This is a genomic window from Lutimaribacter marinistellae, assembly GCF_042648365.1.
GTDB classification, from domain to species: domain Bacteria; phylum Pseudomonadota; class Alphaproteobacteria; order Rhodobacterales; family Rhodobacteraceae; genus Lutimaribacter_A; species Lutimaribacter_A marinistellae.
Genome location: NZ_JBHRXI010000010.1, coordinates 545,402 through 602,734 on the forward strand (window position 1 = coordinate 545,402; position 57,333 = coordinate 602,734).

Consider the following 57,333-nt stretch of genomic DNA (forward strand, 5'->3'; position numbering starts at 1 on the left):
CGTACTGTTCCACGGCCTCTTTCTCTTCGGCGATCTCGCGTGCCTTGATCGACAGACCCAGGCGGCGCGACTTGCTGTCCACGTTGGTGACGCGCACGTCGACCTTGTCGCCGACCGAGAAACGCTCGGGGCGCTGCTCGGAGCGATCGCGCGACAGGTCGGAGCGGCGGATGAAGGATTTCATGCCTTCGTATTCCACCTCGATGCCGCCATCCTCGATCGCGGTGACCTCGACGGTGATGACCGAGCCGCGCTTCACGCCGCCAACGGCCTCGGCGAACTTGTCGCCGCCCAGCGCCTTGATCGAGAGCGAAATGCGCTCTTTCTCGACGTCGACCTCGGAGACGACCGCCTGCACGACGTCGCCCTTGCGGTATTCCTGGATGGCTTCCTCGCCGCGCTGGTCCCAGCTGAGGTCGGAGAGGTGAACCATGCCGTCGATATCGCCTTCGAGACCGATGAACAGGCCGAACTCGGTGATGTTCTTGACCTCGCCCTCGACCGGCGTGCCCTCGGGGTGGGTCTCGGCGAAGACTTCCCACGGGTTGCGCATGGTCTGCTTGAGGCCAAGCGAGACGCGGCGCTTGGCGCTGTCGATCTCGAGAACCATGACGTCGACTTCCTGGCTGGTCGAGACGATCTTGCCGGGGTGGACGTTCTTCTTGGTCCAGGACATCTCGGAGACGTGCACCAGACCTTCGACGCCTGCCTCGAGCTCAACGAATGCACCGTAATCGGTGATGTTGGTGACGCGGCCCTTGTGCACCGAACCCAGCGGGTACTTGGCGCCGACCAGATCCCACGGATCTTCCTGCAGCTGCTTCATGCCGAGGGAGATGCGGTGGGTTTCCTTGTTGATCTTGATGACCTGGACCTTGACGGTCTCGCCGATCGACAGGATCTCGGACGGGTGGTTGACGCGACGCCATGCCATGTCGGTGACGTGCAGCAGGCCGTCGACACCGCCGAGGTCAACGAAGGCACCGTATTCGGTGATGTTCTTGACCACGCCGTCGACTGCCTGGCCTTCGGTCAGGTTGGCGATGACTTCGGCGCGCTGTTCGGCACGCGATTCTTCCAGGATGGCGCGGCGCGAAACCACGATGTTGCCGCGACGACGGTCCATCTTGAGGATCTGGAAGGGCTGCTTGAGACCCATCAGCGGGCCGGCATCGCGCACGGGGCGCACATCGACCTGGGAGCCGGGCAGGAAGGCCACGGCGCCGCCGAGATCGACGGTGAAGCCGCCCTTGACGCGGCCGAAGATCGCGCCTTCGACGCGGGCATCGTCGGCATATGCCTTTTCCAGACGGTCCCATGCCTCTTCACGGCGGGCCATCTCGCGCGAGATGACGGCTTCGCCGCGGGCGTTCTCGGCAGCGCGGAGGTAGACTTCGACCTCGTCGCCGACTGCGATTTCAGGGGCTTCGCCGGGATTTGCGAATTCTTTAAGCTCGACGCGGCCTTCCATCTTGTAGCCTACGTCGATGATGGCCTGGCCTGCCTCGATGGCGATGACCTTGCCTTTGACAACAGACCCTTCTTCGGGCGTGTCCATTTCGAAGCTTTCGTTAAGGAGGGCTTCGAATTCCTCCATGGATGAATTAGCCATGCGGCAGTGATGTCCTTTTCATACGGTTTTTTCTGGCCGAACGGTTGTCTCCGACGGTCTTGCGGTTGGTCCGGGGCGATCCGAATGGTGCCAGAAAACAAAGAGGGCCGGTGTTCCCGACCCTGCCCGTCTCGTTGTTGTTATGGCTCAAATCGCCTTATCGACGCGCGCCTTATAAGGCCAAGACCGCGCCTGCGCAAGGCTTAAAGGCCTATGCCGTCGCCGGACGGCGGGAATCGATTTCGGCGATGGCGGCGGCCAGCGCGGTGGCGATGTCCATTTCGCTGGTGTCGAGCGTCACGGCGTCGTCGGCAGGCTTGAGCGGGGCCGTCGCGCGGTTCATGTCACGGTCGTCGCGGGCGCGCACGTCGGCGAGGATCTGGTCGGGCGAGACGTCCTCTCCGGCCGCCACGAGTTCGCGGAACCGGCGCATCGCGCGAACCTCGGCGCTGGCGGTCACGAACAGCTTTACCTCGGCCTGCGGGCAGATCACCGTGCCGATGTCGCGCCCGTCGAGCACGGCCCCGCCCGCGCGGCGGGCGAAGGCGCGCTGGAAATCGACCAGTGCGGCGCGCACCTCGGCATTCACGGCGACCTTGGAAGCGGCCTGCCCCGCCGCGGCGCTGCGCAGCCCGTCGCGGTCCAGGTCGGAGGCGGTCAGCGTGCGCGCGGCTTCGACCGGGTCCATCCCGTCGAGCATCTTGGCCCCGACGACACGGTAGAGCAGCCCGGTGTCGAGATGGGCAAAGCCGAAATGCGCGGCGACCCCGCGCGAGATCGTGCCCTTGCCCGCCGCCGCAGGGCCGTCGATGGCAACGGTAAAGCTCATGTCCGTTCCAGTTTGGCCCCGAGGCCGGTCATCAGCGGCTCGAAGATGGGGAAGGAGGTGGCGATAGGGCCGCCATCATCGACCGAGACAGGCGCTTGCGCGGCCATGCCAAGCACCATGAAGGACATGGCGATACGGTGATCGAGGAAGCTTTCGCAGGTGCCGCCGCCGGGGACATTGCCCGCGCCGAGGCCGTGGACCGCCCACCAATCCTCGCCCTCTTCGACCGTCACGCCATTGGCGCGCAGACCGCGGGCCATCGCGTCGATGCGGTCGCTTTCCTTGACGCGCAACTCCTTGACGCCGCCCATCATGGTGGTGCCGGTCGCGTTTGCCGCGACGACGGAAAGCACCGGGTATTCGTCGATCATCGAGGCCGCGCGATCGGCGGGGACGCGGATGCCCTGCATATCGGGCGAGTAGCGCGCGCGCAGGTCGGCGACCGGCTCTCCGCCCTCTTCGCGTTCGTTTTCATAGGTGAGATCGGCCCCCATCTCGCGCAGCGTGGTGAAGAGCCCCGCGCGGGTGGGGTTGAGACCGATCCCCGGCACCAGCACGTCGGAGCCCGGGGTGACGAGCGCGGCGCAGACCGGAAAGGCAGCAGAGCTGGGGTCGCGCGGCACCGCGATGGTCTGGGGTTTCAGTTCGGGCTGGCCGGTCAGGGTGATGACGCGGCCCTCTTCCGTTTGTTCGGTGGTGATCTCTGCCCCGAAGCCTGCAAGCATCCGCTCGGAGTGATCGCGGGTGGCCTCGCGCTCGATCACGACGGTCTGGCCGGGCGCGTTGAGACCGGCGAGCAGCACGGCGGATTTCACCTGCGCCGAAGGGACCGGGACGGTGTAGCGCACGGGGATGGGGTGGGTCGCGCCGATGACGGTCATCGGCAGCCGCCCGCCCGAGCGCCCCACCGTCGTCGCGCCGAACAGCCCGAGCGGGTCGGTCACACGGGCCATGGGCCGCTTGTTGAGGCTGGCATCGCCGGTGAAGGTGGCGGTGATCGGCGAGGTGGCCATCGCCCCCATGATCAGGCGCACGCCGGTCCCGGAATTGCCGCAATCGATCACTTGATCCGGCTCGGCAAAGCCGCCGACACCCACGCCATGCACCGACCATTCGCCGCCGCCGTGATCGGTGACCTCGGCCCCGAAGGCGCGCATGGCCTTGGCGGTGTCGATCACATCCTCGCCTTCGAGCAGGCCGGTGATCCGCGTCTCGCCCACTGCCATCGCGCCCAGGATCAGCGCGCGGTGCGAGATCGATTTGTCCCCCGGCACGCGGGCCTCGCCCGTGAGCGGGCCGCAGGGGTGGGAGGTCATCGGGATCGGGGTGCCGTGGCCGGACATGGACGCTCCTTTTCGCGCGATCGGTCCCCGAGCGGATAGCGAATTGGCCCGGTGGGGTCCAGCGTCATGTCTCGCCCAGCCAGCGGGCGGGATTCTCTTCGGCGAGCTTGCGGAACATCTCTTCGCCCAGCGTGTTGCGCAGGCGGAAGCAGACCTCGCGTTCCGAAAGCTTCTCTTGCCGGGTCATGTAGAAATCGGAGCCGAAGAGGACGCGGTCGCGCAGCCGTTCGCTTTCCTCGTCCTCGCCCATCAGGAAGATGCGCAGGAAGGGCGCGTAATCCTCGAAATTGAACAGGGTGTAGGAAATGTCGGTCCAGAGGTTGGGATAGGCGCCGCTGCCGATCATCCGCCGGATGCGGCGCTGCCAGTTGTCGCGTTGCGCGTCGTCATTCCAGGCCTTGGGGTCGGGCCGGGCATAGGCCGCCCAGTCGCGCGAGCCGCCGAAATGGGCAAGGCAGATGCGCAGGGAGGGATGCGCCTTGAGGACCGGAATATAGGCCTGCGGTTCGGTAAAACGGTCGGCGCTGTATTCGCTCATGCCGTGGCCCATCAGCCCGCCGCGTGAGCAATGGGTCATGACCGGCAGGCCGCGGCGTTCGAGCTCGGGATAGACATGCTCCATCAGGCGCGGATCGGAGGGGGAGAAGCCCATCCGGGGATAGAGTTTGACCCCCCTGAACCCGAGCGTGTCGATGGCGCGCCACAGCTCGGTCGCCTGCGGATCTGCGCGCGGGTCGATGGTGGCGAAGGGGATGATGTTCGCGGGATGGGCGCGGGTCAGCGCGGCAAGCTCGTCATGCTGGGCGGACAGCGGGACCTCGGGCGCGCCGTAGCCGAAAGCCGACAACTCCATCGGGAGGACGACGAAGCGGGTGTCGGACGGGTAGTGATGGGCGAGCGCCTCGAACACCTCGGCCTGGGTGTCGGCGTCGGCCTCGTTGTTGAAACGGTAAAGCCGTTCCAGTCGGTCGGCGGCGGGGTGTTGGCCGATCACGCGCAGGCCGGCGGCCATCCAGCGTATCAGGAATGGCGCTGATTTGAAGAAGCGCAGGATGCGGTAGGGGTAATCGCCGGGAATATGACGGTGGTTGAAAAGATGGACGTGGCAATTGGTGATGCGGGTCATGACAACGGCTTTCAGGTTGGAATGCCGCCAGTCTACGCATCGCCTCAGGGTTGTCTACGGAAGGTCAGGTAATGGGGGGTGCGGCCCTCGCGCAGGGCCTTTTGTTCGTACCGGGTCGAGATCCAGTCATCCCATGGTTCGCGCCAGTCGGCGGGCCGTTCGGCGAGCCAGTCGAAGCCTGCGCCGGGCACTTCTTCCAGCGTCTGGCGGACGTAATCGGGAATGTCGGTGGCCACGCGGAAGATCGCGCCGGGCATCATCACGCGGGCCAGCGGTTCGAGATGTTCGGGCGTGACGAAGCGGCGGCGGTGGTGGCGCTTCTTGGGCCATGGATCGGGATACAGCAGGAAGGCGCGCGAGATGCTGGCATCGGGCAGCACATCGAACAGGTCGCGCACGTCGCCGGGATGCACGGCGAGGTTTTCCACCCCTGCCCTGCGGATCTTGCCCAGCAACATGGCGACGCCGTTGATGAAGGGTTCGGCCCCGATCAACCCGATATCGGGGTTCTGGCTGGCCTGGTGGACCATGTGCTCCCCGCCGCCAAAGCCAATCTCCAGCCAGACCGGCCTGCCGCCAAACCGCGTGTCGAGATCGAGCGGCCTGCGGTCGGGGTTGTCGTCCCATTCGACGGGTCCGGGCGAGAGCGCGGCGAGATCCTCGTCGAGATAGGCCTTCTGGCTTTGCTTCAGCGTCTTGCCCTTGGTCCGGCCATAGAAGTTCCGGTGCGGGCGCTTGGGATGCGTGTCGGTCATGGCGCGGGGGATTAGCGCGGCGGGATGTGCGGGGCAAGGGGAGAGGCGGCGATGACCCAAGGAACGGGGGGACCGAAGCGCGCGAATTGGACGGGCCATTGGACAGGTCATTGGACGGGCCATTGGACGGGTCCGTGAATTTCACCTAAACTCGATCCTGCGCCCCAGCCGCGAGGGTTTCGAAATGCCGCGCAAGTTGGTCTGCTTTCTCGTGGCGGACGCCGTTGGATACAGCGCCAGGGTCGAAGCGAACGAGGCCGAGGCCATCGCGGCGCTGTCAGCCACACTTTCCATCATCGAAGAGGCCGTCGCCCGGCATGGCGGCACGACGCTCGCCCGGGCGGGCGACAGCGTGATCGCGACGTTCGAGACCTCGGTGGCGGCCGTGACGTCGGCCCTCGACATCCAGAAAGGCGTGGACGCGCGCGACGAAGACGTGCTGTCGCTGCGGATCGGGCTGCATTTCGGCGACGTGTCGGAGAAGCACGACACCCTGCTGGGGGACGGCCTGAACATCGCCGCGCGGCTGGAGCCGCTGGCCCCGGAAGGCGGCATCCTGATCACCAGTGTCGTGGCAGACCAGATCGTCGGCAAGATCGACGCGCAGTTTGCACCGATCGGCAAGCAGCGGGTCAAGAACATCTCGCGCCCGCTGGAGCTGTTCTGCTGGCCCGCCGACGCGGCACGGCGGTACCGGCGGCGCAAACTGGCCGGCAGGTGGCCTTACGCGGTGGCCGCGCTTGCGCTGTGCGGGCTTGTCGGTGCCTGGGTGATGACGCAGCAGACGGGTGATGCGCCAGCACCGCTGCGGGACGTGGTCGCGGTTTTGCGATTTCAGAACCCCGGCGGCACGCCCGATGACAGGGCCATCGCCGATGGCCTGGCGCAGGACCTGACGATTCGGCTGGCCGAGGTATCGGGCGTCGGCGTTGTGCCAAGCTCTCTGGTGTTTTCGGTTACGGATCACGGGCTGGAGGCCATCGGCGCGGCGCAATCGTTGGGCGCGCGATATGTCGTGGACGGGACCGTGCGGCTGCGCGAAGAGGATCTGCGGATCGCCGTGGAGCTGATCGACGGAGCCGAGGGCACGATCGTCTGGGCCGACGCCTATGATGGGGCCTTGCCGCAACTGGTTGAGTTCCGCGACCAGATCGTCGAACAGATCGTGGGCGAAATCAGCGGCCAGATCACCAAGAGCGACCTTGACCGCCTGCGCAACACCGGGACGGAGAACCCCGACGCCTACAGGCAGATCATCCTTGGACGGCAGGCGGCGGCCAGCCTGTCTCGCGAGGCGACATATGTTGCCGAACGGCATTTCCGGCAGGCTATCAACCTCGACCCCGATTATGCCAGGGCCTATGCGGAACTGGCCGCGATCTATGCCATTCGCATCGAGAACGGCTGGACCGTGCTGAGCAAGGCCGATGAGGAAAAGTCGCTCTATTTCGCGGAAAAGGCGCTGTCGATCGATCCCGACCTCTGGCTGGCGCATTACGCGGCCGGGCGGCTTTACTCGATCCTGTCGGAGGGGGATTTCACGCAGGCGGAGCATCACCTGGAGCGGGCGATGATGCTGCAACCCGCCAATGACGATGCGCGGATCTACCTGGCCGCGGTCAAGATTTTCCAGGGCAAGGCGGACGAGGCCGTCAGGATCGTGCAGCCTGTGGTCGCGACGCATCCGCACCCGCCCTTCTGGTATTACCTGACGCTCGGCAATGCGTTGTTCCACGTGGGCAATTACGAAGCGGCGGAGCGCGCCTTTGACGACTGCCTGACGCAGATGCCGTCCTCGCCCTATTGCCTGCGGTTCCAGATCGCGAATTACGGCGCGATGGGACGGGTGGAGGATGCCGAATGGCTGCTGGAGGAATACGCGTTCCTGGGGTTCGATACGTCGCTGGCCTCGATCATGGATCTGCTGCTTCTCGAACACCCCGAATACAGGGCGAATTTCGAAAGCGCGTTGCGCGCGGCCGGGGTCGGCGACTGAATCGAAACGCCCCCGCAGTGTCCCGCGGGGGCGCTGTTCCGTCAGGCAACAATTGCTGCCGGTGTTCGTCTCAGAGCGCCTTTTGCAGCGCTTCGACGAGGTCGGTCTTTTCCCAGCTGAAGCCGCCATCGGCCTCGGGCTCGCGCCCGAAATGGCCATAGGCCGCGGTGCGCTGGTAGATGGGTTTGTTCAGGTCCAGATGCTCGCGGATGCCGCGCGGTGTCAGGTCCATCGCCTTGGCGACCGCCTTTTCGATCTCGGCCGGGGGCACCTCGCCGGTTCCATAGGTGTCGGCATAGATCGAGAGCGGCTTGGCCACACCGATGGCATAGGACAGCTGGATGGTGCATTTCTCGGCCAGGCCCGCCGCAACGACGTTCTTGGCGAGGTAGCGCGCGGCGTAAGCCGCCGAACGGTCCACCTTGGTCGGATCCTTGCCCGAGAAGGCACCGCCGCCATGCGGGGCCGCGCCACCATAGGTGTCGACGATGATCTTGCGTCCGGTAAGGCCCGCGTCACCGTCGGGACCGCCGATCACGAAGGTGCCGGTCGGGTTGACCCACCACTCGGTCTCGTCGGTGATCCAGCCTTCGGGCAGCACTTCGCGGATATAGGGCTCGACGATGCCGCGGATGTAATCGCTGCCCTGGCTTTCGTCGGCATGCTGGGTCGACAGCACGATCGAGCTGACACCGACGGGCTTGCCGTCACGGTAGACCACCGAAAGCTGGCTTTTGGCATCGGGGCGCAGGTCGGGTTCGGTCCCGTCCTTGCGGACCTCGGCCAACCGGCGCAGGATCGCGTGGGCATACTGGATCGGCGCGGGCATCAGCGCGGGCGTTTCGTTCGTCGCGTAGCCGAACATGATGCCCTGGTCGCCGGCGCCGTCCTTGTCGACGCCCTGCGCGATGTGGGCGGATTGTTCGTGCAGGAAGTTCAGCACGTGGCAGGTGTTCCAGTGGAACTTCTCCTGCTCGTAGCCGATGTCGCGGATGCAGTCGCGCGCGATCTGACCGATGCGGCCCATGTAATTCTTGAGACGTTCTTCGTCGGACAGCCCGACTTCGCCGCCGATGACAACCATGCCGGAGGTGGCAAAGGTCTCGCACGCGACCCGCGCCTCGGGTTCTTCGGCAAGGAACGCGTCGAGGACGGCGTCGGAAATCCGGTCGCAGACCTTGTCGGGGTGGCCTTCGGACACGGATTCCGAGGTAAAGGTGTAATTCTGTCGGGACATGTATTGCTCCATTAGGTTTTCACCTGCCACGCCAGGAAGCCGTTGTGACAGACCTGTGACGCAATACGGCCTGACCGCGGAATGGTCAATTGACTAGTTGATCCTCGGTCGGGTCGCGTGTCCGCAGCACACCAAGCGTCAGCGCGATGATCGCGAGCAGGACCGGCAGGTCGCCGGTGATCGCGTAGAGCGTCTGAGGAAAGGGTCGGGGCAGCGTCGCATCGATGTAACCCGCCTCGCCCAGGGGCAGCGATGCCGTCACCTGTCCCAGCGGGTCGATCATCGCCGAGATGCCGGTATTAGCGACCCGGACCATGGGGAGGCCTTGCTCGATGGCCCGCATCCGGGCCTGTGCCAGATGCTGATACGGTCCGGACTGGGTGCCGAACCATGCGTCATTGGTAATCTGCAGCAGCATGTCGGCCCGGTCCGATACAGCGTTGAGCTGCTGCGGAAAGACCGCCTCGTAGCAGATCAGCGGCAGGGCGCGGCCCAGCGATCCGACCTCGATCAGGTCGGGGCCGTAACCGGACGAGAACCCCTGCCCCGCATTCGCGGCAAAGCCCGTGATGCCGTAATCGGCCATGATGTCGCCAAAGGGCACGTATTCGCCAAAGGGCACGAGGTGATACTTGTCGTAGAGATCGGTGATGGTTCCGCCCTCTCCGACCACGGCCATGGAGTTGTAGATCCGCCCCAGGTAATCGCTGCGCTGTATGCCCAGCACGACGGGGGCGCCGCGGGAGGCGGTGGCCACCTGTTCCATCGCGTCGCGTGCCCGGTCGAGCCAGACCGGGACCGAGGTTTCGGGCCAGACGACAAGATCGGGCCGGGGATCGGCGGCGGTGTAGTCGAGTTGGCGCTGAAAGAACTCGGCCGCGTGATCGGGGTGCCATTTGAGGTGCTGCGCGGCATTGGGCTGCACCAGGCGCACCAGCTGGTCGCCCGGTTCGACCGGGTCGCGCAGGTTGGGCCAGACGATGACGAACAGCGCAAAGATCATCGCGGGCACGGACCGGATGAGCAGCATGCCCCCGCCCTGTCCGCGTGCCAGCGTGTGACCGGGCGGCAGGGCGATGGCCAGTGTTGCCGCGCCAAGGCCGTAAGGCCCCACGAGGGCCAGCAACTGCGCCACGTCGGTACCCACCCAGATCTGCGCGAAACCGGCCCATGGAAACCCGGTCAGCAGGAAGCCGCGCGCCACCTCGGCGATGGAGAGCGTTCCGATCAGGAACCAGATCTGGCGACGGCGCTGCCCCTTGGCCAGCATCGACAGGCCAAAGGCCGCGGCCCAGAAGAGCGCGAGCCCGCCGGCAAGGAAGAACAGGCCGAAGGGCGCCATCCAGCCGTGGCGCGCGGCGTCGACGAGGAACGGCTCGACGATCCAGACGAGCGCGTGGCCGAAATAGCCAAGGCCGAGCGCCCAGCCCAGCAGTGCGCATTCGCCCCGGCTGCGGGCAGAGCCCGCGATGGCCGGCACCAGCATCAGCGCCGCCAGCGTGGCCACCCAAAGCCCCATGGGCGGCAGGCCGAAGGCCGCGACGGCACCAGTGGTCAGGGAAAGGACGAATCGCTGCCAGAACGGCCAGCCCGACAGGAATGTCATCCCGTCTGTTCCGGCAGCATCACGCGCAACCGCTTGATCCGCCGGGGGTCGGCATCGATGACTTCGAACTCGGCCCCGTCGGGGTGCTGCACCACCTCGCCGCGTGCCGGTACCCGGCCGGAGAGCATGAAGACCAGTCCGCCGAGCGTGTCGATCTCTTCTTCATCGACATCCTCGTGCTTGGTGAGCGAACGGCCGATCTCGGCCTCGAATTCTTCGAGCGGGGTACGGGCCTGCACCACGTAGCAGCCGGGCTTGACCTCGGTCCACAGGGCGGCCTCGTCAGTGTCGTGCTCGTCCTCGATCTCGCCCACGACCTGTTCGATCAGGTCCTCGATGGTCAGCAGGCCGTCGACACCGCCATATTCATCGATCACCAGCGCCATGTGGCGACGTTCCGTCTGCATCTTGGTCAGCAGCACACCGATCGACATCGAGGGCGGCACGAAGAGAAGCGAACGCAGCATGGCGGCAAGGTCAAGCTGCTGCGTGTTGCCGTTGAACCCGTGGGTCAGCGCGAAATCCTTGAGGTGGATGAAACCAAGCGGCGTGTCGAGCGTGCCCTCGTAGACCGGGATGCGGGTCATGCCGCTTTCGCGGAAAACCGCGACCAGCTCATCCTTGGTGATCGTGTTGGGCACGGCCACGATCTCGGCCGTGGGGATCGCCACGTCCTCGACGCGCATGCGGCGCAGGTTCATCATGCCGTGCGGGAGGGGGGCCGCGTTCGCCTGGGGGCCCGGCTCACCGTCCTCGTCGGTTTCGGGCGCCGAGAATGCGTCCATGATGCGGGAGAAAAATCCCGGTTTGTCGTCAGTAAAATCGCCGTCTTCCGGGTGCGCGCCATGCGCCGCCGTAGAACCGCCGTCAGTATCGCCCATTCGTCCTGTTCCAATAAAAGGGCCGTTGGCCCACGTTTCAGACCCTATATGGGTCATCAATGCCCAGTTTGCCAAGTATTTCGACCTCAAGCGACTCCATCAACGCGGCGTCGCCGTCGCGTTCGTGGTCATAGCCCAGCAAATGCAAAAGCCCGTGAACAACCAGATGCGTCACATGGTCCGCCACGGGTTTGCCCGCCGCCACGGCCTCGCGTGTGCAGGTGTCATAGGAAATGGCGATGTCGCCCAGTGCGGTCGAGCCGTCGAAATCAGGCTCGGGTGGGTAGGGTTCGGTGCCCTCGTCCTCGGATGAGAGATCTTCGGCGGGCCAGCTGAGGACGTTGGTGGCCTTGGGCTTGTCGCGGAATTCCGCGTTCAGTACCGCGATGCGGGCGTCGTCGCAGCCCAGGACGCTGATCTCGCAGGTTTCGGGATCGAGCCCCATATGCGCAAGCACCACGGCCGAGGCCCGCTCGGCCAGGGGCGGCAGATCGGTCCAGCGGGGGTCTTCCAGGATAACGTCGATGGTCATGGGCAGCCATGTCGGCGGCGGGCGCGGCCCGTCAGGCGGTGTCGGCCTCATACGCTTCGATGATCGCGGCGACAAGTGGATGGCGAACGACGTCCTTGGCGGTGAAGTAGTTGAAGGAAATCCCCTTCACATCCTTCAGCAGACGTTCGGCATCCGCCAGCCCCGAAGGCACCCCGCGCGGCAGGTCGACCTGGCTGCGGTCGCCGGTGATGACCATGCGGCTGCCCTCGCCCAGGCGGGTCAGGAACATCTTCATCTGCATGGTCGTCGCGTTCTGCGCCTCGTCGAGCACGACGAAGGCATTCGCCAGCGTGCGTCCGCGCATGAAGGCCAGCGGCGCGATCTCGATGCGCTTTTCCTCGATCAGCTTGGCCAGCTGCTTGCCCGGCAGAAAGTCGTTCAACGCGTCGTAGAGCGGCTGCATGTAGGGATCGACCTTGTCCTTCATGTCACCGGGCAGGTAGCCCAGTTTCTCGCCCGCCTCGACGGCCGGACGGCTGAGGATGATGCGGTCGACATGGCCCTGCACGAACATCGACACGCCGACAGCTACGGCGAGATAGGTCTTGCCGGTGCCGGCCGGGCCGATGCCGAAGGCCAGTTCATTGTTAAAGAGCGACAACACATAGGCCTTTTGCGCGTCGGTGCGCGGTTCGACCAATTTCTTGCGCGTCTTGATCTCGACCGGGCCACCCTTGAACATCTCGAGCTGGTCACCGGCGGCCTCGTCTGCCTCGACCTCCTTGCCGCCCATGCGCAATTCGCGGTCGACATCGGCCGCCTCGACCGGGCGACCGGCCTGCAACCGTTCGTAAAGCGCCTCGAGCACCTCGGCGGCCTCCTTGCGGGGGGCCTCCTCTCCCATGATGGCAAGGAGATTGCCGCGGCGCGCGATCTGCACGCCGAGCTTTTCCTCGATCTGGGCAAGGTTGCGGTCGTACTCTCCGCAGAGGTCGATCAGCAGTCTGTTGTCGGGAAATTCCAGAAGCGCCTCATGTGGCGCGGCGTCGTTTTGCGGCGGGGTCAGTGCACCGATGGCCAATCCGGTCTCCTGTCTCGGCGTTATGGATCGAGCCTAGACAGGATGCGGCCCCGGGTGCAAGGCGCGGCGACGGTTTTTCATCGATCTGAAACAAAAGGGCCGCCCGATGGGCGACCCTTGTGCGGGATGCGTGCGATCGTCAGATCGCATCGACGATGTTGGAACCTTCCTTGAACGGGCCGGTCGCCACGCCCGGAGGTGCCGCGCCGGAGCAGACCGGCTTGCCGTGGCGGTCGAGTCGCTGGGACAGGTACCCTTCGAGACCGTCATCGATGATCCAGTGGTCACAGCCCTGCGGATCGACCCAGATGCCGGCCTTGAGCTGCGACAGGTCCTTGGCGTCGATGCCGCGGTCGCGGGTCTTGTCGGTGGCTTCGCAGGCGGCGAGCGTACCGACGGCGGCGAGGAGCGCGATGCTCTTGATCAGTTTCATGCAGGCCTCTCCTCAATTCACGCAGATGATTTCGACGCGGCGGTTCTGCGCCATGTTGGCGGCGCTGGTGTTGGGAACGCGGGGGTTGCGCTCTCCGTAGCCGCGGATGTCGACGATTCGCGCGCCCGTGCTTTTGCCGACCCGTGCGACCGAGTTTGCGCGGTTCAGCGACAGGCGCATGTTATAGGCATCCGACGCGCGGCTGTCCGTGTGGCCCGTGATGATGTAGCCGTTTGCCTGGGTCTCGTTGAAGAATTCGCGCAGGCGCTGTTGGCCCGCCGACGAGATGCGGAAGCTGTCGGTGGCAAAGAACTGATCGGTGGGCATGGTGCCGCAGAGCGCACCCCGGCGGCAGACCGGCGTGCCGTCGCGGCGTACATGCGGTGTCATGTAGCCTTCGGCCCCGTCATCCATCACCCAGTGCTCGCACCCGTCCGGATCGACCCAGATCGTCGGCACGTAGCGTTCGCCGATGACGGTTCGCGTGTTGCTTTGCGCGTGAACCGGGGCGGCAGCAGCCCCGGCGATCACGATCGCGCCCGCGAGCGCCGCGAGGGCGCCCCTCAAACCCAATTCAATCACTTTCGATAATCCTCACCTGAATTTCCCCCAAGCGTCGCATCGCGGCATCGTGTCGGGATGCCGCCTGATCGCGGAGCCTGTGGCAAGGTTAGGTAAAGATGAGGTTATTGTGAAGAAAAATCCGCTAGATAGATGGCTTGCCAACCGGATTGCCGCGAATCGCTTTGGCGCGGGAACGGGCACCGGTCCTTTGGACAGAGGGGTTTGCCCGGGTCACACGCGGATTTCGGCCCGGATTGTAAAGCGCGCGTCAACAATGATGCCAAGGTGATACGGATTGCAGGTCAGCCATGGCAAATCGGCCCGATTAACCGCGTTTCAAACCCGCTTCCCGCAAGGGCGACAATCGGATAAATTCTTACCATTGTTCAAACGATTGGAACAACGCCGGTGGCCCGTCGGGCACCGGGTAAATCGTATTGTCTTACATGGGGGTGTAGACAATGAACCGACTTCTGACTGCTGCGGCAGGCATCACATTTGCAGTTGCGTCCACGGGCCCTGTCCTGGCCGAACGAATGCCGACCAAGCCGCATTCCAAGCCCTACAACATCACCATAAGCTGCTATCGCGGACCGACGCAGGGCGTGATCTGGGATCGTCCCAACGCCGTGTTCGTCGAGGACCTCGTCGCCATCGGGTATTCCTATCCGCAGGCAACCGCCATCGGCGAGCGGGTCTGCCGTGACGAGTGGGGCGTGGGTCAGCACGACTACATGCGCAACTCGCTGCTCGAGATCATCGCGCGGACACCGCCGGGCCGCTGATCCGGCCAGAGCGCTGCGGCGGGCGGGTCAGACCCGCTCGCCCGCGAGGGAATTCGGCCCGGAGTCGACTATCCGGACCTTGGCGATCTCGCCGATGCGGGCCTGTGCGTCCTGCACGTGAACGGCGTGCAGGTATTCGCTTTTGCCGACCATCTGACCGTCGAGGCGGCCGGGCTTTTCAAACAGCACGCTAACCTCGCGCCCGACCATCTCGTTCTGGATGGCGCGCTGGTCGCGGGTGATCAGCGCCTGAAGCCGCTGGAGGCGGTCATCGGCCTCGGCCGGATCGACATGTGCACGTTCGGCGGCGGGTGTGCCGGGCCGGGGCGAGTATTTGAAGGAATAGGCGTAGCCGTAGCGGACCTCTTCGACGAGGTCGAGCGTGGCCTGGAAATCCTCTTCGGTCTCTTCGGGGAAGCCGACGATGAAATCGCCCGACATCAGGATGTCGGGGCGTGCCGCGCGAATGCGTTCGATCAGCCGCAGATAACTTTCGGCCGTGTGCGAGCGGTTCATCCGCTTGAGGATGCGATCAGAGCCCGCCTGAACCGGCAGGTGAAGATAGGGCATCAGCTTGTCGCATTCGCCATGCGCCGCGATCAGATCGTCGGTCATGTCGTTGGGATGCGAGGTGGTGAACCGGATCCGCTCCAGCCCGTCGATCTTGTCCAGCGCCCAGATGAGCTGTGCAAGCGTCATGTCACCGTCCGGACCCGCGCCGTGATAGGCGTTGACGTTCTGGCCCAGCAACGTGATCTCGCGCACGCCGCGTTCGACGAGATCGCGCGCCTCGGTCAGGATCCGGTCGGCGGGGCGGGAGACCTCGGCCCCGCGGGTATAGGGCACCACGCAGAAGGCGCAGAACTTGTCGCAGCCCTCCTGCACGGTGAGGAAAGCCGTCGGGCCGCGCGCGGATTTGGGGCGGCGCTTGAGCTTTTCGAACTTGTCTTCCTCGGGGAAATCGGTGTCGAGCGCCTTTTCGCCGCTTCGCGCCTTGGCCTCCAGCTCGGGCAGACGGTGATAGCTTTGCGGGCCGACGACGAGATCGACCAGCGGCTGACGGCGCATGATCTCTTCGCCTTCGGCCTGCGCGACGCAGCCGGCAACGCCGATCTTGAGATCGGGCTTTTCAGCCTTGAGCCCCTTGAAGCGGCCCAGCTCGGAATAGACCTTCTCGGCGGCTTTCTCGCGGATATGGCAGGTGTTAAGCAGGATCATGTCCGCGTCATCGGCGCGGTCGGTGGTGACATAGCCCTGCCCGCCCGATCCTGCGAGGGCCTCGGCCATGCGCTCGCTGTCATAGACGTTCATCTGGCAGCCATAGGTCTTGATGAACAGCTTCTTGGGTTCGGTCATCGCTTCTCGGGCCTTTTGCACTGAAGGTCGGAACCGGCGCGGTATAGAGAGATCGGCACCGGCTTGCAATGCACGCGCAATTAACCGACCCTGCGGAAAAATGCCAGTAGAGCAGAGCAGAGACGCCTTATGGAGCATCCTTCCCTCGACCATTTCATGAAGACGCAGCGCGACGTGCTGCAAAAAGGGCCCATCGCCCTGATCTTTGTCGAGGACGATGTCGAGGTCGCGACGACGCTGCGCCACCATTTGCAGAGCGGGTTCAGATCGGTGCTGGCGCTGATGCCGGATGCCTTTGACCTGCCCACGGACGTGGAGCCGCGGGTGGAGCGGATCTCGTTCGATTGCGGGCCGCGCGGTGCGGTCATCGAGGCGGTCAACAAGGTGATCGCGGCCGCGCCGGGGACGTGGCTTTATTACTGCTACAACGCGGAATACCTGTTCTATCCGTTCTGCGAAACGCGCAGCGTGGGCGAGATGCTGGCCTTTCACACCGAGGAACGCCGCGACGCGATGCTGACCTACGTGATAGACCTGTATGCCGACGATCTTGTGCGCTGCCCCAACGCGGTCAGCCTTGACCGGGCCTTCATGGACAAGTCGGGATATTACGCGCAGTCACGCAAAGCTCCCGAAACCGGCCACCCGCGCGAGCGGCAGCTCGATTTCTTTGGCGGGGTGCGCTGGCGGTACGAGGAGCATATTCCCAAGGATAGCCGCAAGATCGACCGGATCGCGCTGTTCAGGGCCAAGCCGGGACTGACGCTGCTGCCCAATCACACGTTCGACGACCAGGAATACAACACCTATGCCTGCCCGTGGCATCACAACCTGACCGCGGCGATCTGTTCGTTCCGCACCGCCAAGGCGCTGAAGCGCAACCCGGGATCGACCTACGACATCCACAGTTTCAAATGGCACAACTCAACGCCGTTCGAATGGCATTCGCGGCAATTGCTGGACCTTGGCCTGATGGAACCGGGCCAGTGGTTCTGAGCAGTCGCGGGCCTCTGGCGCATATCCAACAGGTGTTGCGATCTCAGCCCGTTTTCAGAACGGGGAACCAGTCTTCGCGCAGGCGTTGACCGGACACCATGGCGTGGCCGGGGAAAGGCGGCGAGGTGCGGCCTGGACGTTCGACATAGCGCGCATCATCGCCCACCAGCCGCAGCGAAAAGGCGCGGCGGCGCGACGAACTGGTATTGCCGCGCGCCCCGTGCAGGGTGCGAAAGTCGAACGCCACCGCGTCGCCCGGCTCCATCTCGTATTCGACGATCACCATTCCGTCGGCCTCGGGGTCCGGCACGGGCATGTACTGCCCTTCGTCGGGAAAGAACCCCTCTTCGGAGACCCAGCGGGTGGGCAGCACCTCTTTTTCCCAGCGATGCGAGCCCGCGACGCAACGCAGCGTCGCCTCGCGCACCGGATCGAGCGGCGACCAGAAGCTGATCGTCTGCCGACCCTCGACGAAATAATAGGGTCCGTCCTGGTGCCAGGGCGTGGCCATCGAGGTGCCGGGTTCCTTGACCAGCACGTGGTCGTGGAACATCTGAACCGTCGCGGATTGCATGAGCGCAGCGGCGACATCGGCCGCGGGCGAGGTTTCGATCACTTGGCGGAACTCGGGGATGCGCTGCCAGTTGCAGTAATCGTCGAAGAACCGACCGGTCTGCCCGGCCTTTTCATTGTTCGAGGCATAAGGGCCGGGTTCGGCAATGTTGCGCTCGACACCCGCGCGCAGGGTTTCGACATGGTCTGCAAACAGCCCCGGTATGAACACGACACCGTCGCGGCGAAAGGTCTCGATCATCTCGTCGGTCACGATCGGTGTGGGCATTCCGGTCTCCGGTCAGGCAATTTTCACCCGCACCCTGCCCCGAGAGAGGGACGAATGGCAAACCGTTTGGAGAGTGGTGGAGCGCCTTAGTTGCGGCGGCGCAGCCGGATGACGACGTCGACCGATGCGATCTCGACCCCCGGTTCGGGCGCGTCAGGGATTCGCTGGATTACCAGTTCTTCGGACGGAGCGTCCGACAGGCGCCCCTCGTCCTCCCAGAAGAAGTGGGGATGGTCGTGGGTATTGGTGTCGAAGTAGCTTTTCGATCCGTCGACCGTGATTTCCTGCAAGACGCCTGCGTCGCAGAATGCGCGCAGCGTATTGTAGACGGTCGCGAGCGAGACATGCGCGCCAGTGGACTTGGCGGCGTCGAACAGGCTTTCGGCGGTCACGTGGCGATGCTTGCCGTCGCCCACCAGCAGCTCTGCCAAGGCTACGCGCTGCCGCGTCGGGCGCAACCCTGCCCCGGCCAACCATTCGGTGGCGATTTCCTGGCGTGTCGGCTTCATCCTCGAACCCTTCGTCTGGCTGATTGTGTATATAATGGCCTATCTCGGCGAAATTCAATTGGATTTCCGCGCGCAAGGCTGCGGTCATTCGTCCATGTGGGCAGGCTGCCGCACTTGCAGGACCGGCGGCGGCGGTGATAGAGGGTGCAGGATTATCTTGGCACCACCCCGGCAGGAGAGGCAGCGGAATGGCCCAGTACCCGAGCAGCTTTGACAAGGAAGAACTGTTGAAATGCGCCCGGGGGGAGCTTTTCGGCCCGGGCAACGCGCAACTGCCCGCGCCGCCGATGCTGATGGTGGACCGGATAACAGACGTGTCGGACGATGGCGGCGCACATGGCAAGGGTCACATCACGGCCGAGTTCGACATTACCCCTGACCTGTGGTTTTTCGAGTGCCATTTCCCCGGCAACCCGATCATGCCCGGATGCCTTGGCCTTGACGGTCTGTGGCAGCTGACCGGCTTCAATCTCGGCTGGCGCGGCTGGAAAGGGCGCGGCTATGCCCTTGGCGTGGGCGAAGTCAAACTGACCGGAATGGTCCGGCCTGACCGCAAGATGCTGACCTACAAGATCGATTTCACCAAGGCCGTGCAGACCCGCCGCCTGACAATGGGCGTGGCCGATGGCGTGGTCGAGGCCGATGGCGAGATAATCTACCAGGTCAAGGACATGAAGGTCGCGCTGTCGGAAAGCTGAAGCCCGGCGGCAGGAAAGGCCCTCGGCGCAGTTGAAAGCGCAGCCATTCAGGAGAGCGGCGCATGAATTGCGAGATCCTCCGCACGCTGTATCTGAAGGCAAATGGCGAGATCGTCTGCAACGATGATTATGGCGAGCAGGTGTCGCTTGGCATGCCCGCCTAATATCGACCGCGGCTTGGCCTGACGCGCATCCTCGAGAACGAGAAATTCAGTCATATCCGGTCCTCCTTTGCCGCCGGACAGGTTCCATGGCCCGGCGTCTGTGAGCAGTGCGCCCTGTTGCGGATGCACGAACCGGCCAGCGTCGACCTGCTGTCCGAGAAGGTGATCGACAAGTTCCAGGTCGAGGGGTCACTGGCCTGTGGATTGCGTTGCCCTGATTGCGCGAACCATAGCCAGCTGCGCAACCGCCCGGGCCCCGTCCACTTGCCGGAGGACTGGTATCGCAGGATCCTCGCCGAGCTGGCAGAGGCGGGTTTCAAGGTCTCATGGATCGAATTCTGCGGGCAGGGTGAACCGCTGAACCACCCGGAATTCGCCCGCCTTGTCGAGATCACCCGCGAGATCCTGCCCGAAACCCGCATTCGGCTGATCACCAACGGCAACCACAACTTTATGCGCAAGATCGGCTCGGCCTTTATCGACGAGACAATCGTATCGATCGACGGCGCGCGGCAGCAGAGCTACGCGGCATACAGGGTGAACGGACAGCTGGACAAGGCTCTGAAGTTCCTCGAAGGCAGCTGCGACAGCCAGATCCCCCGCGGCGGTAACGTGATCTGGAAATACATCCTGTTTTCCAGCAATGACAGCGACGAGGAATTGCGCGCGGCGCAGGATCTGGCAGCCGACATCGGAGTGAGCCGACTATGGTTCGTGCACGGGCATGGGCGCATGGTGTCGCAGCGCTTCACCTTTGAAAACGCGCTGTTCCCACCCGTCACGCAGCCGTTCGTCAAGGTGGAGTCGCACCCGTCTTACAATAATCGCTCGGTGTCGTTGACGCCGTGGGGCTTGCCGATCACCGGCACGGGCCGCAGGCGCAGGTATGGCTGGATCGCGTCGTGCTGCATGAGAACGGCACCATGACCCTGTCAGGTTGGGCGAACAGCCCGGTTGCGGGCCTCGAATCGCTTGGGGTGTCCGTGTCGCGCGGCGACAGGGTCGAAATCCCGATGGAGCTGCAACGGCCAGACGTGACGGCCGCCTACCCGCTCTTCACGCGAGAAGCCTGTGGTTTCGACGCCCTCGTGCAGGCGCCGGGGATGTCCCCGGAAAAGCCGGCCACGCTGGAGTTCGATATTCGATTTACAGGCGGGGAAGAGGCGCGTCTGGCATGCGATCTGGAATTCGCTGAAGGCGCGGCTGAAAGATGATACACTCAAAGGATGGCACAGGGGCGCGCCGCCATCTTGGATGGACAAAACAGGGTGCGACCTGAAGCTGTCGCGGAATGTGACGATTTCATTTGGCAATGCCTCTCTCCTTGCACCTGCCCGCTTGCATGTCTTAGTAAGTCCACCGTTACACGAAAGGAGGCCGAATGCGCCGCGTCGTCGTCACAGGGCTGGGGATCGTTTCCAGCATCGGAAACACCGCCGAGGAGGTACTCGCCTCGCTCAAGGCCGGGAAATCGGGCATCGAGGCTAGCGCCGAGATGGCCGAGTACGGATTCCGGAGCCAGATTGCTGGAACGCTGAAGATCGATCCGAAAGAGCATATCGACAAGCGCGCATTGCGGTTCATGGGACCGGGGGCCGCGTATGCGCATATCGCCATGCAACAGGCGATCGCCGACTCAGGGCTGGAGCGCGACGATGTCGTGAACCCGCGTACCGGGCTTGTCGCCGGGTCGGGCGGGCCATCGACCAGCGCGATGCTGCAGGCGCATCAGACGGTCTTGAAATCCGGCGCCACCAAGCGGATCGGCCCCTTTGCCGTGCCGAAATGCATGTGCTCGACCGTCTCGGCGAACCTGTCGACCGCTTTCGAGATCAAGGGCATCAACTATTCCATCACCTCGGCCTGTTCGACCTCGCTGCATTGCATTGGCAATGCCGCCGAGCAGATCATGATGGGCAAGCAGGACGTGATGTTTGCGGGCGGCGGCGAGGAGCTGGACTGGACGCTGAGCTGCCTGTTCGACGCGATGGGCGCAATGTCGTCCAAGTACAATGACACGCCCGAGAAGGCGAGCCGGGCGTTCGATCAGAACCGCGACGGATTCGTGATTTCGGGCGGCGGCGGTATCGTCGTGCTGGAAGAGCTGGAGCGCGCCAAGGCACGCGGCGCCAGGATCTATGCCGAGGTGACAGGCTATGCCGCGACCTCGGACGGGCATGACATGGTGGCGCCCAGTGGCGAAGGCGGCGAACGGGCCATGCGGGTGGCGATGTCCACCCTGCCCGAGGATCGCAAGGTCAGCTATATCAACGCGCATGGTACCTCGACCCCGGTGGGCGACGTCGGTGAAGTGGAAGCGGTGCGGCGTATCTTTGGCGAAGGTAACGTGCCGCCGATCTCGTCGACCAAATCCATGACTGGGCATGCGCAGGGCGCAGCAGGCGCGCTGGAGGCGATTTTCAGCCTGCTGATGCTGGACAAGGACTTCATCACGCCGTCGATCAATGTCGACACGCTGGCCGAGGGCATCAACCCCGGCGAGATCGCGACCGAAACGGTCGAAAATGCCGGACTCGACAGCGTCATGACGAACAGCTTCGGCTTTGGCGGCACGAACGGGTCGATGATCCTGTCCAAATATCACGGGTAAGAAGAACATGTCGGATATTCTCAAGGGCAAGCGCGGCCTGATCATGGGTGTGGCGAATGACCGGTCCATCGCCTGGGGCATCGCCAAGGCCTGCTCCGAGGCGGGTGCCGAGCTGGCCTTCACCTACCAGGGCGAGGCGTTTGGCAAACGGCTGGAGCCGCTGGCCCAGAGCATCGGCAGCGATTTCATGGTCGATGCCGACGTGACGGATGATGCGTCGCTTGACCGCGCCTTTGCCGAGCTCGGCGAACGGTGGCCCAGCATCGATTTCGTGGTGCATGCCATCGCCTATTCCGACAAGTCGGAACTGACGGGACGGTTCCTGCATACCAGCCGGGCGAATTTCAAGAATTCGATGGATATCTCGGCCTATTCCTTCATCGAGGTGGCGCGCCGCGCCTATCCGATGATGCAGGAAAACGGCGGTTCGCTGATTACGCTGACCTATCAGGGGTCGAATCGCGTGGTGCCCAATTACAACGTGATGGGCGTGGCCAAGGCGGCGCTGGAATCGGCCACCCGTTACCTTGCCAACGACCTCGGCCCCGAGGGGATCCGCGTGAACGCGATTTCGCCCGGCCCGATGAAGACGCTGGCAGGTGCGGCTATCGGAGGCGCGCGCAAGACCTACAAGTTCTGCGACCAGAACGCGCCGCTGCGGTCCAACGCAACGCTTGAGGCCGTGGGCGGAACGGCCGTCTACCTGATCTCGGATGCGGGTGCATGCACCACCGGCGAGGTCCTCAAGGTCGATGGCGGGTTCCACGTCCTGGGAATGCCACAGCCCGATTTCATGTGACCATCGACGCTGATTGACCCAGCCTTTGCCGGATTGACGCCATGTTTGTCCGGCACAGTTGGGGCATGGTTGAAACGGATACAGATCTGAGCGTCGCGATGCGCGCCCCCACAAGCCGCAATAGGCTTGGGTCGGGTTTCGCCTGGATCACCGTGGTGGGGCTGTCGGCAACGGCTTTTGCCGTGGTGACCCTTGCATTTCTGTCCGCGCGGCTTCACGAGGAAGAGGTTGCGGCGCTGGACGCGGCGCCGTCCGCGAACTCGGTGGAGGCGCAAACGGCCAGCGCGAGCGCAAATGCGGAACCGGACATCGAGCCTGTGCCGGAACCGGCGGACGTGACCGAAGCCCCGACCGTGCCAGAGGCGGAAAAGGAATGGTCCCTTGGCGGGCTGTTCGGTGGAGACGGCGCAAGGGAAGAATCATCCCTGCCAGCGGAGCCATTCACCATGATCCGCTCTATGCCCGCCAGCCGGACCCCTGTCCGACGTGGCGGGGAATGAGGCCGCCGATCAGGCGATCGAGACCAGTTCGATATCAAAGATAAGATCTTGGCCCGCCAACGGGTGATTGGCGTCCAGCGTGACGGTGCTTTCATCCGAATCGACGACAGTCACCGGCAATGTCTGCCCCTCGGGCGTCTGCATCTGCAGCTGGGTTCCCGGATCCAGCGGCACGTCGGCGGGAATACCTTCGCGCGGGATTGCCTGCCGCATCTCGGGATTGATCGGGCCGTAAGCCTCGGCGCAGGGCACCTCGACGCGTTTGGTGTCGCCCACTTCCATCCCGGGCATCGCGGCGTCGAGCCCCGGGATGATCATCCCCGACCCTACGGTGAATTCCAGGGGATCGCGTCCCTCGGAACTGTCGAAGGTCTCACCGCCTTGCAGTGTTCCGGTATAGTGGATGCGCACTGTGTCACCCTGTTTGACCTGGGTCATGAAATCTCCATTCGGTTTGCAGTTCAAAGGCACGACCCTAAAGGCTGCGCATGGGATGTAAACCCGGAGGCCTTTTCCCCGCGCGCGGCATGTGCCAACGTGCCGCCAACTGTCCGGGGAGGGACGTGAATGACCATCAAGACATGCGTTTTCGACGCCTATGGCACGTTGTTCGATGTGGCCGCCGCCGCTCGGCAGGCCGCTGCGGAACCCGGGCGCGAGGCACTGGCGCAGCGCTGGCCGGAACTGGCGCAGCATTGGCGGCTGAAGCAATTGCAATATACGTGGCTGCGCGCGGTGGCGGACGCCCATACCGATTTCTGGCAGGTCACGCAGGATGGGCTGGACTGGGCGCTGGAGGCCGTCGGCCTGAATGACGACGACGCGCTGCGGCAGCGCCTGCTCGATCTTTACTGGGAACTTGGCTGCTATGACGAGGTGCCTGCGATGCTGCGCGCGCTCAAGGAGGCGGGGTTCCAGACCGCGATCCTGTCGAACGGGTCGCCGCAAATGCTTGACGGCGCGGTACAATCTGCCGGTATCGGCGCGGTACAATCTGCCGGTATCGGCGCGGTTCTGGACGATGTTCTGAGTGTCGAGAGCGTGGGTGTCTTCAAGCCGCATCGCAAGGTCTATGACCTGGTGGCGGAACGGTTCGGGGGCGGGCCTGCCGATGTTCTGTTCGTCAGTTCCAATGGCTGGGACGCGGCGGGGGCGGCCGGGTACGGCTTTACCACCGTGTGGGTCAACAGGGCCGGAGAGCCGATGGACCGCCTGCCATGGAAGCCGCATCACGTGTTGTCCGACCTGACGACGATCCCCGATCTTGCGCGGAGCGCATGATGGCAGAGTTTCGCACGACCGACGGCCTGCGCCTGCATTACGAGGACACCGGCGAGGGCCGGCCGCTGGTGTGCTTGCCGGGGCTTACGCGCAACGGCCGGGATTTCGATTTCCTTCGCCCGCATGTACCCGGCTACAGGGTCATAACGCTTGATTACCGGGGGCGCGGTCTGTCGGATCACGACCCCGATCATGCCAATTACAACGTCTTTCGCGAATCACGGGACGTGGTCGAACTGATCGAGACGCTTGGCCTTGGTCGCGTAACGATTTTGGGCACGTCGCGCGGTGGGCTGCTTGCCATGGCGTTGGCGGCGAGCCATCCCGAGATGCTGGCCGGGGTCATCCTCAACGATATTGGCCCGGTGGTCGAGACGAGCGGCATCGCGCGGATCATGGAATACCTGGGCCGCCGCCCGGATTGGCAGAGCTATGGCGAGGCGACCGAGGGGATGGCGCAGGCCATGGCCCCGCAGTTTCCCGGCGTCGAGCCGAGCGTCTGGCAACGACAGGTCGAGGCGAGCTATGTCGAAACGCCCGAGGGGCTTGGCCTGCGCTATGACCCGGCCTTGCGGCAAGCGGTTCTGGAACAGGCCGCCACCGGGGCCGCGCCCGATTTCTGGATGTTCTTCGAACGTCTGGGCGCCATACCCACCGGTGTCATCCGGGGCGCCAATTCCGATGTCCTGAGCCGCGACACGGTCAGCGAAATGCACCGCCGTCATCCGGGCCTGATTTCGGCAGAGGTTCCCGATCGCGGGCATGTGCCCTTTCTGGACGAACCCGAAGCCCTCTCAATCATCCGTCAGATCATGGAAACAGCGAAATGAGCGATCTTGCCCTGATCGAAGCCGCGGCCCAGCGTTTGCAAGGCCATGTGCGTCGTACACCCCTCTTGTCCTCGCCCTTTCTGGACGAGATCGCCGGGCGGCGGGTACTGGTGAAGCCCGAATGCCTACAGCATACCGGCAGCTTCAAGTTTCGCGGCGCGTGGTCAGCGATTTCCGCGCTGGAGGCAGGGCAGCGGGAACGGGGCGTTCTGGCCTATTCCTCGGGCAATCACGCGCAGGGGATCGCGCGGGCGGCGGCGCTGCATGGCGTCAAGGCGGTGATCGTCATGCCCTCGGACGCGCCACAGCTCAAGATCGACAACACTCGCGCGCTGGGGGCGGAGGTGGTGCTCTATGACCGCGCAGGCGAGAGCCGAGAAGAGATCGGCGCGGCGCTGGAGGCCGAACGCGGCATGACGCTTATCAAGCCCTATGACGAGCCGCAGGTGATCGCCGGCCAGGCGAGCGTGGGGCTGGAACTGGCCGAGCAGGCGCGCGATGAGGGCGTCGACGCGAGCGACGTGCTGGTCTGTTGCGGCGGTGGCGGTCTGACGGCGGGCATTGCACTGGCTCTTGAGGCGCGAGCGCCGGGCCTGCGCGCGCGACCGGTCGAGCCCGAAGGTTTCGACGATACCGCGCGCTCGCTGGTGTCCGGGCAGATCGAGCGCAACGCGGTGCAGTCGGGCAATATCTGCGACGCGATCCTGACCCCCGCCCCGGGCGAGATCACTTTTCCGATCCTCAAACGGTTGTGCGGTCCGGGGTTAAGCGTCAGCGAGGACGAGGTTCTGCGCGCTATGAAGCTTGCCTTTCTGCGGCTCAAGATCGTGCTGGAGCCCGGCGGCGCGGTCAGCCTTGCCGCCGCGTTGTTCCGGCCGCAGGAGATCGAAGGCGATGCGGTGGTCGCGGTCGCATCGGGCGGCAATGTCGATCCGGCAGTGTTTGAACGGGCACTGGCGCAATGAACACAGCAAGCGGGGAGGAAAGAAATGCAGATTGCTGAGCTGGGAGATGTCCGGTTGCACTACCGGGTCGACGGCGACCCTGATGGCGCGCCTGTTGTCTTTGCCAATTCACTGGGCACCGACCTGCGGCTGTGGGATCCGATCCTGCCGCATCTGCCCGACGGGCTGCGCCTCATCCGATATGACAAGCGCGGGCACGGTCTGTCCTCCTTGCCGGCGGCCCCCTACTCGATGGGATCGCTGGTGCGCGATGTCGAGGCGCTGCTCGACCATTTGGGTGCCCGGGACTGCATGTTCGTGGGCCTGTCCATCGGCGGAATGATCGCGCAGGGGCTGGCAGTCAAGCGGCTTGATCTTGTGCGGGCGGTCGTGCTGTCGAATACCGGCGCCAAGATCGGGACGCCCGAGATGTGGCAGGAGCGGATCGCAGCGGTGAATGCGCAGGGGATCGAAGCGCTCGCCGACGGCATCATGGAGCGCTGGTTCTCGAAAGACTTCCGGGCCAAGCCCGAGCTGGCGCTGTGGCGCAACATGCTGGTCCGGCAACCGGCCGAAGGTTATGCGGGGTGTTCGGCGGCAATATCAGGCACCGATTTCTATACGCCGACCAGCGGGCTGCGCCTGCCGGCGCTGGGGATTGCCGGAAGCGAGGACGGGTCGACCCCGCCCGACCTTGTCCGCGAAACCGTCGACCTGATCCCCGGATCGCGCTTTCACCTGATCCGCCGCGCCGGTCACCTGCCCTGTGTCGAGCAGCCCGAGGAATATGCCCGCGTGCTGACCGAGTTCCTGCGCGAGACCGGACATATCTGACCCTCTGGTCCCGCGCCGCACGGCACGATATCAGCGGGGACCATTTCCTGAAACAGGGGGAGCCCATGGCCGGATCGGTGTTTGACAGCGCGCTTTTCTCGAAACTGTTCGACAGTGGCGAGGTTGGTCGCCTGTTCACGGACAGCGCTGAACTGCGCGCCATGCTGCTGGTCGAGGGGATGTTGGCACGGGCGCAGGGCAAGTTGGGCGTGATCCCCGAGACAAGCGCGCAAGCCATTGCCCGCGCCGCGATGGAGGTGCAGCTGGATCCCGGCGCTCTGGCGCAAGAGACCGGGCGCAACGGCGTTTGCGTACCCGCGCTGGTCGCAGCCTTTCGCGAGGAGATGCAGGCGCCCGAACACGCGGCCTATGTGCATTGGGGCGCGACCTCGCAGGATGTCATCGACACCGGGCTGATGCTGCGCCTGCGTCAGGCGCTGGTGCTGATCGAGGCTGATCTGCGCGCACTGCTGGCGATGCTCGCCACGCTGGCCGAAACCCATGCCGAGCTGCCGATGCCGGGTCGCAGCTATGGCCAGCACGCGACGCCAACGAGTTTCGGCGCGGTGGTGGCAAGCTGGGGTGCGCCGCTGCTCGACCTGCTGGAGGAGTTGCCCGACCTTCGCGACCGTTGCCTGCTGGTTTCGCTTTCGGGGGCCGTGGGAACGGCGAATGCGCTGGGTCCGAAATCCGCCGAGACCCGCGCCGAACTGGCGGATCTGCTGAAGCTGGGGGACCCGGGCCGAAGCTGGCACACAGACCGCGCGCCGGTCCTGCGCATCGCCGATTGGATGGTGCGGGTGACCCTGGCGCTTGGCAAGATGGGTGAGGATGCGACCGAACTGAGCCAGACCGGCATCGCCGAGCTGAACCTCGGCGGCAGCGGGGCGTCCTCGACCATGCCGCAGAAACAGAACCCGGTCGGGCCTTCGGTGCTGGTGGCGCTGGCCCGTCATGCGGGGGGTCTGTCATCGGTTCTGCATGGGGCGGCGCTGCACCGGTATCAGCGCGACGGGGCCGCGTGGTTCACCGAATGGATGTGCCTGCCGCAAATCGTTCTGTCCGCCGGGACAGCAGGCCGGGCCGCGCGCGCGCTGGCAAGCGGGCTGGCTCCGCAAGAGGCCGCCATGACCGAGGCATTGTCCGCGCATCAGGGCATGATCCATGCCGAGGCCGTCAGCTTTGCACTGGCCGAACACCTTCCCCGCCCCGAGGCACAGGCAGCGACCAAGGCACTGTGCCGCGAGGCCGCGGAAACCGGGACACCCCTGCCCGACCTCGTCGCGCGGGACTGGCCTCACATCGACGCGGCGCAGTTCCATTCCGTTCGACAATTGGGGCAAGCCCCCGAAGAGGCCCGGCGATTTGCCCGCGCGGTCAGGGACGACCACGCGCGGGACCTGCCGGGGTAGGCGCACAGTGCGGCTGTCGCTTGCCTTCATCCTGATCACGGTCGGGATCGACGCGATGGGGATCGGGCTGATCCTGCCAATCATGCCCGCGCTCATAACCGAGGTGCAGGGCGGCACGCTTTCGGATGCGGCGCTTTGGGGCGGCGTGCTGAGCGCGAGTTTCGCCGTCATGCAATTCCTTTTCGGCCCGGTCCTGGGCAACCTGTCGGACGCGTATGGGCGTCGGCCCGTCCTGCTGGTGTCGCTTGCGGTGATGACGCTCGACTACCTCGTGATGGCGTTGGCGGGCAGCATCTGGCTGTTGCTGCTGGGCCGGATCGTCGGCGGCATCACCGCGGCGACCCACTCCACCGCCGGCGCGTACATGGCCGACATCTCGGCCCCCGAGGAGAAGGCCGCGCGCTTTGGCCTGCTGGGCGCGGCGCTGGGATTGGGATTCGTAGCGGGCCCGGTCCTGGGCGGGCTGCTGGGAGAGTTGGGGACTCGCGCGCCGTTTTATGCGGCGGCCCTGCTGGCGGGGCTCAATTTCCTGCTCGGCTTTTTCGTCATGCGCGAAACCGTACCAGCGGATGGGCGCAGGCCGTTCCAATGGCGGCAGGCAGGGCCGCTGGGCGCCTTTCGCGCGTTGGGCAGGCTGCCGGGGATCCGCCCGCTGTTGTCGGTGTATTTCCTCTATTCAGTCGCTGTCTATGTCTACCCTGCGATCTGGGCCTATTTCACCGCGGCGCGGTTCGACTGGTCGCCGCAGATGATCGGTGTGTCGCTTGGACTCTACGGAATCTCGATGGCGCTGGTGCAGGGCGTTCTGATCCGGCCCGCGACATCGTGGCTGGGTGAGCGGGGCGCGGTCATCGCGGGGTTCGGGTTCGAGGCGGTGGCCTTTGCCATCCTGTCGGTCCTGGCAAGCGGCACCATCGCGCTGATCCTGATCCCGGTCACGGCCCTTGGTGCGCTGGTTCAGCCCGCGATCACGGCCATCCTGTCGCGGCGGGTGGATGCCAGCCGACAGGGAGAATTGCAGGGAGTGATGGCCTCGCTTCATGCGCTTTCGATGATTCTCTCGCCGCTCGGCATGGGCGTGGTGTTTGCCGCGTTCACGCGCGAGGCTGCGCCGATCCACCTGCCGGGGGCGCCGTTTCTTGTCGCGCTTGTCCTGATGCTGTTCGCACTCGTGCTGTTTTTGCGCGCCGGACGTTCCGTGACGTAAACACGACGCCGGGGCGGCGCATTCGGTCTTGCGAGCGGGGCGCGCTGCGGTCCACCGTGTCTGGAAACGGGACAGGAGGGACCGACATGCAGACGATCAAGGCAGCGGTGTGCCGGGCGTTCAATCAACCCCTGGTGATCGAGGATGTGCAGCTGGCCAACCCCGGCTTCGGCGAGGTGGAGGTGACACTCGACGCGGTGGCGATCTGCCATTCCGACATTTCCTTTGCCGAAGGGGCCTGGGGCGGGCATCTGCCGGCGGTCTATGGCCATGAAGCGGCCGGTGTCGTGACCGGGCTGGGCGAAGGTGTGACGGGTTTCGCCGAGGGCGATACGGTCGTCGTCACCCTGATCCGCGCCTGCGGCAGCTGCCCCAACTGTGCCGGCGGAAAACCCACGATCTGCGAGACCCCTTATGACGGCGTCAAGGGACCGCTGAGCGCCGCGGATGGCGAGCCGGTGCTGCAAGCCATGGCCTGCGGCGCATTTGCCGAAAAGGTCGTGGTGAGCGCGCGCCAGATCGTGAGGATCCCCGAGGATATGGGGCGCGACGTGGCCTGCCTGCTGTCCTGCGGGGTGATTACCGGCGTCGGTGCCGCGGTCAACGCCGCAGGGCTGCGAGCGGGTCAGGATGTCGTCGTGATCGGCGCGGGCGGCGTCGGTCTGAACGCCATCCAGGGGGCCCGGATCGCCGGGGCGCGTCGCATCGTTGCGGTCGATATGACGGAAGAGAAGCTGGAGGTCGCACGCGAGTTCGGCGCCACCGATGGCGTTCTGGCCACCGGGCCGAAACCATGGCGCGCAGCGATGAAGGCGCTGGGTGGTCGTGGCGCGGACGCGGTCATGGTCACGGTTGGAGCGATCGGTGCCTATAACGACGCGCCGCGCTACCTGGGCTGGGGCGGCAAGGTCATCATGATCGGGATGCCGCATGCCGGTGCAATGGCCGAGTACGAGCCGATGGCCGCCTCCTTCCAAGGACATGGGTTCATTGGCTCGAAGATGGGCGACGTGGTGATCCAGCGCGACATTCCGTGGATGATCGACCTTTACCAGCAGGGCCGCCTGAAGCTGGACGAGTTGATTTCGGGACGCTGGACGCTGGACCAGATCAACGAGGCAATCGCCGATACCAAGACCGGCGCGGCAAAGCGCAACGTGATCCTGTTCGACCGCGAGGCGGGCTGAACCCCGCCGGACCAAAGGAAATGGCATGAAGCTGCAAGAGCTGGACATCATCGTGACCGCCCCGCCCGCTCCGGGTTGGGGTGGTCGCTACTGGATCCTGGTGAAGGTGACGACCGATACCGGCATAACCGGCTGGGGCGAATGCTATGCCTCTACCATCGGGCCCGAGGCGATGACCCACGTGATCCGCGATGTGTTTGCGCGGCACATGGAGGGCGAGAATCCAGAGAACATCGAGCTGATGTTCCGCCGGGTCTATTCCTCGGGCTTCACGCAGCGCCCCGACCTGACGGTGATGGGTGCCTTTTCGGGGCTTGAGATCGCCTGCTGGGACATTCTGGGCAAGGATCGCGATCGCCCCGTTCACGCGCTGATCGGCGGGCGGATGAACGACCGCATCCGCGCCTATACCTATCTGTATCCCCTCGCCCGGCACGATCTGACGAGTTTCTGGAACGACGCGGACGCCGCGGCCGATAGCGCGGCGGAAATGGTGCGGCAGGGCTTTACCGCGGTAAAGTTCGATCCTGCCGGCCCCTACACGATCCGCGGCGGTCACATGCCGGCCATGTCGGACATCTCGCGTTCGGTCGCGTTCTGCAAAGCCATCCGCGAGGCGGTAGGCGACCGGGCCGACCTGCTTTTTGGCACGCATGGGCAGTTTTCGACCGCAGGCGCGATTCGCATGGGGCAGGCGCTGGAGCCTTACTCGCCGCTCTGGTTCGAGGAACCCGTGCCGCCCGACATGGTCGAGGACATGGCGCGCGTCGCCCGGAATGTCCGTATTCCCGTCGCCACGGGCGAGCGTCTGACCACGCGGGCAGAGTTCGGCGCAGTGCTGCGCGCCGGTGCGGCCGAGATCCTGCAACCGGCGCTGGGGCGTGCCGGCGGGATCTGGGAAATGAAGAAGGTCGCGGCGATGGCCGAGCTTTTCAACGCCCAGATGGCTCCGCATCTGTATGCAGGACCGGTGGAATGGGCGGCCAACATCCAGCTTGCGGCGGCGATCCCGAACATCCTGCTGCTCGAAACGATCGACACACCGTTCCACCGCGCGCTGGTCCGCGACAGCCTCAAGGTCGAAGACGGGTTCGTGACACCGCCGGACGCCCCCGGCCTCGGCATCGAGGTGGACGAGGACCTGGCGCGCGCGCATCCGTTCGACGGCGACGGGCTGCACCTGCAGATGCAAGAGGCGCCCTGCGATTACGCGCGGGGCAATGTCTTCCTTGGCGGGGCACCTCCAAAGGAGGGGTGACATTCCTCGCGGAATTGAGGATTATGCGCGGTATAGAACAATCAGGACCCTACGACCTTGACAGCACAGGTTCTCAAATCGCCCAAGATGCCGCCCCACGGCACGATCGACATGGCCGGTAGCGCGAGTCAGGCGGCAGCCTATCTCAAGACTCTGGCCCATGAGGGGCGGCTGATGATCCTTTGCCACCTCTCGGCGGGCGAGAAATCGGTCGGGGAGTTGGAACACCTGCTCGAGCTGCGCCAGGCTGCGGTCAGCCAGATGCTGGCACGTCTGCGCGACGAGGGGCTTGTCGCAACCAGGCGCGACGGCAAGACGATCTTCTATTCGCTCGCCGACACAAATACCGAGGCAGTGATCGGCCTTCTTTACGACCTGTTCTGCGGCTCGGACGGCTAATCCCCTGACTTGCCGTTCCCCCGGCGGTTTCCGCCGCGCCGCAGGCGCGGCCCGGCCCAACGGGAGAAGGGCATCCTGATGCCCGTACGATCGGCGGGAGCGCACCCTCAGTTCGAGACGTAACCCGCAACCACCTGCAGCAGCTTGAAGGCCGTCGCCGCGTCATTCTCGACAACGGCCAGGAATTCCTCCTCGCCGATGCGCAGGCATGTCAGCTGGGTCTCGGCCACCATGCTCAGTGCGCGGGGCACCTTGCGGATCAGGCCCAGTTCTCCCACGAGGGTTCCGGGCCCCACCTTGGCGATCAGCTGGTCCTCTTCATCCGGTTTCGGCAGGTAGAGCCCCGCTTCGCCCTCGATCACCATGTAGGCGCCATCTGTCGGCTCGTCGTCCTTGCGAAAGATCACATCGCCCGGTTCAGCACGGTACCAATTGGCGCCAAAGGCCAGCAGGCGCAATTGTCGCCTGTCCAGGCTCGAGAAAAGCGGCGTCTGTTCCAAGGCGCGAAGTTTGCGTGCAAGATCGGCCGAGGCCGCGCTGTCCTTCTCTACCGATTTGTCCGATTCCTCTGTCACGATCCGCCCCTGTTGCACTTCGAGATACAGGTCGAAGACCTCTGGATTTTCGAACTGGTCGTTGAGATAGATCACCGTCGTCTCGGGCAGCAGGTCGCGCAGATTGCGATAGACCGCCCGCTGGGTGTTCATGTCGTAGGTCGCAAGCGCCCGGTCCAGGATCAGCACGTCGGGCTTCTTGATCGTTGCGCGGGTAAAGGCCAGCGGTTCGGCAAAGACCGCGGGCACGTTCTGGCCGCCCAGCGCGATGGGCACGTCGTAGATCAGCTCGATCACATCGCTTTGCAAACCGTTCTCGATCAGGACGTCGGTGATGCGGCGGCGCAACTCGTCGGCCCGCGGCCCGCCGACCTGCGTGATCTTGCCGAACAGTGCGTTTTCAAGAACGTTCAGCCCCGGCGCAAAGGAATCGAGGTCGAGCGGGGCAAAGACATCGCCCAGCGTGCCGAGAAGCTTTTGGGAATGGCTGCGCCGCAGATCGAGGATGCGCGTCTTCAACTCATCCGAAAAGGCGGGACCGATGCGGTCAGCCGACAGCCGGAACGGGACGACCAGCAGGTTGGCAAGCTCGGTATCGCTGAGCCCTTTCGCCCCGTCCGAGCGCGCGCGTTCGACAAGATCGAGGGCGGTTTCGTAGGTCTTGGCGTCCAGCTCGACCCGGTTGAACAGGGGGTGATCGGTTCCGTCGACGCCGAAGATCTGGCGCAGCATGTCCAGTACGTCCTGGCTGAGTTGGACCAGCGTTTCATCGAGCCCCAATTCGCGCAGCTGGGCCAGGAACTCGGTTTGTTCGGCCAGCCCCGCCGATGTCAGCCGCGCGCGCGGCGTCGCATACAAAAGGTTCTCGGCCACCGGCAGCGCGGGATTGTAGCGATCTGGATCGAACAGGTAGGCCTGATCCCGCAGACCGCCCTCTTCGACCGCCTGCTGCACGGCAGGGCGCAGATCGACCAGTCTTTGCGCCAGTTGCGGATGTTCGTGCGGATCGAAGCTGTGCTCGGTCCCGCGCCGAAACAGGGCAGCGCCTGAACCCAGGCCCTCGATCAGGCGAAGCCACCACTTGCGCAACGCCTCTTCGTCGGCCTCGCCCGCACGGGCCGGATCGAGCCAATCCGCTTCGAGAGGGTCGGCGCTGTTGCCGGCGCGCAGTGTTTCCTCGTGGAACTCGGCGTTGCGCGGCGCACCGAGCGGTTTGGTCAGAACGGGCATCATGACGTTTTCGCCGAAGGTGCCCTGGAACAGCACCGGGTTGGACGTGGCGTGCCCGATCCGGGCCGCAAGGACCGATTGGTGCAGTGCCGACAGGTCATGACCGGCCACCGTCACCTTGCCGCTCGCCGGCACGACCTCACGCGTCAGCAGTTGGGCCAGCGCGCGGCGGTCTTCTTCGCTGGGTGCCGCGATCCCGATCACCTGCCCTGCTGGCAGCGTTACGTCCAGATCATCGAGAACCATGTTCCCGTCGGCGTCGCGGACCGAGACGTCCTGCAGGACGATGTCGCCCTTCAGGTTCGGGATCGCGTCGGGTTCGCCTTCGAACAACGTCTCGTCGACCATGCCAGAGGGGGCGAAGCGTTCGGTGACGACCTCCCATCGCAGGGCCATGTCCTGCGTTTGATTGTAATAGGTCAGAAGCTCCTTCCACGGGCTGGAAAGGTCTTTGTAGGCGGCCAGCGCGGCCACCAGCGCGCCGACCGTCACCTGCCCCTGGATCACGAGGTAGCCGCCGACGGAGTAGAACAGGAAAGGCGTAAGCTGGCTGATGAAGTTGTTGAGGAACTTCATGAAGAACTTCTTCTGGTAGATCTCGAACCGGATCCCGAAGAGACGGCCGAGCTGATGCGAGATCATGGCACCGCGGTAACGCCAGCCGCCATTGTTGCGCAGGGTCGAGGCGCCGCTGGCATTCTCGCCGATCTGTGCGGCGAGAACGCGGACTTCCTGAATGCGCTTCTTGTTGAGCAGGTTGATCTGGCGTTGAAGCTTGGGGATCAGCCAGGCCTGAAGCGGGATAAGCGCGATGGCGGCCATTCCGAACCAGAAGCTTTGCAGGAAAAGGAAGGCGAGGATCGTCAGCATCTGCCCCGCCTGCAACACTGGCTGGCTGATCATGTCACCCATCAGCCCGCCCATCGGTTCGCTTTCGGCCGTGATCATCGAGACCAGCTCTCCCTGGCTTACCCGCTCGAAATAGGGCTGGGGAAAGCGCAGAACGCGGGAGATCAGCAAGTAGCGGAACCGGCGCAGCATCCGCTCGGACATGACGCCTTTCATCGTGTTGATGCGCATCTTGAGCAGGCCATGCGCCAGCACGGCGACCAGGAACGCAACGCAGAGGATGCCCAGAAAGGTGACCTGGTCGAAGGTATAGCCCCAGACATCGATCGAGGAACTGGTCGCACCGATGGCGTCGTTGATGATGCGCTTGGGCAGTTCCAGCGTCAGGTAGAGCAGCGGAAACAGCATGGCCGTGACGGCCAGAAGGATCATTTGATCCCGCTTGGAGTGCTTCCAGATGAAGCGAAAAAGCGATCGTTCTATGGGACCGTCCCCCGATCCGTTTCGCCAGCCCCGTAAACGCGGGCGGTCTTCTTTCGAAATGCAGCCAAAGGGTAGCTTGCGATCCGCGACCGAGGCAATTGCCTTGTGCAGGAAAAACTTGCCGAAAACGACCTTTGTGTGAACCAGTTCATTTGCGCGCGCTTCGCCTTGCCCCTAGTCTGGTTCCGAAAAAGTTAACGGAGGACCAATTTGTCCGTTTCAATCGGCTCTGTCCTGTTGCTGATCTGTCTGCTCCAGATCAAGCACATGTTCGCCGATTACTTCCTTCAGACGCCCAGGATGCTGTCCGGGCGCGGGGAGTATTGGCACATGGGCCGCGCACAGCATGCGGGCGTTCATGCCGTGGGCTCGGCCATCGTGCTTTTGGGGTTCGGCACGCCCTTCGGGCTGCTGCTTGCCATCGTGCTTGCCGAATGGGTCGTGCATTTCAACATCGACTTCTGGAAGGCCAGCTACTCGCAGAAAAAGGATCTGACCCCCGACCAGGCGGCGTTCTGGCGCGCGGCGGGGTTCGACCAGTGCCTGCATCACCTGACCTATATCGCTATGGTCTGGGCCTGGGTCGCCTTCACCGGCTGACGGGTCACTCGGCCGACAAGGCGTGGGACGTGGCGGAGCGCCTGACCGCGAAGGCCGGCACAGGCTCGGCATAGCCCTTGAGTACGATCGGCTCGAGCGGATCGAAGGCGATGTCGTTGCCTTGCACCGCGTCGCGCGTGGCGAGGTCGACCAGTGCCTGGTCCGGTGCGGCCTTGGAACACAGCCGTGCCGCACGGTTCACGGTCGAGCCCAGAACGGTAAAGTCCATTCGGGCATGGGCGCCCATCGCGCCCATCACCACCTCGCCCGAGGCCACGCCGATCCCCAGGTGCAGCTCGTGTTCCGGATGCGCTTCCAGCAAGCGCGCCATGGCTTCGGTGATCCCCACGGCGCATGCGGTGGCGCGCGCCTCCATCTGTTCGCCCTCGAACACGGCGACCAGAGCATCCCCGATGAACTTGTCGATATCGCCGCCATGGTCCTGCACGATGTCGGATTGCACGTCGAAATACTGGTTCAGTACCTCGATCACGGTTTCCGGCGGCACCCTTTCCGAAAATTCGGTGTAGCCGCGGATGTCCGTGAAGATTACAGATACCCGTCTGCGCTCTCCCCCCCGGGTCATCCCCGCCTCCTCGGCCCGCTGGATGGCCGAGACGGTCCCCGCCGAGACGAATTTCATCAGTTCGACGCGCTCACCCAGGTGGGCGATCATGTGATTGATCCGGCGCGCGAGATCGCCGATCTCATCGCGTGCGCGCACATCCTCGACACGGACAGAGAAATTGCCCTCGCCGACCTTCTCGGCAACCTGCCCGATCTGAAGGATCGGACGGGTCAGCCGGCGCGAGAAGGCCAGAGCGCCCAGCGCCGCGACGGCAAATCCGATGAGACCGATGATCAGGATCCGGCCGGTGATCGCGTTGACCACGGCATAGGCGTTCTGCTCGCTCAGTTCGGTGATGACCGCCCATTGGAACCAGTCGGGAAAGGCATAGGCCCCCAGCATCGCCGTGCCGTCTGGCCGGGCGTATGTTTCCAGCGCGTCGGCGCGGGCACCGGCCACGATCAGTGGCATGGTCGAAGCCACGATCTTGCGCTGTGCCAGCTGTTCGGGCGAACCGGCAAGAACGGTGCGCCCCGACTGATCCACGACGGTGATTTCCCCGCGTTGTGCAAAGGGGTGGCGGCGCACCATCTCTCCCAGAGGGGCCAGGTCGATCTTGGCGGCCATGGTGACCTGTCGCCCTGCGATCCGTGTTTCGAGCGGCAGTGCAAGCGTGGCCAGCCAATCGCCGGTTGCCTCTACCCGCGACACGACGGGACGACCGAACTGGCCCGTGCCCGCAATGGCGTCGATCAGGGCCGCGTCGGTCGACAAGGTCGCGACGGGATCGCGCCCTGCCTGCGCCAGGCGCGTGGCGAAATCCTCGTTGGTCACGAGAATCGGCAGGTCCGAGCCTTCGACGGAGAGTTGCAGCGCCACCACCTGCGGCAGTTCCTGCAAGCCCAGCGTCAGCAACGAGACCTTTTGCGGCACGCCCAGGTCAGTGCTGTCGACACCGTTGCGGATGACCATCAGCGGGGTCAGCCAACGCCCCTCGAACGTATTGTCGAAGGACGTGCGCAATTCGGCGGCAACCGTGGTCAGATCCTCGTTGGCCGCGCTCTTCAGCTCATCCCGCGTCAATCGAGTCAGGTTTTGCCCCACCAGCGCCAGAGGGCCTATGGCGAGGATCACCGCGAAGGCGAAGAACTTGAGGCGCAGCGGGAATCTCATCGCGCCTGAGGGTAACGGATATTCGCCATTGCGTCGCGGAAATTCGCCAAGGCCCATCTGACCGCCAGAAGGCGCGCGCGCCGCCGAAGGCGGCCGGGCCCAACCGCAGAAGCGGCGCCGCAAGGCGCCGTGCCGCAGGGCGGGAGCCCGCCGCTACTGTCGCGGGATGGCCGTGACCAGCGCGCTGTCAGTCGCGATCCCGCAGGCGAGGCCCGTGGCATCCTGCGCGCGAAGGGTCACCGTGTAGGTTCCCGGATCGGCATAGCCGTGACGCACGACGGCGCCCGCCGCCTCGGCCCCGTCGCCAAAAGCCCAGCTGACCCGGACCCCCTGCCCGTCGGGATCGGAGGTGTCGCTGGCGTCGAACCGGAGAATGTCATGCGCCGCGCCGGTCATGACCTTGCGATCCGGCCCGGCATCGACCAAGGGCGGTGCGTTGACCAGAACGCGCGCGTCATCCGTGCCGATGTCGCACCCCTGCGCGCCGCTGTCATCGCGAACGCGCAGGCGAACCCGCAGGTCGGTCGGCGAGTCGAAGATGCGTTCGACCCGCGCACCGGTCAAGATGACACCGTCGCTGAACTCCCAGCTCCATTCGCGCAGGTCGCCATCGAGATCGCCCGAGGCGCCCGCGTCGAATACGACGACCTCTCCCGGGCAGACAACGCGGTCGGGTCCGGCAAGGGCAGTCGGCGGGGCGTTCACCCGCACATATGTTTCCTCGGCCCGGCGGCTGCTCAGCAGGCCCTGACCGTCATCCATAACGACCTGAACCGGGTAAAGCCCCGGCCGGTCGAACGCGTGAGAAACCTCTGCCCCCTCGGCGGTGGATCCGTCCCCAAAGGACCACGAGACCGCGACATTGCCATCCGCCGCCGCCGACCACGGCAGGGACTGGCCCGGGCAGACCGCGCCGCTTTCGGCAAGCCCGGCCACCGGGGCCGGGGTTACGCGGATCTCGCGGGTCATGTCCGCGACAGAGTTGCCGACGCCCGCATCGTCGGTAACGCGCAGCATCACGGTGTAGGTGCCCGGTTGCGTGTAGCGATGCGTCGTTTGCACCTCGTTCCCGGTGGCTCCGTCGCCGAATTCCCAGTCAAAGCGCAGGATGGCACCGTCGGAATCGCTGGTCTCGCGCCCGTCGAACCGAACGACCTGTCCGACGGCGACCTCGTCCGGGATGTCCATTTCGGGCTGCGGGGCCGCGTTGACGACGACCTTGCGACGCACCTCAAGTGCGCTGCACCCTCGGGTGCCGCCGGTCAGGTCGGTGGACAGCGTCACGAAATACTCGCCAGGTTCTTCGAAGACATGGGCTACATCCTGCCCTTCGGCCGTACCGCCGTCGGAAAAGCTCCACCGGAACCCCGTCGCTTCGGCCCCGCCCAGCTGTGTCAGACCGGCGGAAAACGTGGCCTCCATCCCGGCTGCTGCGCGGTCCGACCCGAGGATGGCCAGTTCGGGCGCCGCGATCACCGTGTATTTCGCGGTGTCGCTGTCGAGCGGGCTACAGGCCCCGATCGCGTCCCCGGTGATGGTGAGCGTCACGGTGTAATCCCCCGGACGCTTGAAGACGTGAACGGGCGTGTCACCGCTGGCGCCGTTACCGTCCCCAAAGGTCCAGGCAAAAGCGTTCACCGCGCCATCCGCATCGGTCGAGGCAGACCCGTCGAAGCGAATGCGCTGATTGGAGCAGACCACGCGGTCCGGTCCGGCATCGGCGATCGGCCCCTCGCGGACAAGGGCGGCGATCCGGTCGAGCGCCGTTCCATAGTCGCTGCCGGTTTCGTTGCGGATGCGCAGCGTCACAGGGTAGACGCCCGGTCGCTCATAGGTCTTTGACGGGTTGATGAGATCGGAACCGGTTCCGTCGCCGAAATCCCATTCATAGGCAAGAAGACCGCCATCGGGATCGAAGCTGCCGGAGGCATCGAACAGGATCGCCTCGCCCGAGCAGGTTTCGCGATTGCCCCCTGCATCGGCCACGGGCCGGGCAAGGATCGTCACCGTGGTCGCATCGATGGCACGGGCGTTGGACAGGCCGGTCCCGTCATCGACGCGCAAGGTCACGGGAAAGATGCCCGAGCGCGGATAGACATGGGTGACTTCGCGCCCCATGACAGGGTCCGATCCATCACCGAAATCCCAAGTGTAGATCAAGGCATCCCCATCCGCGTCAGACGAACCGGAGCCGTCGAACGAGACATAAAGGCTATCGGTTTCGAGGGCCGGACCGGCCTCGGCCACAGGAGCATGGTTGACCCGGATCGTCACATCGTCGGTGGCCGTGCTGTTGGCCACGCCAGCATCGTCGGCGACGACAAGTTGCGCGGACCAGACGCCCGGCGTCGGATAGGCACGTTCGACGGTACGCGCCTCGAGCGCGCCGCCAAGGTCGTCGAACTCCCAGCGAAAAGCCGCGACCCGCCCATCGGGATCGAAACTCTGCCCTGCGTCGAGGGTCACCGTATCACCCGGAGCGATCAGCCGGTCCGCGCCCGCAATCGCCACGGGCGGAGCGTTGACGGTGATAAGCACCTCGGCTTCGTCCTCGGCCGGATCGGCGCTGAAATCGTCTCGGACCCGCAGCCTGACCCGGTGCAACCCGGGCTCCGCGATGCTGTGGGCCGCCCGCAGGCCTGGCGCGCTTTGCCCGTTCGGGAATGTCCAGAAATACTCCGTCACCTCGCCGTCGGGATCAATCGAGGCGCGGCCCGACACGATGAACTCGTCGCCCGGTGCCACGGTCTGCGGCGGTCCTGCATCTGCGATCGGGGCGGCATTGACCGTGACCTTCATCGTGTCGCGATCGGTATTGAGCGGTGCGCCACTGTCGTCGCGTACGACAAGCGCCACCTCGTACGTGCCGGGGCGGCGATAAGCATGGGTCACGCTTTGTCCTGACGCCGTGGCGCCGTCGCCGAAACTCCAGGTCCATTCGGTTACGCTCCCATCCGGATCGACCGATCCGCCGCCATCGAAACGGATTTCGGACGCGGTGACGAACTGATCGGGCCCTGCCTCGGCGACCGGGGCGGCATCGACCCGGACAACCCTTGTGGCCGACTGGATGGCCGAGGCGGTGCCGCTGTCATCCTCGACCGTAAGGGTCACGGTATAGTCGCCCGGTCGCGTCCACGCGTAATCGACCAACGGCCCCTCGCCCACCGCGCCATCGCCGAAATCCCAGATGTAGGACAGGATCTGCCCGTCGCGATCCACCGTTGCGGACCCGTCGAGGAGCGCGACCTCGGAGACCGATACCGGTCGGGCGGGAATGGTGAAACTCGGCTCGGGCGGGTCGTTCACCTCGACCAGCATCCCGTCCGTCGCGCTGTTATTGGTCACGCCGCTGCCATCCATCACGGTCAACAGCACGCGGTAGGCGCCGGATTGCCGGTAACGGTGGGTGACGGTGGCCCCCTCCAGCACCGTGCCATCGCCCATGTCCCAGCGATATCTGTCGATCAGCCCATCGACATCGTAGCTTGCCGCGGCCGAAACGGTGACCGCCTGTCCGACAACGGCAGTCTGATCCGTGCCGGCCTCGGCCACCGGGGGGAAATTCACGACAACCCGACGAACAGCCGTGCCAAAGTCGCAGGGGTGATCGCTGTCATCCTCGACACGCAGCACTGCACGGTACTGGCCGGGTTGAGCATAGACGTGGCTGGCTTGGGCTCCTTCGGCCCGCGCGCCGTCTCCGAAGGACCATTTGTACCGCGTGATAGGGCTGTCCGAGGCCTGCGACGCCGCGCCGTCGAACGCAACAGGCTGGCCCGGCGCGACCACGATATCCGACCCCGCAACGGCGACCGGTGCATTGCGCACATGCACCGGGATGTCGATTGCATCGCCACGGCCAGGCCGGCTGCCCGGTTCGAGGATCTCCAGCCGAGCGGCGTAGCGTCCCGGCTCGGCATAGCGATGCGCGATCACCGGCTCTGACGACGTGTTGCCATCGCCGAAACGCCACAGGTAGGCTAGCGGCGTCAGCCCGGAGGAGGCGCTCGCGTCGAAGGCGACAGAGCGGCAATCCGCAAGCGGCCGCCCGGTGCCCACCGCAATGGGACGTGGCGGAACCGGAGAGCGCATGGGCGGCATGTTCAGTGGGACGGGCTGCCCCGCGCCATCGAAGACAGCCAGTGTCACGTCGTTGGGCGTCTCGAAACCTCCCTGCAGGCTGATGGCGAGGTTCGTCTCGTCCGTCTCGACGATATCCGAGGCCCAGATATCCTGGCCCGAGATGCGAAGCGGCATATCCGCAAAATCGGTGACAATTGCCAGATCGCCATTGGCGCCATCGAAACTCTGCACCGTGTAGGGGCCGGGGGTTTCTGGCGTGAACCAGACCTGCGTCGCCGACCGGTTCGCCGACCAGCGCACGGTCGGACGATAGGAGAACATCTCCAGCTCTTCGGGTTTGCGGTCACGTTCACGGGCGAGGCTGACACCAAGCGAATAGCCGTTGCCATCATTGCCGCGCGAGCCTTGTACATCGATGCGGAACCAGGCGCGATCGCCGATCACCTCACCCTGGCGGGCACGAACGGCCGTCAGCACGACCCAGCGGCCATTGCTTTCGGGGTCCGAGCCCCATGTTTTTTCTTCGAGGATTTCGCCGGGCTCCGTCACCGGATCGTTGGGCACAAGCCGCGGCTCGCGCGCGCCATCCTCGACCGGTTGCGGGCGGTCGGCCGCAGAAAAGGCTCCGGCGCCGCCAAACAGGCGAAAGGTCGTTTCGCTATCTGCGGGACCGCCATAGGTGAAATCGCCTGCACCGCGCGTTTCGGGATCGAAAAGGCGAACATAGACGCGGTCGCGCAGATCGGCCGGGACGGAAAAGAACACCTGCTCGCGCCGGTCTGTGTCTCCCTCGCGGCTGGGTGCCTGCGGGCCATAGACGACGAGCATGCCCTCGGCTGCCGTACCTCCCTGCTGGGCAGCCCCCGTGCCGCCGAGCGCAGCCAGCCCCAGAGCCAGCGTTGCCGCTGTCCACTTGCCTACCGAGCGCATCCGTCATACCTCCGTTGCCTTCCGGTGCCCCCAGCCGGCATCACTCATTCAAACGCGGCATTGCCCGCGTAGTCCTCGATCATCACTTCGATCAGTTCCAACGCGCCGGGTTCGGCCGGCAACACGGCGCGGCACAGGCCCGAGCCCGCATCGCAGCGCAGGAAACCTTCGACTTCGGCCCCGCCCACGGTGAGCAGGAAGGGCTGCGCCTGCCGCAGGCCCGAAGCGTCGCGTGCCTCGACCTCCAGCCGGATCGGACCGGCATCCCCCTTGGGCCTGCTCAAATCCACGCGCAGGATCTCGGGCGGGTCGATGTCATAGAGCGTCGACAGCGTTACGGCGCCGACGTTGCCGACCGCATCCGTCGCGATCAGTTCAAACACGTTCTGCCCCGGTTTCAGGGTCACCGACAGATCGAACCGTTCATCTTCCAACGCAACCGGTGTGCCGTTCAAAGACAGGCGCACTGCGCCGGGGACGTTGCCGGAAAGGGTCAGGTCGTTCTCGGCCGTCGCGCGCGGCGGCGGCAGATCCAGTAGAACCTCGGGCGCGATGCTGTCGCGCAGGGCGGCAAAGCCAAGTTGCCCCTCGACCGAGCCGTCGGGCGCGAGGATCTCGATCCTGTATGCCCGCTCCGCCTCGTCGACAGGCACCGTGAAGCTGATCGACCCGCCGGTTTCCACCTTGGTCGAAACAACCTCGGCCCCGCTGCCATCCCGGACCACCACCGGGGCACCGGCGAGTGCGGTGCTGCTGGCGCTTACCGAGAGTTGGTCGGAGCGCGTGGCAAGCGCCGCGCCCGCGCGCGGGATGTCGTCCGACAGCGCGATCGCGATATCGGCTGCGGGCCGGTACACCACTGTTTGCACGCGCCGTGTGACATTGCCCGCCGGATCGGTCGCAACGACTGCAATCGTGTTCTCACCCGGCTGCAACTCGACCTCGCTGACAAACGACCCATCAGCCCCGGCGCTCAACGACCTGCCATTCAGGATGAGCGTCACGTCAAGCTCGGTTGCGCCCAGAACCTCGACCATCGGCGCGGCAAGAACGGCGCCGGATGCGGGCGACAGCACGGTCAGGAAGGGCGGCGTGTCGTCCAGCCGCAGGGTGAAGTCCTGCGCGGTGCTCCACTCTCCGGGCAAACCCAACCGATCCAGGGCAGCCACGCGCCAATGGTATCGCGCAGGCGGCAGATCCACGGCAAAGCCGGTTTCACGGATCCCCCATTCCGAAACCTGCATCTGGTTGAAGCCGGGATCGAGCGCGACTTCGAGCCAATATCCCTCGGCCCCGTCGAATTGCTGCCATTCAAGGGGCGCGGTCCCTGTGTAGATGATCTCTCCCACCTCGGGCGCGGTGAGCAAGACGCTGTCGAGCACTTGCGCCCGCTGCGCCCCGGTGGCATCGATTACCAGCCCTTCGTTGGCACCGACGGCGATGGTCCGGCCATCCTTTTCGATAGCCAGTTCGGGCTGGTCGTAATTGACGAATTTCGCGCTGCCGCCTTCGTTCTTGATCCAGAAATCGGCGGAGTTCGTGGTCGTCTCGATCCCCGGCACATCGATCTCGAACGTGGCCTTTTCGGAAAGCTGGTTGAGCAGCGCGTAGAAGTCGCCATTGGCAAGCGACACCTTGGTGACCTCATGCCCGGTCAGCGGGTCCGAGCGCATGCGTTGGATCGTGGCGTTCGAATTCGGGTTGAGCCGCAACCGGCTGAGATCGCGAAAGGTGATCTGCGTGGTGCTGGCAGAGAGGGTGCGCACGCGCTCGAATTCGACAAGGATGTCGTTCAGTTCGCGGTCCGACCATGCCGGCTCTACCGGTGCGCGGCCTTCGACGGCACCCTGCACGTCCGAGACGACCGCCTCGGCCGACCGGTCGCGTTGAGCGATCGCGATGTCGAGCGCATCGCGCGCGTAATCCGTGGCGACTCCGGCGAAAGAGACGACCTCGCGCCACTCGCCCTTTTCCCGTTCGGTGATCGCCTGATCGCGATTGGCAATGGCGTTGCCGATCTCTTCGGGCGCAAAGATGCGCGCGCCCTCGGCATTGGCGGCCTGTATCGCCCGAAGCGAGGTCAGCAGCGCCTCGTCGGCGGCAAAGACCTGCTTGACCGGCATCCGCAGCTCCGTTCCCGGCCGCAGCTCGGCTGGCGAGGCGATACCGTTCAAGGCAAGAACCGCTGGCCACAGATCAGGATCGCGCAAATGCTGCCCGACCACGCCCCTGATCGTGTCCGTTTCGCTGAAACGCACAATTTCGAGCGGTGCGTCCATCGGGTCGGTTTCGGCAGTGAGCGCCGCAGCACAGAACACAAGCGCAGTGGCCCCCGCCAACCTGCGCAGTAAGGGACCAAGGACCGGTCTGGCCGATATCGGTGATCTGTTCCTTTCCATAATGGCGTCAGTCCCAAAGGGCAGCATTAACCATGCTTCACGCCAGCCCCCGCCCCCTCAAGCGATTTGGCCGATCCGGCCTCACGCAGACAAAATAACTGCCGTAAGGTTATGCCATTTTGGCAAAATCACCAAATCCGTTCACGATCTGGAAACAGTGCGCCGTCACAGTGACACCGGGCGATTCCGTTTGACCGTGCGCAGCACGACATTCGTCTGGGCGCTTGCGACCGCTGGCAAGCGGAACAGGAACCCTTCGAGGAACTGGTTGTAAGCTGCCAGGTCAGCGCACAAGACGCGCAGGTGGTAATCGGATTGCCCGGTCGTGGCATAGCATTCCTGCACTTCGGGGCTGCGCTCCACTGCCCGGATGAACTCGACGATGCGGTCGGGGTCGTGACGCGTCAGGTGGACATGCACGATCGCTTCGAACCCAAGGCCCATTTCGGACGGGTTCACCACGGCCCCGTAGCGTTCGATGACACCAGCGTCTTCGAGTGCGCGCACCCGACGCCACAACGCGGACGGAGACATGCCGACCAGATCGGCGAGGTCAGCGTTCGAAATCCGGCTGTCCTCCTGCAATCGGGTCAGGATTCTGCGGTCACGGTCATCAAGCTGCATCTGGAAACTCTGTTCGCAATCGAAGTGAATACCGGATCATCTATCCGCGCGACAGCAATCAAGCAAGAAGACTGGAAAGATTTTCCATGCGTTCCGGTCCATCTTGCCCTGATGGGAACCAGCCAGAGGATTCGCGCCATGACCGCCCATGATACCGACTTCCGCACGTACCAGCTCGAGGACCGCTACACGCTGACCGAGGGGCGGGTCTTTCTGACCGGCACGCAGGCGCTGGTCCGGATCATGATGGACCAGGCGCGGCGCGACCGCGATGCCGGGCTGAACACCGCGGGTTTCGTCTCGGGCTATCGCGGCTCGCCTCTGGGCGGGCTCGACCTGGAGATGTGGCGCGCCAAGGACCGCCTGGCCGAAGATTGTATCAAGTTCATGCCAGCCGTGAACGAGGACCTTGGCGCCACGGCCGTTCTGGGCGCGCAGCAGGCGGTTCTGGATTCGGCCTGCGAGGTCGAGGGCGTGTTTTCCATGTGGTACGGTAAGGGGCCGGGCGTGGATCGGTCTGGCGATGCGCTGAAACACGGCAACGCCTATGGCTCCTCCCCCAAGGGCGGCGTCCTTGTCGTGGCGGGCGACGATCACGGCTGCGTCTCATCTTCGATGCCGCACCAGTCCGACGTGGCTTTCATGTCGTGGTTCATGCCGACTCTGAACCCCGCCTCGGTCGAGGAATATCTTGAATTCGGCGAATACGGTCTGGCTCTGTCGCGCTATTCCGGCACCTGGGTCGGGTTCAAGGCGATCTCGGAAACCGTGGAAAGCGGCCGCTCGGTGGAACTGCATCCGGATCGCCAGTTCGAGCTGCCAGAGATCGAACTGCCCGCAGGCGGACTGCATGTGCGCCGCGCCGACCTGCCCTCGCCCGAGATCGAAACGCGCATCCAGCACAAGCTGCGCGCCGTTCGCGCCTTTGCCGAGGCGAACCCGATCGACCGGCGGATCTATGATATCGAGAATGCACGCTTCGGCTTCGTCACCACCGGCAAGGGGCATCTGGACCTGATGGAGGCGCTGCGACTGCTGGGGCTGGACGAAGACGCCTGCCGTCGCCTTGGCATCGACATCTACAAGGTCGGCATGGTTTGGCCCCTCGCCCGCCGTAACGCGCTGCGCTTTGTGAAGGGCAAGCAGGAGGTGCTGGTGGTCGAGGAAAAGCGCGGCATCATCGAAAGCCAGTTCAAGGAGTATTTCTATGACTGGCCCGGCGACAAACCTCACCAGATGGTCGGCAAGTACGATGCACAGGGTGAGCCGCTCATCCCCTGGACAGGTGAGTTGAGCCCGCTGATGCTGGCCCCGATCGTAGCCGCGCGCCTCGACGCGCTTTTCCCCGAGGAAAACCTGCCTGCCAAGGCCAAGGCGCTGGTCGATCAGCCGCCACAAATCATCAACGTATCCGGCGCGACGCGCACGCCTTACTTCTGCTCCGGCTGCCCGCATAACAGCTCGACCAAGCTGCCTGAAGGCTCGCGCGCCAACAGCGGGATCGGCTGCCACGTCATGGCAAGCTGGATGAACCGCGACACCGACGGCTATGCCCAGATGGGCGGCGAAGGTGTGCCGCATGTCGTCTCTTCCATGTTCACGGGCGGCAAGCACGTGTTCCAGAACCTTGGCGAGGGGACATGGTACCACTCGGGCTCTCTGGCGATCCGTCAGGCGGTCGCGGCAGGCACCAACATCACCTACAAGATCCTCTATAACGACGCGGTCGCCATGACCGGTGGTCAGCCGGTGGACGGCCCGGTCAGCGTGTCGGGCATCGCCCAGACCTGCCGGGCCGAAGGAGTGGAGCGCATCGCGCTGGTCTCGGATGACATCTCCAAGTTCGAAAAGGCCGACTTCCCGGCCGGGACCAGTTTCCACGACCGGTCCGACCTGATGCCGCTTCAGCGCGAGCTGCGCGAGATCGAGGGTGTCTCGGTCCTGATCTACGAACAGACCTGCGCCACCGAAAAACGTCGCCGCCGCAAGCGGGGCACGATGGAAGATCCGCCGAAATTCGCCTATATCAACGATCTGGTTTGCGAAGGCTGCGGCGATTGTTCGGTCGAGTCGAACTGCCTGAGCGTCGAGCCGAAGGAAACCCCCTTAGGTCGCAAGCGCAAGATCAACCTTTCGAGCTGCAACAAGGACTTCTCGTGCCTGAACGGGTTCTGCCCGTCTTTCGTCACGGTCGAGGGCGCGACGCGGCGCAAGCGCGAGATAAAGCTGGACCTCGCCCAGATCGAAGAGGGTCTGCCCGCGCCAACCCTGCCCGATCTGGCCGAGCCGTTCGACCTGCTGGTCACGGGCGTCGGCGGGACCGGGGTCGTCACCGTGGGTGCGCTGATCACAATGGCCGCGCACCTTGAGGGCAAGGGCTCCTCGGTGCTGGACTTCACCGGCTTCGCGCAGAAATTCGGCACCGTTCTCAGCTACATCCGGCTGTCCGACCGGCCCGATACGCTCAACCAGGTGCGCATCGACCAATCCGCCGCCGATGCGGTGATCGGTTGCGACATGGTGGTCAGCTCTGCACCCAAGGCCTCGGCCCATTACCGTCCCGGAACGCGGGTGGTGCTGAACCGCGCCGAAATGCCGACCGGCGATCTGGCCCTGCGCCGTGACGCCCAGTTGAAGATCGACACACGGGAGGAGGCCGTAAGCGCCGTCGTCGGGGCCGACAACGTCAGCGGATTCGACGCCAATGCCGCAGCCGAAAAGCTGATGGGCGATGGCGTCTTTGCCAATGTCATGATGTTGGGCTACGCGTGGCAGAAGGGGCTTGTTCCAGTGTCCCACGCGGCTCTCGGTCAGGCGATCCTGCTCAACGGTGTGGCGGTCGAAAAGAACCGGCTGGCCTTTGCGGTGGGGCGCGCGATGGCCACCGATCCCGCGCGCCTCGATGGCTATGATGATCCTCAGCCCCAGGTAGAGACCTTTGAACAGATGGTCGCCCGGCGCGCGGCCTTTCTAGAAGAGTACCAGAACGCGGCCTATGCCAAACGATACACCGCCCGGTTGGAGAAATTCCGCTCCGACATGCCCGGCGCCAGCGACGAGATGCTGCGCGCAGCGGCGCGTAACCTGTTCAAGCTGATGGCCTACAAGGATGAGTTCGAGGTGGCCCGGCTGATGACGCGCGACAGCTTCGCACAGGAACTGGCCGAGACTTTCGACGGGGATTTCAAGGTCAAGTACCACATGGCGCCCCCCCTTCTGAACTGGAAGACCGATGCGCGCGGCCGACCGGCCAAACGCGAATTCGGGGCCTGGATGGGGTCCGCGCTGGGTGTACTGGCAAAGATGAAAAGCCTGCGCGGCACGCCGTTCAATCCCTTCGGCTACCATGCCGAGGCCCGTGAACACCGTGACCTGATCAAGCTCTACGACACGATCCTGACCAGGGTGCCCTCCTGCGCGGATGCCGAAACGGTGATGGAATTGCTGAACGCCCCGGACGAGATCCGCGGCTATGGCCCGGTCCGTGCGGCGGCCGCGCACAAGGTCAAGGCGCGGGTGCAGGAGGTGTTGGGCTGAAGCGGCTTGCCGCGTCCTGCCGGCAATGGATAGGGTAGCGCGGCGAAACAGGGATTGGAGACTTGGATGGAGATCCGCGAAACCCGAGCCGTCGACAGGACCAAGCTGCTAGCGCTCTATCCCAAGGCGTTTCCCGAGGAGGACCTGACAGCGGTCGTGGCCGCGCTACTCGATAGGGAGGACGTCCTGTCGCTCACCGCGGTCGCGGGTGATCCCATCGGGCATGTGGCCTTCACCCGGTGTGGACCGGACCGCTCGGGCGCCTTGCTCGGACCACTCGCCGTTTCACCCGATAATCAGGCGGCAGGCATCGGAACGGCGCTAGTGCGGGCAGGGTTCGACAGGTTGACGGAAGGCGGCGTTCACCAGGTCTTCGTCCTCGGCGACCCGAGCTATTACCAGCGCTTCGGGTTCGAGGCCGAGCACTCGGTCGAACCGCCCTATGCTCTGCCCGCCGAATGGGACGGAGCATGGCAGTCCGTCTCCCTGGCCGGTCGCGCGCCGCTGCCCGCCGGGCCGCTGAGTTTGCCGGCCCCCTGGATGGACCGCAGCCTCTGGGCGCCCTGAGAAAAAGCCACTGCGCCTTCAAGCGCCGCGGCCCGCCCCTTCCTCTTGCCCAAAATATCCCGGAGCGCGAGGCAGAGCCTCGCACAATCCCGGACGGCAATCATCCAAGAACCGAAAAGCTGCTTTCCTCGTTGATGGGTCGCTTGCGAGAGTAGAAACCGACGTCGATGCTGCGCCCGATATAGGGCAGTTCAAACTGTAGCGGCGCCTGATCATGGTCGTTGCCCGCTTCGCAATACTCGACCAGCGCCGCCATCATCTTGCCTGCGATGGGCGCATTCTTGTACTGGTTCCCGCTGGTTCCGCAGGCCATGTAGAACCCGCCGAGCGAGGACTTGTCGTAGATCGGAATCCAGTCCGTCGAGGCATCATAAAGGTCAACCACGCCGCGCGTCTTGGACGGGATTCCCAGCGACGGAACACGTTGGGCATAGCGCATGGCCTGCGTCGTCCACTGATCGGTGAAATCACGATTGTAGTCAGTGTCGTTCTCGACCCAGTGATGCGTGTCGCATTCGGGGTCTTCCGACCCGATCAGGATGTGATTGCCATGCTCGGGGCGCACGTAGCAGGCAATATCACTGTCCGAAACGATGGTGCCCTGTGTCTCGAAATCGAAACCTTCGGGGCTGGGCACATGCACCACCTCCTGTCGCAGCGGGCGGGTTTCGATGGTCATGTCATCGGTTACACCGGCCATGCGGTTGATGATCGAGGAGCCGGGACCGGCCACGTTGATGACCACGTCCGACAGGATCTCTTCGCCATCGGCGAGCCGCACGCCTTTGACGCGACCGCCCTCCTGCACAATCTCTACCACCTCGGCGCGCGTGCGGACCTCGGCGCCATGTCGTTTCGCGGCTTCGAGCAGGTTCTGCGCAGACAGCGCCGGGTCTGTGACATACCCGCCATTGGGCCAGAACACCGCGCCGCCCATCTTGCTCCCGTTCGGCTTGCCAAACTCGGGATCATCCATGCGCCTGGCCGGGGCAAAGCTGTCCAGCGAATAGATCGGCATCTTCTCCTGCACCTGTTCGGCGGTCAGTTCCTCGAACGGGCAGCCGAGTTCGGCGGAGTATTTCATGTGTTTTTCGAGATGGCCGTTGGCATCGGTCTTCATGACCAAGCAGCCGACCTCGCGGAACTGGGCAAGGTCCGCCTCGGCGGGCAGACCAAGGTATTCGGCCCAGTCACGCCAGTAATGATAGCCTTCCCACGCAAAGGCCGTGCCGGGATAAGTGGAATAATGCATCCGGATGATGGCACAGGATCCCGCCGTTGACCCGTGCCCGGCCTGTGTATTGCGATCCAGAGAGAGTGTCCTGATCCCTTTCTTGGCCATTTCGAATGCGATGGCCGCACCGATCACGCCCGTTCCGATGATGATGGCGTCGGGTTTGGTCATGCTCTGTCTCCTTGTGAATGGGCGCGCGCATAGGCGGCGAAATCCTCGATCTCATGCGGCTGTCCGGGGACTCCGGTGAAAACGAGAAGGTAGTGCGGCACCAAGGCCAGCCGGGTCTCCATCGGCTCCCCTAACTGCGCAAGATCGTACCCGATCTGCATGTAATAGAGCGCCCGCGCGCGGGCCTCGGCCTCTGTTTCGGTGCAGCCATATCGCGCGAACATGGCGGTGAACGCCGCCAGCCTGCGCGTATCGGACTGGTCGAGCATCCGGCGCACCTTACCCGATCGCCGCGCCCAGTCGCGCACCGCGAAATCGAGGGCGGTATCGAATAGCTCGGGGTTCACCACGCAGCGATAGACGTTGAGCACGGCCTGAGTGATCGTCTCGGCCGGTGCTTCGGCCTGCGCGACCATTGCGGCGGTATTGGTGGCTTGCCAGCGGTCGAGCAGCGCATCCAGAAGGTCCTGCCGGGACTTGAAGTACCAGTAGAAGGACGAGCGCGAGACCCCCATGCGTTCGGCCAGGTTCATCACCTTGACGTGCTCGACCCCGTCCGAGACCAGCGCATCCATCGCAACGTTGAGCCAGTCGTCGCGCGTGACCTTGATGTTGCCGACCAGCGGTTCGGCCTCGGGATTGTCTCGATGCAGGATGGGACCGGTCATGTCAGCTTTCGGGATTGGCACCGCCTTCGGCCGTGCGGCGGGCGACGAACTGCTCCAACGCGCTAAGGCGGTCGGAATCCGTTGCGGGCGGCTGGAATTCGGCCAGCTTGCGTTTCCAGATCCCGGTGGCACGGGTGGACGCGTCGATGCCGCCCCGCTCGGTCCAGGTGCCGAAATTCGACCAATCGCCAACCAACGGTTCATAGAACTGGGTCTGGTAGCGGTCCATCGTGTGCTGAGCACCAAAGAAGTGCCCCATCGGCGCAACGTCCCGGATGGCGTCGAGGGCGATATCGCCTTCGGTGGCGGGGGTGCCTGCGCAAAGCTCGGCCACCATCTGCAGCACTTCAAGATCGGTGATCATCTTTTCATAGGAGATCGACAGACCGCCCTCGATCCAGCCCGCGGAATGAATGGTGATCGTCGCCCCGGCCAACAGGCAGCCCCAAAGCGCGAATTGCGATTCGTTGGCGGCCTGTGCATCGGCGATATTCGCGGCACTTCCCCCCGCGCAACGCCAGGGAAGGCCGATCTTGCGCGCAAGCTGACCCGCGACGAGCGAGGCCGAGAAATGCTCGGGCGTGCCGAAGGCGGGCGCGCCGGATTTCATGTCAACGTTCGAGGTGAACGTGCCATAGCAAACCGGCGCGCCCGGATTGACCAGCTGGGTCAGCGTGATCGCGGCCAGCGCCTCGGCATGGGAAAGGGTAATGGCACCCGCAACCGTTACCGGTGCCATCGCGCCCATCAGGGTAAAAGGCGTGACGATCGAGGGCTGTCCGTTGCGGGCGAAATCGATGAGCCCCTGCGCCATCGGCAGGTCGATGGTGCGCGGAGAATTGGTGTTGATGATCGTGTAGCACCAGGGCTGCGCGCGAAACTCCGCGTCTGTGAGGCCACGGAAATCGCGGATCATCTCGAACCCGTCCATGACCTGCGGTGTGCCGCGGGAATAGAGGAACGGCACCTTGTCGGATTGAGTCAGCTGGATCTCGGTCATCGCAAGATGACGCAGGTTCATTGCAACGTCCTGCGCCTCGACCAGTGGCGGGACCATGTGGAGCACGTCGAAACTCTGCGTAAGTTGCACGAGCTCGCGAAAGTCACGCAACGTGCCGGGACGACGCCCCCGGTCAAGGTCGGTGGCATGCGGGCAGCCTGCGCCGGGCTGGAACACGATCCGGCCAAGCTCCAGAGTGATGTCCCGATGCGGCGCACCACCCTTGACCGTGATCGATCGCGGCGCGGTGGCCAGCGCAGCCTCGATCATGTCACGCCCGATAAAGACCATGTCATCGCTGACGCGCGCACCGCCCTTTTCGTAGAAGGTGCGCGCCTCGTCGTGGAGAACCTTGATGCCTGTCTCCTCAAGGATGGTCAGCGCAGCCTCGTGCAGCGCCTCGACGCGGTCCTCGGAAATGGCATTCATGGTGGGAAAAGGGCTGCGCAGGTTGCGATAGTCCACCTGACGCTGGGGAGCGGAGGCCGCGACGCGCCCCCGCCTGCCGCGCCGCTGCTCGGTCATGCGCGCATCGCCTTGCCCTGCGGGTCATAGGGAGACGGCGCCACGATCCGGGCGGGACGCTCGACACCCACGACATGCACGCTCACTTCGGTTCCCGGTGCAGACTTGTCCCGGTCGACCAGCGCCATGGCCAGCGATTTGTCCGTGTAATGCCCGTAGGCGCCCGAGGTGACAAAGCCCACGCGATTGCCATCGGCCCAGATCGGTTCGTACCCGCTGGCATCGGCATCGGCGGCGTCGATCTCCAGCGTGACCTGCACCTGCGCTGGTCCGTTGCCATCGCGTTCCTTCAGCGCGGCCTCCTTCCCGACGAACTCCTTGCTCCAGTCGATCCAGCGATCCATGCCTGTCATCGCGGGTGTGCGATCCTGCGTGAACTCGGCGGACCAGATGCCAAAGCTTTTTTCGATCCGGGTCGACAGCATCGCGTTGAAACCGACCTCGCGGATGCCTTCGCCCGCGCCGGCCTCAAGCAGCAGGCGGCGCAACTGGATGTGATCGCCCATGCGGCAGTTGATTTCATAGCCCTTCTCGCCGGTCACCGACATGCGGGCGACCTTGGTACGCAAGTTGGCAATATCGAAGTTGCCGCATTGCATGAACTTGAGCGTCGAAATGTCCTGTTCGGCCAGCTTCTCGACCACGCTTTGGGATTTCGGGCCGATCACGGCGAAACCTGCCATCTGCTCGCCAAGGTCGCGGATGATAACGCCGTCCTGCATATGGTCCTGGAACCAGCGCATGTGCCACGCACGCAGGTAATAGCTGCCCATGATCCACCATGTTCCGTCACCCCAGTTGAGAACGGTCAGGTCTCCTTTGAGACGCCCGGTTTCAGACAACATCGGGGCCAGCTTGGCACGTCCCGGTGCGGGCAGCTTGGAGGCCATGATCTGGTCCAGCCAGCTTTCGGCGTTAGGGCCGCTGACCTCGAAACGCGAGAAACCGGTAATGTCCAGCAGGGCCGCACCCTCGCGGATGGCCTTGCATTCCTCGGCCACGATCTCATGCGCGTTCGAGCGTTTGAGGGTCGGCGTCTCTTCGAACCCCTGCGGCGCAAAGTACAGCGGAACCTCGAGGTCCCAGCTGACACCCCATTTGCAGCCCGCCGCCGTCATGGCGTCATGCGCAGGCGCCATTTTCAGCGGACGACCTGCTGGCAGCTGCTCGTTCGGGTAGGTCATCACGAAACGGCGCGAATAGAACTGCCCGGTGGTTTCGCGAATGTAACGCTTGTTCTGGGCGTAATCGCCATAGCGCGCCACGTCCATCGACCAGGCGTCGGCCTCGGGTTCGCCATGGATCATCCACTCGGCCAACGTCTTGCCGACACCGCCGCCCTGCAAGAAACCCGCCATGACCGCGCAGGCCGACCAGTAGCCGCGCTTGCCCGGAACCGGCCCCACAAGCGGGTTGCCATCGGGCGAGAATGTGAATGCGCCATTGACCCATGTCTTGATTCCGACATTCTCGATAGAGGGATAGCGCGCAAAGCCCAGCGTCAGCTCGTTCTCGATGCGGTCAAGTTGCTCTTGGAACAGCTCCTCGGTGTAGTCCCACGGCGCGCCGTCCATGGCCCAGTGTTCGTGATCGATTTCGTAGATGCCGACCAGAACGCCCTTCTGGTCCTGCCGCATGTAGGTAAAGCCTTCGAGGTCAACCGTCATCGGCATCTCGAAATCGGCGGCAGCCACTTCAGGCACCGTGTCGGTGACGAGGTAGTGATGCTTCAGCGGCGAAACTGGCAGTTCGACCCCCGCCATACGGCCCACCTGCTTTGCCCAGAGGCCCGCGGCATTGACCACGTGCTCACAGGTAATGGTACCCTTGTCGGTCACGACCTCCCAGCCATCGGCGGTCTGGGTCAGGCTTTCTACCTTGACGCCCTCGTAATACTCGGCGCCGCGCTTTTTGGCCGCCGTCGCATAGGCCTGCACCGTTCCGGTGGTGTCGATATACCCTTCGCGGTCGGCCCACATCGCCCCCAGAACGCCATCGGTCGACATGATGGGGCAGCGGCGCTGCGCCTCCTCGGGCGAGATCAACTCGCAATCGTCGATGCCGATGGACTGGAAGATGCGATAGTTGGCCTGCAACCATTCCCAGCGTTCGGGCGTGCCCGCCAGCGTCAGGCCACCGGTCATGTGCAGACCGATGTTCTGACCCGATTCGCGCTCGATCTCGGACAGAAGGTCGATCGTGTAGGCCTGCAAGGCCGCCATGTTCGGATCGGCGTTCAACGCGTGAATGCCCCCGGCCGCATGCCAGGACGAGCCCGATGCAAGACGGCGCCGCTCCAGCATCACGACGTCGGTCCAGCCGTAGCGCGCAAGGTGATAAAGAACCGAGGCGCCGACCACGCCGCCCCCGATAACCACGACACGATACTGAGACTTCATGCCCACCTCCCTAGGACCGTATTCGCGGACACGCTAGCGGCAGGATTTCGCCACGTCTAGACAGTAATGTCCATTAATGCCCATTTCTCGCGACGCGCGCCCGTCAAAGGAAATTCTTGATGGGAATCGCGCCCTGTCGTTAGCTGCAAGCATGCTGCGTTCATTTTCACTCCGCCAGGGGCTTACCGCGCTGGCTCTCGGCTTGATCGCGAATACGCTTGCGGCCGAGGAACCACCGGCGCTTGATCCGCAAGCTGTGGAGATACTGCGCGAGGCGTCCGCGTACCTCTCCGATCAACCCCGCGTCGCCGTCGACTGGTTCGTCTCGTATGACGAGGTCATCGATGGGCGCGAAAAGCTCACACGGCTGCGCAGTGGAACAACCCTTCTGGACCGCGAACAGGGCTTCTATTCCTACGTCGAGGCTGGTCCGACCCTGCGAGAGTTCTTCTTTGACGGTTCGGTGTTCTCGGTCTTCGATCCGCAGAACAACGCTTTTGCCAGGACGGAGGTCGAGGGCACCTTCGAAATACTCGTGGATCGGGTTCAGCAAGAATATGGTCTTGCCCTGCCGATCTGGCAGGTTCTGAGCAAGCGGGCCGAAGGCGAATTGCTTTCCGATGCGACCTCGGCCGCTTACGTGGGTTTGACCCGAGTCGCCGGAGACGAGGCGCATCACCTTGCCTTCGCCAATTACGAGCAGGACTGGCAGGTCTGGATTTCGACGGACGCCGACGCGCCGATCCTGCTGATGCTTGTAGGGACGGATCCCTATACACAGGGCTGGCCACAATTCCGCGCCTATTTCACCGGCTGGGACTTTGCACCCGAGATGAAAGCCGAGGCCTTTGCGTTCGAGCCCCCCGAAGACGCCGAGCAGATGGTCTGGCCACGGGTCGGCGTTACGACGGGTCAGCAGGAGTGAGGTGATGAGACAGGTCTGGATCTTTTGTCTGACGCTGATCCTCGCCATCGGCACCTCGCCGGAAAGCGTGCTGCGCATGGCACCCACGGCCGAGCGGGCCGAGGCAGGGCCGCGCGGACATGGTGGCGGGTTTTCCCATGCGCCGCGTAGCCGCCCGGGCGGCGCAAGAACGCGCCCGTCGACGCGGCCTGCCGGTCCTTCGGCCCAACGGCCTTCGGTACAGAGACCCTCAACACGCCCGGCA

48 protein-coding genes and 1 riboswitch are annotated in these 57,333 nt (G+C 64.5%); of the genes, 22 read left to right on the plus strand and 26 right to left on the minus strand.

Translation table 11 applies throughout. The features are described 5' to 3' along the window. From rpsA to trmB, 5 genes are all read right to left on the minus strand, one after another. Window positions 1-1,612, minus strand: a 1,612-nt coding sequence (rpsA, locus tag ACFORG_RS11370; RefSeq protein ID WP_386735572.1) for a 30S ribosomal protein S1, incomplete at its 3' end; no start/stop codon positions are given. A 211-nt stretch (window positions 1,613-1,823) separates the two neighbouring features. Then, complete coding sequence (locus ACFORG_RS11375) at window positions 1,824-2,441, minus strand: (d)CMP kinase (RefSeq protein ID WP_386735573.1); 618 nt, start codon at window positions 2,439-2,441, stop codon at window positions 1,824-1,826. Next, a complete protein-coding gene (gene aroA, locus ACFORG_RS11380; protein WP_386735574.1) occupies window positions 2,438-3,784 on the minus strand; it encodes a 3-phosphoshikimate 1-carboxyvinyltransferase in 1,347 nt (448 codons plus the stop codon). The genes ACFORG_RS11375 and aroA overlap by 4 nt, the downstream gene beginning before the upstream one ends. Before the next feature lie 64 nt (window positions 3,785-3,848). Next, window positions 3,849-4,910: an amidohydrolase family protein gene (locus ACFORG_RS11385; protein WP_386735575.1), complete on the minus strand. Its 1,062-nt coding sequence runs from the start codon at window positions 4,908-4,910 to the stop codon at window positions 3,849-3,851. 44 nt (window positions 4,911-4,954) lie between these two features. Next, window positions 4,955-5,665, minus strand: a complete 711-nt coding sequence (gene trmB / locus ACFORG_RS11390) for a tRNA (guanine(46)-N(7))-methyltransferase TrmB (protein ID WP_386735576.1) — start codon at window positions 5,663-5,665, stop codon at window positions 4,955-4,957. Between the two features lie 184 nt (window positions 5,666-5,849). Here trmB and ACFORG_RS11395 point away from each other — a divergent pair, with 184 nt between their 5' ends. Further along, window positions 5,850-7,661 carry an adenylate/guanylate cyclase domain-containing protein gene (locus tag ACFORG_RS11395; RefSeq protein WP_386735577.1) on the plus strand — a complete coding sequence of 604 codons (1,812 nt, stop codon included), beginning with the start codon at window positions 5,850-5,852 and terminating at the stop codon, window positions 7,659-7,661. Between the two features lie 70 nt (window positions 7,662-7,731). Here the strand turns inward: ACFORG_RS11395 and metK are convergent, their stop codons facing one another. The 7 genes from metK to ACFORG_RS11430 form a co-directional block, all read right to left on the minus strand. Beyond that, window positions 7,732-8,898 (minus strand): methionine adenosyltransferase, encoded by a 1,167-nt coding sequence (metK, locus tag ACFORG_RS11400; RefSeq protein WP_386735578.1) that lies wholly within the window; start codon window positions 8,896-8,898, stop codon window positions 7,732-7,734. A gap of 4 nt (window positions 8,899-8,902) precedes the next feature. After that, a riboswitch (SAM-SAH riboswitch) is annotated at window positions 8,903-8,952 on the minus strand. A gap of 31 nt (window positions 8,953-8,983) precedes the next feature. Next, window positions 8,984-10,504, minus strand: a complete 1,521-nt coding sequence (gene lnt, locus ACFORG_RS11405) for an apolipoprotein N-acyltransferase (protein WP_386735579.1) — start codon at window positions 10,502-10,504, stop codon at window positions 8,984-8,986. Beyond that, window positions 10,501-11,385, minus strand: coding sequence for a hemolysin family protein (locus tag ACFORG_RS11410; protein ID WP_386735581.1), 885 nt, complete (start codon window positions 11,383-11,385; stop codon window positions 10,501-10,503). The genes lnt and ACFORG_RS11410 overlap by 4 nt, the downstream gene beginning before the upstream one ends. A 37-nt stretch (window positions 11,386-11,422) precedes the next feature. Then, entirely contained in the window at window positions 11,423-11,917 is a 495-nt protein-coding gene (gene ybeY / locus ACFORG_RS11415; RefSeq protein WP_386735582.1) for an rRNA maturation RNase YbeY, read from the minus strand. Between the two features lie 31 nt (window positions 11,918-11,948). Continuing rightward, on the minus strand, window positions 11,949-12,959 hold the full coding sequence (locus tag ACFORG_RS11420; RefSeq protein WP_386735583.1) for a PhoH family protein: 1,011 nt from the start codon (window positions 12,957-12,959) through the stop codon (window positions 11,949-11,951). Between the two features lie 139 nt (window positions 12,960-13,098). Further along, window positions 13,099-13,392 (minus strand): hypothetical protein, encoded by a 294-nt coding sequence (locus ACFORG_RS11425; RefSeq protein WP_386735584.1) that lies wholly within the window; start codon window positions 13,390-13,392, stop codon window positions 13,099-13,101. A gap of 12 nt (window positions 13,393-13,404) precedes the next feature. Next, window positions 13,405-13,926, minus strand: a complete 522-nt coding sequence (locus tag ACFORG_RS11430) for an OmpA family protein (RefSeq protein WP_386735822.1) — start codon at window positions 13,924-13,926, stop codon at window positions 13,405-13,407. Window positions 13,927-14,417: 491 nt separating this feature from the next. Here ACFORG_RS11430 and ACFORG_RS11435 point away from each other — a divergent pair, with 491 nt between their 5' ends. Next, window positions 14,418-14,741 (plus strand): hypothetical protein, encoded by a 324-nt coding sequence (locus ACFORG_RS11435; protein ID WP_386735585.1) that lies wholly within the window; start codon window positions 14,418-14,420, stop codon window positions 14,739-14,741. 27 nt (window positions 14,742-14,768) lie between these two features. On the opposite strand, the gene miaB is transcribed toward ACFORG_RS11435, so the two are convergent. Continuing rightward, a complete protein-coding gene (gene miaB / locus ACFORG_RS11440) occupies window positions 14,769-16,097 on the minus strand; it encodes a tRNA (N6-isopentenyl adenosine(37)-C2)-methylthiotransferase MiaB (protein ID WP_386735586.1) in 1,329 nt (442 codons plus the stop codon). A gap of 129 nt (window positions 16,098-16,226) precedes the next feature. On the opposite strand from miaB, the gene ACFORG_RS11445 reads away from it, so the two are divergent. After that, window positions 16,227-17,093 (plus strand): hypothetical protein, encoded by an 867-nt coding sequence (locus tag ACFORG_RS11445; protein WP_386735587.1) that lies wholly within the window; start codon window positions 16,227-16,229, stop codon window positions 17,091-17,093. A 43-nt stretch (window positions 17,094-17,136) separates the two neighbouring features. On the opposite strand, the gene ACFORG_RS11450 is transcribed toward ACFORG_RS11445, so the two are convergent. Then, complete coding sequence (locus ACFORG_RS11450; protein WP_386735588.1) at window positions 17,137-17,934, minus strand: phytanoyl-CoA dioxygenase family protein; 798 nt, start codon at window positions 17,932-17,934, stop codon at window positions 17,137-17,139. 86 nt (window positions 17,935-18,020) lie between these two features. Beyond that, window positions 18,021-18,443: an iron response transcriptional regulator IrrA gene (gene irrA, locus ACFORG_RS11455; protein ID WP_386735589.1), complete on the minus strand. Its 423-nt coding sequence runs from the start codon at window positions 18,441-18,443 to the stop codon at window positions 18,021-18,023. Window positions 18,444-18,631: 188 nt separating this feature from the next. On the opposite strand from irrA, the gene fabA reads away from it, so the two are divergent. Continuing rightward, window positions 18,632-19,141 (plus strand): bifunctional 3-hydroxydecanoyl-ACP dehydratase/trans-2-decenoyl-ACP isomerase, encoded by a 510-nt coding sequence (gene fabA / locus ACFORG_RS11460; RefSeq protein WP_386735591.1) that lies wholly within the window; start codon window positions 18,632-18,634, stop codon window positions 19,139-19,141. Window positions 19,142-19,188: 47 nt separating this feature from the next. On the opposite strand, the gene ACFORG_RS11465 is transcribed toward fabA, so the two are convergent. Next, the gene (locus ACFORG_RS11465; protein WP_386735593.1) at window positions 19,189-19,359 is read right to left on the minus strand and encodes a hypothetical protein; all 171 of its coding nucleotides are present in this window, start codon (window positions 19,357-19,359) and stop codon (window positions 19,189-19,191) included. Between the two features lie 69 nt (window positions 19,360-19,428). Here ACFORG_RS11465 and ACFORG_RS11470 point away from each other — a divergent pair, with 69 nt between their 5' ends. The 5 genes from ACFORG_RS11470 (at window position 19,429) to ACFORG_RS11490 (ending at window position 23,215) form a co-directional block, all read left to right on the plus strand. Further along, on the plus strand, window positions 19,429-20,232 hold the full coding sequence (locus ACFORG_RS11470) for a radical SAM protein (protein ID WP_386735823.1): 804 nt from the start codon (window positions 19,429-19,431) through the stop codon (window positions 20,230-20,232). Then, a complete protein-coding gene (locus ACFORG_RS11475; protein WP_386735595.1) occupies window positions 20,229-20,519 on the plus strand; it encodes a hypothetical protein in 291 nt (96 codons plus the stop codon). Before ACFORG_RS11470 ends, ACFORG_RS11475 begins: the two co-directional genes overlap by 4 nt. 167 nt (window positions 20,520-20,686) lie before the next feature. Next, on the plus strand, window positions 20,687-21,916 hold the full coding sequence (gene fabB, locus ACFORG_RS11480; protein ID WP_386735597.1) for a beta-ketoacyl-ACP synthase I: 1,230 nt from the start codon (window positions 20,687-20,689) through the stop codon (window positions 21,914-21,916). Between the two features lie 7 nt (window positions 21,917-21,923). Next, window positions 21,924-22,715 carry an enoyl-ACP reductase FabI gene (locus ACFORG_RS11485; protein WP_386735599.1) on the plus strand — a complete coding sequence of 264 codons (792 nt, stop codon included), beginning with the start codon at window positions 21,924-21,926 and terminating at the stop codon, window positions 22,713-22,715. Between the two features lie 41 nt (window positions 22,716-22,756). Further along, window positions 22,757-23,215 carry a hypothetical protein gene (locus ACFORG_RS11490; protein WP_386735600.1) on the plus strand — a complete coding sequence of 153 codons (459 nt, stop codon included), beginning with the start codon at window positions 22,757-22,759 and terminating at the stop codon, window positions 23,213-23,215. A gap of 9 nt (window positions 23,216-23,224) precedes the next feature. Here the strand turns inward: ACFORG_RS11490 and ACFORG_RS11495 are convergent, their stop codons facing one another. Next, window positions 23,225-23,653: an FKBP-type peptidyl-prolyl cis-trans isomerase gene (locus ACFORG_RS11495; protein WP_386735601.1), complete on the minus strand. Its 429-nt coding sequence runs from the start codon at window positions 23,651-23,653 to the stop codon at window positions 23,225-23,227. Between the two features lie 129 nt (window positions 23,654-23,782). On the opposite strand from ACFORG_RS11495, the gene ACFORG_RS11500 reads away from it, so the two are divergent. The 9 genes from ACFORG_RS11500 to ACFORG_RS11540 all read left to right on the plus strand — a co-directional run bounded on the left by ACFORG_RS11500 (window position 23,783) and on the right by ACFORG_RS11540 (window position 32,567). Next, window positions 23,783-24,496, plus strand: a complete 714-nt coding sequence (locus ACFORG_RS11500) for a haloacid dehalogenase type II (protein WP_386735602.1) — start codon at window positions 23,783-23,785, stop codon at window positions 24,494-24,496. Continuing rightward, the gene (locus ACFORG_RS11505; protein WP_386735603.1) at window positions 24,496-25,326 is read left to right on the plus strand and encodes an alpha/beta fold hydrolase; all 831 of its coding nucleotides are present in this window, start codon (window positions 24,496-24,498) and stop codon (window positions 25,324-25,326) included. The genes ACFORG_RS11500 and ACFORG_RS11505 overlap by 1 nt, the downstream gene beginning before the upstream one ends. Next, window positions 25,323-26,291 carry a threonine ammonia-lyase gene (locus ACFORG_RS11510; RefSeq protein WP_386735605.1) on the plus strand — a complete coding sequence of 323 codons (969 nt, stop codon included), beginning with the start codon at window positions 25,323-25,325 and terminating at the stop codon, window positions 26,289-26,291. The genes ACFORG_RS11505 and ACFORG_RS11510 overlap by 4 nt, the downstream gene beginning before the upstream one ends. 24 nt (window positions 26,292-26,315) lie before the next feature. Next, the gene (gene pcaD / locus ACFORG_RS11515) at window positions 26,316-27,104 is read left to right on the plus strand and encodes a 3-oxoadipate enol-lactonase (RefSeq protein ID WP_386735606.1); all 789 of its coding nucleotides are present in this window, start codon (window positions 26,316-26,318) and stop codon (window positions 27,102-27,104) included. Between the two features lie 65 nt (window positions 27,105-27,169). Beyond that, window positions 27,170-28,516, plus strand: a complete 1,347-nt coding sequence (locus ACFORG_RS11520; protein ID WP_386735607.1) for a class-II fumarase/aspartase family protein — start codon at window positions 27,170-27,172, stop codon at window positions 28,514-28,516. Between the two features lie 7 nt (window positions 28,517-28,523). Beyond that, entirely contained in the window at window positions 28,524-29,723 is a 1,200-nt protein-coding gene (locus ACFORG_RS11525) for a TCR/Tet family MFS transporter (RefSeq protein ID WP_386735608.1), read from the plus strand. Between the two features lie 86 nt (window positions 29,724-29,809). Further along, on the plus strand, window positions 29,810-30,910 hold the full coding sequence (locus ACFORG_RS11530; protein WP_386735610.1) for a Zn-dependent alcohol dehydrogenase: 1,101 nt from the start codon (window positions 29,810-29,812) through the stop codon (window positions 30,908-30,910). A gap of 25 nt (window positions 30,911-30,935) precedes the next feature. Continuing rightward, window positions 30,936-32,168, plus strand: a complete 1,233-nt coding sequence (locus ACFORG_RS11535; protein WP_386735611.1) for a mandelate racemase/muconate lactonizing enzyme family protein — start codon at window positions 30,936-30,938, stop codon at window positions 32,166-32,168. A gap of 111 nt (window positions 32,169-32,279) precedes the next feature. Further along, window positions 32,280-32,567 (plus strand): metalloregulator ArsR/SmtB family transcription factor, encoded by a 288-nt coding sequence (locus tag ACFORG_RS11540; RefSeq protein WP_386735824.1) that lies wholly within the window; start codon window positions 32,280-32,282, stop codon window positions 32,565-32,567. Between the two features lie 107 nt (window positions 32,568-32,674). Here ACFORG_RS11540 and ACFORG_RS11545 read toward each other — a convergent pair whose 3' ends face one another. Continuing rightward, window positions 32,675-35,632 carry a cyclic nucleotide-binding domain-containing protein gene (locus ACFORG_RS11545; RefSeq protein ID WP_386735612.1) on the minus strand — a complete coding sequence of 986 codons (2,958 nt, stop codon included), beginning with the start codon at window positions 35,630-35,632 and terminating at the stop codon, window positions 32,675-32,677. Between the two features lie 261 nt (window positions 35,633-35,893). Here ACFORG_RS11545 and ACFORG_RS11550 point away from each other — a divergent pair, with 261 nt between their 5' ends. Continuing rightward, window positions 35,894-36,283 (plus strand): DUF3307 domain-containing protein, encoded by a 390-nt coding sequence (locus tag ACFORG_RS11550; protein WP_386735613.1) that lies wholly within the window; start codon window positions 35,894-35,896, stop codon window positions 36,281-36,283. 4 nt (window positions 36,284-36,287) lie between these two features. Here the strand turns inward: ACFORG_RS11550 and ACFORG_RS11555 are convergent, their stop codons facing one another. The 4 genes from ACFORG_RS11555 to ACFORG_RS11570 form a co-directional block, all read right to left on the minus strand. After that, entirely contained in the window at window positions 36,288-38,024 is a 1,737-nt protein-coding gene (locus ACFORG_RS11555) for an adenylate/guanylate cyclase domain-containing protein (protein WP_386735615.1), read from the minus strand. 153 nt (window positions 38,025-38,177) lie between these two features. Then, on the minus strand, window positions 38,178-43,040 hold the full coding sequence (locus tag ACFORG_RS11560) for a PKD domain-containing protein (protein WP_386735616.1): 4,863 nt from the start codon (window positions 43,038-43,040) through the stop codon (window positions 38,178-38,180). A gap of 44 nt (window positions 43,041-43,084) precedes the next feature. Beyond that, complete coding sequence (locus ACFORG_RS11565; RefSeq protein WP_386735618.1) at window positions 43,085-45,319, minus strand: FecR domain-containing protein; 2,235 nt, start codon at window positions 45,317-45,319, stop codon at window positions 43,085-43,087. Window positions 45,320-45,604: 285 nt separating this feature from the next. Further along, window positions 45,605-46,063 carry an Lrp/AsnC family transcriptional regulator gene (locus ACFORG_RS11570; protein WP_386735620.1) on the minus strand — a complete coding sequence of 153 codons (459 nt, stop codon included), beginning with the start codon at window positions 46,061-46,063 and terminating at the stop codon, window positions 45,605-45,607. Between the two features lie 138 nt (window positions 46,064-46,201). Here ACFORG_RS11570 and ACFORG_RS11575 point away from each other — a divergent pair, with 138 nt between their 5' ends. Beyond that, on the plus strand, window positions 46,202-49,600 hold the full coding sequence (locus ACFORG_RS11575) for an indolepyruvate ferredoxin oxidoreductase family protein (RefSeq protein WP_386735622.1): 3,399 nt from the start codon (window positions 46,202-46,204) through the stop codon (window positions 49,598-49,600). A 66-nt stretch (window positions 49,601-49,666) separates the two neighbouring features. Further along, window positions 49,667-50,167, plus strand: a complete 501-nt coding sequence (locus tag ACFORG_RS11580; RefSeq protein ID WP_386735624.1) for a GNAT family N-acetyltransferase — start codon at window positions 49,667-49,669, stop codon at window positions 50,165-50,167. Between the two features lie 100 nt (window positions 50,168-50,267). On the opposite strand, the gene ACFORG_RS11585 is transcribed toward ACFORG_RS11580, so the two are convergent. Genes ACFORG_RS11585 through ACFORG_RS11600 form a run of 4 tightly spaced genes read right to left on the minus strand, consistent with a single transcriptional unit; the run spans window position 50,268 to window position 56,164 of the window. Then, window positions 50,268-51,572: an NAD(P)/FAD-dependent oxidoreductase gene (locus ACFORG_RS11585; protein ID WP_386735625.1), complete on the minus strand. Its 1,305-nt coding sequence runs from the start codon at window positions 51,570-51,572 to the stop codon at window positions 50,268-50,270. Beyond that, window positions 51,569-52,240: a TetR/AcrR family transcriptional regulator gene (locus tag ACFORG_RS11590; RefSeq protein WP_386735627.1), complete on the minus strand. Its 672-nt coding sequence runs from the start codon at window positions 52,238-52,240 to the stop codon at window positions 51,569-51,571. The genes ACFORG_RS11585 and ACFORG_RS11590 overlap by 4 nt, the downstream gene beginning before the upstream one ends. A gap of 1 nt (window position 52,241) precedes the next feature. Continuing rightward, window positions 52,242-53,765, minus strand: a complete 1,524-nt coding sequence (locus tag ACFORG_RS11595) for a trimethylamine methyltransferase family protein (protein ID WP_386735629.1) — start codon at window positions 53,763-53,765, stop codon at window positions 52,242-52,244. Then, complete coding sequence (locus tag ACFORG_RS11600; RefSeq protein WP_386735631.1) at window positions 53,762-56,164, minus strand: GcvT family protein; 2,403 nt, start codon at window positions 56,162-56,164, stop codon at window positions 53,762-53,764. The genes ACFORG_RS11595 and ACFORG_RS11600 overlap by 4 nt, the downstream gene beginning before the upstream one ends. A 151-nt stretch (window positions 56,165-56,315) precedes the next feature. On the opposite strand from ACFORG_RS11600, the gene ACFORG_RS11605 reads away from it, so the two are divergent. Continuing rightward, window positions 56,316-57,089, plus strand: coding sequence for a DUF2092 domain-containing protein (locus ACFORG_RS11605; RefSeq protein ID WP_386735632.1), 774 nt, complete (start codon window positions 56,316-56,318; stop codon window positions 57,087-57,089). Window positions 57,090-57,333: the final 244 nt, after the last annotated feature.

Coding starts and splice junctions, on each gene's coding strand:
- ACFORG_RS11375 (WP_386735573.1), bottom strand. CDS start 2,441: ATGAGCTTTACCGTTGCCATCGACGGCCCTGCGGCGGCGGGCAAGGGC.
- aroA (WP_386735574.1), bottom strand. CDS start 3,784: ATGTCCGGCCACGGCACCCCGATCCCGATGACCTCCCACCCCTGCGGC.
- ACFORG_RS11385 (WP_386735575.1), bottom strand. CDS start 4,910: ATGACCCGCATCACCAATTGCCACGTCCATCTTTTCAACCACCGTCAT.
- trmB (WP_386735576.1), bottom strand. CDS start 5,665: ATGACCGACACGCATCCCAAGCGCCCGCACCGGAACTTCTATGGCCGG.
- ACFORG_RS11395 (WP_386735577.1), top strand. CDS start 5,850: ATGCCGCGCAAGTTGGTCTGCTTTCTCGTGGCGGACGCCGTTGGATAC.
- metK (WP_386735578.1), bottom strand. CDS start 8,898: ATGTCCCGACAGAATTACACCTTTACCTCGGAATCCGTGTCCGAAGGC.
- lnt (WP_386735579.1), bottom strand. CDS start 10,504: ATGACATTCCTGTCGGGCTGGCCGTTCTGGCAGCGATTCGTCCTTTCC.
- ACFORG_RS11410 (WP_386735581.1), bottom strand. CDS start 11,385: ATGGGCGATACTGACGGCGGTTCTACGGCGGCGCATGGCGCGCACCCG.
- ybeY (WP_386735582.1), bottom strand. CDS start 11,917: ATGACCATCGACGTTATCCTGGAAGACCCCCGCTGGACCGATCTGCCG.
- ACFORG_RS11425 (WP_386735584.1), bottom strand. CDS start 13,392: ATGAAACTGATCAAGAGCATCGCGCTCCTCGCCGCCGTCGGTACGCTC.
- ACFORG_RS11435 (WP_386735585.1), top strand. CDS start 14,418: ATGAACCGACTTCTGACTGCTGCGGCAGGCATCACATTTGCAGTTGCG.
- miaB (WP_386735586.1), bottom strand. CDS start 16,097: ATGACCGAACCCAAGAAGCTGTTCATCAAGACCTATGGCTGCCAGATG.
- ACFORG_RS11445 (WP_386735587.1), top strand. CDS start 16,227: ATGGAGCATCCTTCCCTCGACCATTTCATGAAGACGCAGCGCGACGTG.
- ACFORG_RS11450 (WP_386735588.1), bottom strand. CDS start 17,934: ATGCCCACACCGATCGTGACCGACGAGATGATCGAGACCTTTCGCCGC.
- irrA (WP_386735589.1), bottom strand. CDS start 18,443: ATGAAGCCGACACGCCAGGAAATCGCCACCGAATGGTTGGCCGGGGCA.
- fabA (WP_386735591.1), top strand. CDS start 18,632: ATGGCCCAGTACCCGAGCAGCTTTGACAAGGAAGAACTGTTGAAATGC.
- ACFORG_RS11465 (WP_386735593.1), bottom strand. CDS start 19,359: ATGACTGAATTTCTCGTTCTCGAGGATGCGCGTCAGGCCAAGCCGCGG.
- ACFORG_RS11470 (WP_386735823.1), top strand. CDS start 19,429: ATGCACGAACCGGCCAGCGTCGACCTGCTGTCCGAGAAGGTGATCGAC.
- ACFORG_RS11475 (WP_386735595.1), top strand. CDS start 20,229: ATGACCCTGTCAGGTTGGGCGAACAGCCCGGTTGCGGGCCTCGAATCG.
- fabB (WP_386735597.1), top strand. CDS start 20,687: ATGCGCCGCGTCGTCGTCACAGGGCTGGGGATCGTTTCCAGCATCGGA.
- ACFORG_RS11485 (WP_386735599.1), top strand. CDS start 21,924: ATGTCGGATATTCTCAAGGGCAAGCGCGGCCTGATCATGGGTGTGGCG.
- ACFORG_RS11490 (WP_386735600.1), top strand. CDS start 22,757: ATGTTTGTCCGGCACAGTTGGGGCATGGTTGAAACGGATACAGATCTG.
- ACFORG_RS11495 (WP_386735601.1), bottom strand. CDS start 23,653: ATGACCCAGGTCAAACAGGGTGACACAGTGCGCATCCACTATACCGGA.
- ACFORG_RS11500 (WP_386735602.1), top strand. CDS start 23,783: ATGACCATCAAGACATGCGTTTTCGACGCCTATGGCACGTTGTTCGAT.
- ACFORG_RS11505 (WP_386735603.1), top strand. CDS start 24,496: ATGGCAGAGTTTCGCACGACCGACGGCCTGCGCCTGCATTACGAGGAC.
- ACFORG_RS11510 (WP_386735605.1), top strand. CDS start 25,323: ATGAGCGATCTTGCCCTGATCGAAGCCGCGGCCCAGCGTTTGCAAGGC.
- pcaD (WP_386735606.1), top strand. CDS start 26,316: ATGCAGATTGCTGAGCTGGGAGATGTCCGGTTGCACTACCGGGTCGAC.
- ACFORG_RS11520 (WP_386735607.1), top strand. CDS start 27,170: ATGGCCGGATCGGTGTTTGACAGCGCGCTTTTCTCGAAACTGTTCGAC.
- ACFORG_RS11530 (WP_386735610.1), top strand. CDS start 29,810: ATGCAGACGATCAAGGCAGCGGTGTGCCGGGCGTTCAATCAACCCCTG.
- ACFORG_RS11535 (WP_386735611.1), top strand. CDS start 30,936: ATGAAGCTGCAAGAGCTGGACATCATCGTGACCGCCCCGCCCGCTCCG.
- ACFORG_RS11540 (WP_386735824.1), top strand. CDS start 32,280: ATGGCCGGTAGCGCGAGTCAGGCGGCAGCCTATCTCAAGACTCTGGCC.
- ACFORG_RS11545 (WP_386735612.1), bottom strand. CDS start 35,632: ATGATCCTTCTGGCCGTCACGGCCATGCTGTTTCCGCTGCTCTACCTG.
- ACFORG_RS11555 (WP_386735615.1), bottom strand. CDS start 38,024: ATGAGATTCCCGCTGCGCCTCAAGTTCTTCGCCTTCGCGGTGATCCTC.
- ACFORG_RS11560 (WP_386735616.1), bottom strand. CDS start 43,040: ATGCGCTCGGTAGGCAAGTGGACAGCGGCAACGCTGGCTCTGGGGCTG.
- ACFORG_RS11565 (WP_386735618.1), bottom strand. CDS start 45,319: ATGGACGCACCGCTCGAAATTGTGCGTTTCAGCGAAACGGACACGATC.
- ACFORG_RS11570 (WP_386735620.1), bottom strand. CDS start 46,063: ATGCAGCTTGATGACCGTGACCGCAGAATCCTGACCCGATTGCAGGAG.
- ACFORG_RS11575 (WP_386735622.1), top strand. CDS start 46,202: ATGACCGCCCATGATACCGACTTCCGCACGTACCAGCTCGAGGACCGC.
- ACFORG_RS11580 (WP_386735624.1), top strand. CDS start 49,667: ATGGAGATCCGCGAAACCCGAGCCGTCGACAGGACCAAGCTGCTAGCG.
- ACFORG_RS11585 (WP_386735625.1), bottom strand. CDS start 51,572: ATGACCAAACCCGACGCCATCATCATCGGAACGGGCGTGATCGGTGCG.
- ACFORG_RS11590 (WP_386735627.1), bottom strand. CDS start 52,240: ATGACCGGTCCCATCCTGCATCGAGACAATCCCGAGGCCGAACCGCTG.
- ACFORG_RS11595 (WP_386735629.1), bottom strand. CDS start 53,765: ATGACCGAGCAGCGGCGCGGCAGGCGGGGGCGCGTCGCGGCCTCCGCT.
- ACFORG_RS11600 (WP_386735631.1), bottom strand. CDS start 56,164: ATGAAGTCTCAGTATCGTGTCGTGGTTATCGGGGGCGGCGTGGTCGGC.
- ACFORG_RS11605 (WP_386735632.1), top strand. CDS start 56,316: ATGCTGCGTTCATTTTCACTCCGCCAGGGGCTTACCGCGCTGGCTCTC.